Genomic DNA, 57671 nt, shown 5'->3' with positions numbered 1-57671 from the left:
CTCGGTGCGACCCGGCGTGACGTCGACGTTCGCGGTGATCCCGCTCTCGACCACGGGCGAGAACGCGACCCGGAAGTCCGACTGGGTGCCGATCGGGAGGACCCCCTGGCCGATCAGCACGCCGACGCCGCCGATCAGCAGCACCAGTGCCGCCGCGACCGACCCGATCGCGACCGCGATCCGCCGCCGGCGACGATCCCGCACCCGCGAGGTGAGGTCGGTCAGCAGCTCCGGCATCGGCTCGGCGTCCGACGGTTCGGCGGCACCGGTCAGCAGCGCGGCGTCCTCGGGCGACACCTGCGCCAGCAGTCCGGGCAACCCGGCCAGCTCCGACACCGACCGCTGACAGCCGCTGCACCCGGCGAGGTGGTGCTCGTACTCCCGGCGCTCCGCCGACGACAGTGCCCCGAGGACGTACGCGGCGTCCCACTGCAGATAGCGATCGGGCTCCGGCGGGAGTGGCCGCGAACCGAACTCCTGCGTACTCACGTCGTCGTCACCCCCTGTTCCTGCAGTCTCAGCCGCAGCGTGCGCAGTCCATAGTGCAACCGGCTCTTCACCGTTCCCTCCGGAATTCGGAGCCGGACGGCGATGTCGGCCACGGTGCGGCCCTCGAAGTAGGCGGCCCCGATGACCGCGCGATGCTCCTCCGACAGCGTGCTCAGCGCCTCGGCGATCAGCCACCGGTCGAGCACCCGCGAGGTCGCGTCCGACTCCGACCGCTCGGGCATCACGCCGGACGTCACCTCGTGCCGGGACTGGGCGCTGCGCCACCGGTCGATGACGAGGTTGCGGGTCGCCGTGAACAGCCACGCCCGCGCCGCCGCGTCGTCGCGGTCGAGCAGACCCGGGTCCTTCCAGGCCCGGAGCAGCACCTCCTGCACCACGTCCGCCGCCTGCTCACGGTCGTGGGTGAGCCGCATCGCGAAGCGCCACAACTCGGCGGCATGGCGGTCGTGCAACGTGGCAAGGGCCGCCTCTTTGCCGGCCACCGCACCTCCTCCGTCGCCGCTCGAGTCGTAGGCGCCTCATCCAAGCAGACGACGTACGGCCGCGCGGGGTTCACGCAGGATGGGCCCTCTTCGCGCGGGTTCACCAGGACGCGGGTTCACGCAGGACGGGCCGCCGTCTTCGCGCGGGTTCGACCTTGTTCGCGCGTGAAGCGAGTAGCGCGGAGCAGGTCGAAGTCGCGCGAACTTGGCCCCCGGCCGCCCGAACCCGACTCCGCACCCCACCCAGCCGCACCGCCGCGACTCCGCACCCCGGACGGCGACTCCGCACCCGGCGCGCGGGGTGCGGTGTCCCCCTCCGGCGCGCGGAGTCGGAGTCAGGGTTGCGACGCGCGTGCCCGGGATCGACCACAGTCCGCGGCGAGCGGGCGGCCTGCCGGCCGAGGGAGACCGAAACGGCGGACCGGGAGCCTGACGACTCCCGGCCCGCCGCTGTGGCGTACGGCCACCGGGGGTGGCGGCCGCTCGGATCGGCTCCCGGCGGTCAGGCGGTGGGCCGACCGTCCTCGTAGAGCCGCGGGACCACGTGGTTCGCCTGGAACACGCCGTCCGGATCGACGACCGACCGGATCGCGCGCAGCCGGTTCCAGCTCTCCGCCGCATATCCCGTCTTCGCGTCGACCACGGTCTCGGCGAAGTTCAGGTAGGTGGATCCGTTTGCCCACGGCGCCAGCACCGCGTTCAGCCGGCGGGCGTCGGCCGCGACCTGCGCGCCCATCTCCGGGCTCAGGGCCATCCCGACGCCGAACAGCAGGAAGTCGCCCTCGATCCGGTCCAGCGCGCCGCCGTTCGGGTGCGGCCGGGACAGCTGCCCGCCGAGCTGGCGCAGTTCCGTGGCGAGCAGGCTGGTCGTCGTGTCCGGTCCGACCTCCGCCAGCAGCGCGTCGACCGCCGCGTCGGGCATAGCCGCCAGCAGCGAGGACTCCCCGGCGCTCGGGGTCGGACCCTCCGGGTCCATGTGCAGCCGGGCCAGCGCGGGCGCCGACACCCGTCCGAACGTGTCCAGCTCGGGCCGCAGCTCGCGCAGGCCGGCGACCAGCTCGGCACCGCGCTCGTCGCTGCCCAGCACCGCACCGTCGATGACGGCCAGCCGGCGGCCGCGGAACGGCTCGGGGATGTCCGGGATCGGCGGCAGGTTCAGCAACCGGAACGACGTGGTGATCTCGTCCGGTGCGCCCGGAGCCCAGTCGGCCCAGCGGCGCAGCACCTTCTCGGCGTCACGCTGGTCCCAGACGAGCATGCCGGCGTACGCGGTCTCGATCGGATACAGCCGGAACTCCAGCGCGGTGACCACGCCGAAGCTGCCACCGCCGCCGCGCAGAGCCCAGAACAGCTCCGCGTTCTGCGTCCGGTCGGCCCGGACATGGCTGCCGTCCGCGAGCACCAGCTCGACCGCGGTCAGGCTGTTCGTGGCCATGCCGAGCTGACGGGCGTACATGAAGATGCCGCCGCCGAGGGAGTAGCCGGCCACGCCGACGTCGGGCGAGGAGCCGTGCAGGGCGGCCAGCCCGTGCGCCGCGGCGGCCTCGACCACCGGCAGCCAGACCGCACCGCCCTCGACCCGAGCGGTCCGAGTCTCGGGGTTGATGCTGACCCCGGTCATCTTCGAGGTCTTCACGATCACCGTGTCGTCGAGCCGCTGGTGGGCCAGCGGGTGGGCGTTGTGACCGGTGCTCTGCGGAGCGATCCGCAGGCCGTCCTCACGGGCGGCCGCGACGATGTGCGACACCTCGCGGGCCGTGCTCGGGTAGGCCACCGCGGCCGGCCGCAGGTCTGCCGCGACGTTCCACGGCATCCGGGCCGCGTCGTACCCCGGGTCGCCCGGCAGGTGGATCTCGGCGTCGACGTCGCGCAGCGCGATCGCGGTCGCGGCGGCGATGTCGGTCTCGGTGAGCTCGAACTCGATGGTCATTGCTGTTCCCCTTCGTCGTGTCCTGCCCTGCCGGGATCGGCCGGCTGGCGATGACCCAACGATGGATTCGAGTCCTTGTGAGCGACTTGGAAGCGACTTGGGGCACCGGGCGAAGGAGCAGCCAAGCGGCTCAGAAGTACGACCGGACCAGGTCGATCACGGCCGGTCCGGCCGCCGACGCGGCTCCGAGGATCGGCGTCATGACTGGTAGGCGGGCACGCCGAGCAGCCGGTCTACGGTGGTGAAGCCGAATCCGCGATCCCGCAGGATGTCGATCAGCGGACCGATGGCAGCGACGGACTGGTCCCGGCGACCGCCGTACGACTCGTAGCCGTCGTGGAAGATGAGGATCGCACCGGGCGCGGCCAGCCCGGACGCCCAGCGAGCCATCCAGCCCGCCTTCGGCTGGAACACCTCCAGCGGGTGGGCGAAGTCACCGGAGACGACCTGCATTCCGGCGTCGGCGACCGAGCGCAGCACCCACGGCCAGTGGCACAACCACGGGGGCCGGTAGAGCGCCGGGGCCACGCCGCTGATCGTGCTGAGCGCGTCCTGGGCCCGGGCGATCTCGTCGGTCTGCCGGGGCGCCCGGAGATAGCTGGTGAAGCTGTGCCGGTAGCTGTGGTTGCCGAGGACGTGGCCCTCCTCCACCACCCGGCGGGTGGCCGAGGGGAAGCGCTCGGCGCATCGGCCGACCTGGAAGAACGTGCCCGGCACACCCTTCTCACCCAGGGTGTCGAGCAGCCGCGAGGTGTACGGCTCGTTGGGTCCGTCGTCGAAGCTGAGAGCCACCAGTGGCAGCTCGGTTTCGCCGCGGAACGGGAAGGTGCCGAAGTGCTGGGAACGCGCGCCGAACCCGGCCCAATAGGCGCCGGCCAGCAGGCTGGCTGCCGCCAGCAGGGCGCTCCGGCTGCGCGCTCGTCCGGTCGACGCGCGCGACCGGGTGCGCGCGCCGGTCACGAGGATCCCAACAGATACCGGGCGACGCCGAATGTCGTGGTGACCAGCACGGCGACCCCGACCCCGACCCCCCAGCGGAACCGCCGCCGGCGGCCGTGCTCGACCCGGAACACGGGCGCCCGGCCGAGCACGGGCCGGCGGGCGATCCGGTTCAAGAAGTACGCGCCGAGATAGAAGACCAGGAAGCTGACGAAGACCGTCTGCAGCATCCCGCTCTCCTGCCGGCGGGGGGAGGTGGCCACCTCGTTGTCGCGGTCCCAGACCATCCGGCCGCGCTTGCGCAGCCGGCGGAGCAGATCGAGCTCGTCGCCACCCTGGGTCAGGTGCAGGTCGTACCCGTCGAACGCCGACTTCAGAAACGCGGTATTGGTGGCGGTCACGTAGCCGAGCCAGCCGCTGGCCCGGTAGACCAGGTTCACCAGCCCGAACAGGACGGTGGTGAAGCCGCCGATCCACCACGGCGCGTCGCGATAGCGGCACGGCCCGCCGACCCCGACCACGCGATCCCGGGAGCGGAACGAGGCGTCGATCCGGGCCAGCCAGTCGGGCGGATAGAGAGTGTCCGCGTCGACGGACACCACGATCTCGCCGCGGGCCTCGGTCAGCCCGCGCTGCCGCGCCTGGCAGACGCCGGGTTCCGGTTCGCTGACCACCCGGACCCCGAAGCTGCGGGCGATCTCGGCCGTCGCGTCGGTGCTGTTGTTGTCCACGACGAGGATCTCGTACGTCCCCCGATAGTCCTGGTGGCGTAGCGATCGGAGCGTGTCGGCGAGGAACGCCTCCTCGTTGTACGCGGGCACGACGACGGAGAACCGCAGCTGCGCCGGGTCACTCATCGGCCCTCCCATCGATTCTAGCCCCGTCGGTTCTGTCGCACTGTTCCGGAATCGACCACGGCCGACGCCAGCAGACTATCGAACAGCGGCCCTCAGCGCGCTTCGACAAGCTCAGCGCCCGTTCAGCATCCTTCTCCTCGCCGGATCCGGAACTCCGACTCCGTCCGCCCACCCGCCCGGACACGCGAACGGGTCGGAGTGAGGGAGGGAGGAAGACAGCACCATCCCGGGCCCGCGCGGGCGCGAGCACGCCTCGCGGGCGAGCGTCGGGTAGCGAGGGCCCCGGTGCTGTCTGGACGATCGAACGAACTCCGACTCCGTCCGCTCACCCGGCCCGGACACGCGAACGGGTCGGAGTGAGGGAGGGAGGAAGACAGCACCATCCCGGGCCCGCGCGGGCGCGAGCACGCCTCAATGTAAGGGGTGATCTCCCGGGCACATGACCAGCAGCGACTTGCCCTCGTACGGGCCGAGGGTGATGGGGAAGCTGTACAGGTCGTCGACCTCACCGAGCTCGACGTCGGTCACCATGTCGACGAGCGCGCTGCCGGGAACGAGCTGCTCGGATCGGACGGTGCCGGTGATCTCGTTGCCGGAGAAGTTCAGCACGGTCACCTGCTCGGCCTCCGCGAGTTGGTGCACCATCACCAGCATGGCCCGGTTCGACACCTGCGGCACGTCCAGCTGAGTTCCGGTGGCGATCCCGTAGCGCTTCCGGATCTCCAGGATGTCGCGCAGCCGCCGGGCGAAGGAGCCCTCCTCGACCAGCTGCGACGGCAGCGACCCGTACAGGCTCTTGCCGCGCGGCATCTGCGAGCTCGACTCGGCAGCGTTCGGCCGATAGTCCATCAGGTCGTACGCCGCCCGGTGGATCCAGCGGGTGTCGCCGTCGGCGAGCAGCGCCTTCACCTGCGAGCGCTCGAGGGTGAGCATGCCGACCAGGTCCCAGCCGGACAGCGCGAACACGCCCGGTTGGAGCGCGTTGAACATCGCCAGCAGCAGGTGGGCGTTCTTGATCTGCTCGATCTGGTCGTCGCTGAGGTCGGACAGATCGGTGATGCCCAGCGAGGCGGCGATGATCGTCGCGGTCGTCGAGGCGATGCCGTTCTGCGTGAAGGTCGCGTTGTACGGCCCCGCCTCCCCGGTCAGCGCGTCCAGCAGGTCCTGCCGGATCCGGACCGCCAGCTCGCCGCCGGAGATGTTCGCCCCGCGGAAGGTGAACCGGTCGGCGGCATGCAGCGTGGCGAAGTGGACCAGCTCGTAGGTCATCTCGTCGTGGTTCTGCAGCGCGTGCACCAGCGACACCGGCTCAACGCCCAGCTCGGCGGCCAGGTTGAGCGTCAGCCGGAGGAACTCGGTATCGCCGGTGGCCAGTGCGTGGTGGTAGGCGGGCCGGTTGACGAAGTCGTACGACAGGTCCGCGCCACGCGCCGAGCCCTGCAAGATGTCGTCCATGGTGAGGTTCAGCTCCTGGAAGGTGAACCCACCGACCTTGCGCACCATGCTCGCGATGAACTGGTTCGCCGCCTCCGACAGCGGATGGCCCTCCGACCAAGCCGGCGCACCCTCGCCGGTCTTCTCGACCCCGAGGAACCCGTTGGCGTCCAGCCGCAGGCCACCGGTGCCGAGGTCCCCGAGGGAGTGCAGCGCGTCGCCGATCACCAGCCGCATGCCCGCGAAGGTCGGGTCCAGCCAGTTGATCGAGGGCTGGCCCTCCTTGAAGTAGTGCAGATAGACCCAGCGTCGCTCCACCCCGTCCGGCCCCACCACCGGCGCGGTGGCGCTCCAGTTGGTCTCCTTCACACCCTCCTCGAAGAAGATCACCCGCTGAAGCTTGCCGATGATGTAGCCGGCCTTCTCCAGCCGGTCCTCGGTCTCGGCGTCGCAGTTGGCCGAGTCACGGCCGCGGCCGACCCGGGGCAGCAGATGCCAGTCCTTGGGATCGATCTCGACCATGTGGTAGATGCCCGGGTAGTCGCCGACCTTCATCTCGGCCAGGCGGAAGTCGGCGCCCTTGCCGGTGTGGCCGGGCACGATGTCGTCGATCACCGTGCCGCCGTGGGTCGTCGCCACCTCGCACACCGTCCGGAACTCGTCCTCGGTGCCGAACGCCTCGTCGATGTGGGTGCTGATCCGGTCGAAGTGGCCGTCCACGCTGGGGGTGGAGTCCCAGCCGGACAGGCCGCCGGACACCTTGACCGGCCCGGTGTGAATGGCCTCGACCCCGATCCGCTGGAACACCTGCCACAGGTCCGGGTCGCCGAGGGTGCCGAGGAAGGACGTACCCGACTTCGTGATCATCGAGATCGGATACGCGGTGAACCAGACCGACGCCTTCTCGATCGCCGCCCGCGGGTCGGGATGGGCGAACGGGTTCTGCCACATGCTGCCCTGACCGGAGAACTGGGTGGCGATCGTGCTCGCGTCGGCGAGCATCGACTTCTCCCGCAGCCAGTCGACGTACTCCGGGTTGTCGCCGCTCGGCGACCCCTTCCGCTCGGGCCGGGCACGCCGCGGGAACAGCCCGCGCAGCCGTGCCCGCGGCCGCAGCCGCTTCGGCCGGGCCGGATACAGCATCTCGTCGAAACTGATCTCGCCGGTGATCTCGGCGGGCGACTCCGAGTCGACCGATCGTTCGACTCCCACCACCAAGGGGTCACGCGTCAGGTCGTCTCGTGTGATGTCGTCCACCCGAACTCCTCCCGAGGTCTCCACTGGGTGCCTCCCGGCACGCTAGTCCACCGCCTCCCAGCGCGAATCGTCAGGTTGTCGGCGCGCCACAGCGAACCGGCACCCGACACCGCGTGGGAGTGAGCTCAGACCCGGGCGCGTTCCGGCTCGAGCGCCCGCTGCGGGTCGAGCGGGCCGGCGGGCTTCGCCGTGCGGCGGCGGACGACCAGCTTCTTCAGCTCGATCACGATCGGCAGGACGAGCGCCAGCCCCAGGCACGCGAGCCACTGGTTCGCGGACAGCGAGGTGGTCTCCAGCAGCCTCTGCATGAACTGCAACTCCACCGCGGCAATCGTGATCAGCACCGGGATGGTCAGCGTCTTCACCGCGTCGAGCACCGGCTCGGTCAACCCCGAGTCCGGATCGCGACGCAGCACCAGCCCGGATCCGATGGTGCCGAACGCCATCACCACGAACGCCATCGTCATCCCGACGTTGTCCTGTCCGGTGGCGCCGCCGTTCTCCACGAACACGAGCGGGATCAGCGTCACCACGAACAGGATCAGGCCGTACGCGATCCACTCGGTCACCGCGTGCCGGTTGGAGATGGTGACCTTCGGATCCCGCGGCGGCCGGGTCATGATGCCGGGCGCCGGCCGGTCGCGCATGATCACGATCACCGGGAAGATGCTGATGAAGAAGTTCAAGAACAGCACCATCATCGGAGTCAGCGCGGCCCCGTCGTTGATGCCGAAGACGCTTGCGGCGAGGAACAGCAGCACCAGCGACAGCAGCTGGGTCATCTGGTAGCGGACATAGCAGACGATCTTGTCGTAGATGCTGCGGCCCAACCGGATCGCCGTCACCAGCGTGCCGAAGTTGTCATCGGTCAAGATCATCTTGCCGGCCTGCTTGGTCACCTCGCTGCCCGATCCCATGGCCACCCCGATGTCGGCCTGCTTCAGCGCGGCGGCGTCGTTGACCGCGTCTCCGGTCATCGCGATCACCTCGCCGTTCTCCTGCATCAGCTTGGCCAGCCGGAGCTTGTCCTGCGGGGTGACCCGGCCGAACACGTGCAGGTTCGGCAGCGCCGCCTTCAGTTCGGCGTCCGACATCGCGACCAGCTCCGAGCCGCTGATCGCGCCCGGGCCGAGCCCCAGCTCGGCGCCGATGGCCGAGGCGGTGATCGCGTGGTCACCGGTGATCATCCGGACGTCGATCCCGGCCGAATGGGCCGTGGTGACCGCGTCCACCGCCTCGGGCCGCAACGGATCGATGATGCCGACCATGCCGGCGAAGGTGAGGTCGGTAACGAAGGACTGGGGATCCGCCGCGACGGCGTCCTCCTGGCCGTCCAGCCGGCGGACGGCGAACGCGAGCACCCGGAGGCCCTGCTCCGACATCTCCCGGTTCGCCGCCAGCAGGTCCTCCTTCGCCTGCGCCAGCGGAACGATCTGGTTGCCTGCCACCAGCACGTGCGAGCACCGGTCGATGATGACGTCAGGTCCACCCTTGACCAGCTCGACGAACTGCTGCTCGCCGTCGATCGGGACATGGTGGAACGTCGCCATGTACTTGTACGCCGAGTCGAACGGAACCTCGGCGAACCGCGGGTACGTCCGGCGCGTCACCTCCGCGTCGACGCCCACCTTCGCCGCCAGCACGACCAGTGCCGCCTCGGTCGGATCGCCGACCACGACCCCGTCGTCGGACACGGTGGCGTCGCTGTCCAGGCAGAGCCCGTAGGCGAGCCGGGTGAACGACGGCGTCTCACCGCCGGCGGCGTGCAGGATCTGGCCGGTCTTGCCGTAGCCGTCGCCGGTCACCTTGAACCAAGTGCCAAGCGCGTACAGCCGGCGCACCATCATCTGGTTCATCGTCAGGGTGCCGGTCTTGTCGGAGTTGATCGCACTGATCGCACCGAGGGTCTCGACGTCGTTCAGGTTCTTCACCACGGCCTTCGCCTCGGCCAGCTGGCGCGCGCCGTAGGCCAGCAGCGCCTGGACGAACGTGGGCAGACCGGTCGGGATCGCGGAGACCGCCATCGAGATCCCGAGCAGCATCACCTCCGACAGGCTCTGGCCGCGGACGATGCCGAGCACGACGATCACCACCACCGCCGACCAGGCGATCGCGCCGAGCACCTTGGTGAGCTGGTTCATCTCCCGCTGCAGCGGCGACTTGGTCGGCGGCACCGCGGACAGCATCGAGGCGATCTGACCCATCTGGGTCCGCATGCCGGTCTCGGTGACCACGAAGGTGGCCGTGCCCCGGGTGACCGACGTGTTCTGGAAGAGCATGTTCACCCGGTCGCCGAGCGCGACGTCGGTGCCCGCCAGCGTCGCCGGATCCTTTGCGATCGGGGCGCTCTCCCCGGTGAGCGCGGCCTCCTGGGTCTCCAGCGTCGCGCTGCGGATGATCCGGCCGTCGGCCGGGACGAGATCGCCGGCCTCGACGTTCACGATGTCCCCCGGCACCAGCTCGGTGGCCGGAAGCTGGCTGAGGCTCCCGTCGCGGGTCACCTTCGCCTGTGGCACCTGCATCTTGGCGAGCGCGTCGACGCTCGCGCGGGCCAGCAGCTCCTGCCGGGTGCCCAGCACCACGTTCAGCACCACCAGGGCCAGGACCAGTACGCCGACGGGGACCTGGTCGATGAAGAAGCTGACGATCCCGACCGCGACGAGCATCAGGTTCATCGGGTCGCGCGCCTGCAACAGCACGATCGCCCAGGTCGAGGGCGGCGGCTCGGCAGCGATCTCGTTGCGGCCGTACTGCTGCAACCGGCTGGCGGCCTCGGCCGCGCTCAGCCCGCTCGATACGTCAGTCTGGAGGGTCGCGACGGCATTCGCGGCATCGTCGGCGTACCAATCACCGGGCTTGGCCGTCACCACTGGGGAGGTCACAGGCTCCATCATGGCCGCCCCGGTTCGCGGCTCGTCACGGGCGCTCGCGTAGCGCGTCTTGGAGCTGGTCGGTCAGGGTCCACAGCTGCCGGATCCCGGAGTCCCCACCCTCGTACGAGTCGGGCCGGTCGAAGAGCGGACCGACCGTTTGCTGCCAGCCGATGTTGTCCGGGTCGTCGCGCAATGCAGTCCGCATCGCGTCGTAGTCCTCGACGTCGACCAGGTGGAACACGTGCCGCCCGTCGCGCCAGATCCGCCAGTCGCGGACGCCCGCGGCGCGCAATTTCCGCGCGACCGTCTCGGGGATCTCCCGGTGCACGGCGTCGTAGTCCGCCTCGCACCCCTCCTTGAGCACCGTGTGCAGCGCGACCTCCATCGCACCATTCTGCTGGCGGTCCGCCAGAACCGCATCCGACCCCGGAAAGTGGCCAGCTATGGCAGATCTGAAACGATCCACATTGCGGTATCTGCACACTTTCCGGGGCGAGGTGCCAGCACCGAGCCGGGGCTAGGTAGCGCTCGGTGAGGGTGGTGAGTCACTGACCGGGAGGGCGCAGCCTGAGAGCTTGCATGCCGCCGTCGACGGCCAGGTCGACACCGGTGGTGGAGCCGGACCGCGGGCTGGCCAGGTAGGCGACGGCGCCGGCCACCTCCTGCGCGCTGACCAGCCGGCCGTGCGGCTGGCGCGCCTCCAGCGCGGCGCGTTCGGCCTCGGGATCGGCCGCGGAGGCCAGCAGCCGACCGATCCAGGGCGTGTCGGCCGTGCCCGGATTCACGCAGTTCACCCGGATCCCCTCGCGCAGATGATCGGCCGCCATCGCCCGGGTCAAGGCGAGCACCGCACCCTTCGTCGTGCTGTACAGCGCCCGCTGGGGCAGGCCGGCGGTGGCCGCGACCGAGCAGGTGTTCACCACGGCAGCGGCCGACGAGGCTCGCAAATGCGGCAGCGCTGCCCGGACGATCCGGACCATGCCGACCACATTGATGTCGTAGACCCGGTGCCACTCGGCGTCGGAGTTGTCGGCCACGGTGCCCTGGGCACCGACACCGGCGTTGTTGACCACGATGTCCAGCCGGCCGAAGTGCTCCACGACCCGCCGCACGGCGTCGACGCAGGAGGCGTCGTCGGAGACGTCGCACTGCACGCCGAGCAGCGGCGGCTCGACGCCGCCGATGTTCAGGTCCAGCACCGCGACGGCAGCGCCACCGGCGGCGAGTTCGGTGACGACCGCCGCACCGATCCCGGACGCGCCTCCCGTGACCAGCGCGACCAGGCCGTCGAACTCACCGCTCATGCCGGTCCTGCTCCCACCATCCGATGGGTCTGCCCGCCGAGCCCGTCGATCTCGATCCGCACCACGTCACCCGGCTTCAGGTACGGGAACCGGCCGGACAGCGCCACCCCCTCCGGCGTCCCGGTCAGCACGACATCCCCCGGTTCGAGCGCCAGATACCGGCTGAGGTGGCGGACGATCGTCGCACAGTCGAAGATCATGTCCGCGGTCGAGGAGTCCTGCCGCGGGTCGTCGTCGACGAAGCTGCGCAGCCGCAAGGCCGAGGGTTCGACCTCGTCCGGAGAGACGAGCCACGGACCGAGCGGGGTCGAGCCGGGGAGGCACTTTCCCTTGCTCCACTGGCCTCCGGACTCCTCCAGCTGGTACGTCCGCTCCGACAGGTCGTCGGCGACGGTGAATCCGGCGACGTAGCTCAACGGGTCATCGTCCGCCGCCAGCCGGTATGCCCGCCGCTTGATCACCATGGCGAGCTCGACCTCCCAGTCCACCTTCACCGCACCCGGCGGGATCTCGAACGGGTCGTCCGGCGCGGCGACGGTGTTCGGCGTCTTGAGGAACATCACCGGCGCGGCCGGCGGCGCCGAGCCGGACTCCGCAGCGTGCGCGGCGTAGTTCATGCCGATGGCGATCACCGCACCGGCCCGGTCGATCGGCGCCTCGAACACCGCGCCCGCCAGGTCCACGGCATCCAGCCGGCCGCCGGCCGCTGCCGCGGCGGCCTCGTCGAGCAGGCCGACCGTCTTCGGCGTGATGTCGCCGAGAAAGCCGGCGAGGTCGTACGCCTCGTCTTCGGAGACCACCACGGGTCTCGGTCCCTGCGCGGTTCTCAGCCGGGCGAACTTCATCGGTCTCCTCCACGCTGCTGGGACAGGTCGGTTCAGCCTAAGCCACCCAGGACACCCTGGCCAACCATACATCGGATCATCGGAAGGGAAATCAAGCAGGAGCCTCGCGGACGCAATCCTTGACGACACAGAGGTCGGATGTTTAGTCTGGTCCTCGTCGCCGACCAGAGGAACGTCGTGGCCAGCATCACCGCAGCGCAGACCGTGGACGTTCGCTTTCCCACGTCACAGCAACTCGACGGCTCCGACGCGATGAACCCGGACCCGGACTACTCCGCCGCCTATCTCAGCCTGGTCACCGACGCCGAGGACGGCCACCTCGGCGCGGGCTTCGTGTTCACCACCGGTCGCGGCAACAACATCGCCGCCGAGGCCATCCAGACCATCGCCGACGATCTGGTCGGCGAGAGCGTCGAGGACCTGCTCGCCGACATGGGGGCAACCTATCGCCGGTTCGTCTACGACTCGCACCTGCGCTGGCTCGGCCCGGAGAAGGGCGTCGTGCACATGGCGATCGGTGCCGTCGTGAACGCGCTCTGGGACCTCAAGGCCAAGCGAGCCGGCCGGCCGTTGTGGCAACTGGTGTCCTCGATGTCGCCCGAGGAGCTCGTCGGCCTGGTCGACTTCCGCTATCTCACCGACGCGCTGACACCCGACGAGGCACTGGAGATCCTGGAGAAGGCGGCGCCCGGACGCGCGGAGCGCACCGACCAGCTGGTCGCCCGGGGCTACCCCGCCTACACCACCACCCCGGGTTGGCTGGGCTATTCCGACGAGAAGATGGTCCGGCTGGCGCACGAGGCGGTCGCCGACGGCTTCACGCAGATCAAGCTGAAGGTCGGCGGCAGCGTCGACGACGACGTCCGGCGACTCTCACTCGCCCGGGCGGCGGTCGGCCCGGAGGTCAAGATCGCGATCGACGCGAACCAGCACTGGGACGTCGATCAGGCGATCGACTGGGTCGGCCGGCTCCAGCAGTTCGACCTGGCCTGGATCGAGGAACCGACCAGCCCGGACGATCTGGTCGGGCATGCCACGATCCGACGGGCGATCGCACCGACGCCGGTCGCGACCGGGGAGCACACCGCGAACCGGGTGATGTTCAAGCAGTTGCTGCAGCTCGAGGCGATCGACGTGATGCAGATCGACGCGGCCCGGGTCGCCGGGGTCAACGAGAATCTCGCCAACCTCCTGCTGGCGGCCAAGTTCGGCGTCCGGGTCTGTCCACACGCCGGCGGCGTCGGCCTGTGTGAGGCGGTCCAGCACCTGTCGATGATCGACTTCGTGGCGATCAGCGGCACCACGGACGACCGCTACATCGAGTACGTCGACCACCTGCACGAGCACTTCGTCAATCCGGTCCGGATCGTCGACGGTCACTACGTCGCGCCGCTCGCCCCCGGTGCCGGCACCGAGATGCTGGCTGCGTCACTGGCCGCGTACCGTCACCACACAGCGCACGATCGGTCATGAGCAGCACCGCGTCCGGCGCCGACCTCGCGTCCTTCACCCACGACCGGCTCGGCATGTTCATCCACTTCGGGTTGTATGCACTCGCGGGCCGGCACGAGTGGGTGCAGAACTTCGAGCGGATCGCTCCGGAGGACTACCTCAGGTACTTCGAGCACTTCGATCCCGACCTGTTCGACGCCGCCGACTGGGCGCGGCGGTGCAAGCGGGCCGGGATGCGGTACGCCGTGCTCACCACCAAGCACCACGAGGGCTTCTGCCTGTGGGACACCGAGTTCACCGACTACAAGATCACCAACACCCCGTTCGGCCGGGACCTGGTCGCCGAGTTCGTGGCCGCCTTCCGGGCCGAGGGAATCAAGATCGGCTTCTATCACTCGCTGCTGGACTGGCACCATCCCGACTTCACCATCGACGGCCACCACCCGCTGCGCGATCGGCCCGACGTGGCGGAGCTGAACGCCGGCCGTGACATGGCGCGTTATCGGGAGTACCTGCACCGTCAGGTGCGCGAGCTGCTCACCGGCTACGGCGAGATCTGCTACCTGTTCTACGACTTCTCCTACCCGGCGCACCTGCAGCCGGCGATCTGGGGCAACAAGACCACTGCCGACTGGGCCGGCGAGGAGCTGCTCGCGATGACTCGCGAGTTGCAGCCCGGCATCGTCGTCAACGACCGGCTCGGCATCCCCGGCGACCTGGTCACCCCGGAGCAGTACCAGCCGGCGGAGCCGATGCGGCAGGCCGGGCGTCCGGACGGCGAGCTGGTCGCCTGGGAGGCCTGCCAGACGATCAACGGCAGCTGGGGCTACTTCCGGGACAACACGCTGTTCAAGACCCCCGAGATGCTGGTCCGGATGCTCGTCGACGGCGTGAGCAAGGGCGGCAACCTGCTGTTCAACATCGGCCCGACCGGGCGCGGCAACTTCGACCCGGTCTCCGCGCAGATCCTGGCCGAGCTCGGCGAGTGGATGGACCTGCACGCCCGCTCGGTGATCGGCGCGGGTCCCAGCGACTTCGTCGCGCCGGTCGACGCGCGCTACACCCAGCGCGGCAACCGGCTCTACCTCCACCTGTTCGCCTGGCCGTTCGAGTACGTGCACCTGCCCGGGCTCGCCGGCAGGGTCGCGTACGCGCAGCTGCTGAACGACGCGTCGGAGATCGCGATGAGCACGATCGACCCGGACGCGCCGGCCCACAACGTGAGCATGGGCGGCCTGCCGGCCGGCACCCTCACCCTGAAGCTGCCGATCCGGCAGCCCGCGGTGGCGGTGCCGGTCGTCGAGCTGTTCCTGACGTGATGCTGCGGATCCCGCAGGACCTCGGCCGCCTCGGCTACGGGGCGGCCAGCCTGGGCAATCTGTTCCACGAGCTCACCGACGCGGAAGCGACGGCCGTCGTGGACAGCGCGTGGTCGGGTGGTGTCCGCTACTTCGACACCGCTCCGCACTACGGGCTCGGCCTGTCGGAGCGCCGCCTCGGCGCGGCGCTGGCGCGCTACCCGCGCGAGGGCTACCTGCTCTCGACCAAGGTCGGCCGGCTGCTCGAGCCGACGCCGGCGAACGCGGGCTCGCTCGACGACCAGGGCTTCGTCGTGCCCGCCGCGTACCGCCGGGTCTGGGACCCGAGCCCGGCCGGAGTACACCGGTCTCTGCGCGAGAGCATGGCTCGGCTCGGCACGGACCGGATCGACATCGCCTATCTGCACGATCCCGACGAGTACGACCTCGCCGGCGGGATCGCGACCGGGATGCCGGCGCTGGCCGAGGCGAAGGAGGCCGGGCTGGTTCGGGCGATCGGCATCGGCTCGAAGTCGGTTCGCGCGCTCGCCGCGGCCGTCCGCACCGGGCTCTGCGACCTGATCATGGTCGCCGGCCGGCTCACCCTACTCGACGACTCCGGCGCCGAGCTGACGGCGCTCTGCGAAGATCACGGAGTCGGCATCGTCAACGTCGGAGTGTTCAACTCCGGCGCGCTCGCGGCCGCCGAGCCGGGCCCCCAACTGAACTTCGAGTACGCCCCGATCACGCCGGACCGGCTGGCGGAGCTGACGCGGGTTCACCGGGTGTGCGACCGGTTCGGGGTCCGGGTCGCCGACGCCGCGCTGCAGTACTCCCTGCGGCTGCCGGCCGTCGTCAACGTCACCGTAGGCGCCTCCACTCCCGCCCAGTTCCGCCGGTCGCTGGAGGGGATGAGCGCGGCGATCGATCCCGCACTCTGGCCCGAGCTGGCCCGGGCCGCGCGTGGTGGCGCGACCCTCGACCTGGCATGATCGACAGCCATCTGCACCAGTGGCAGCTGGCCCGCGGCTGGCACGGCTGGAACACGCCCGAACTCGGGCCGCTACACGCGGACGCCGTGCTCGCCGACCTGGACGACGAGTGGGCGGCCAGCGGGATCGACGCGGTGGTTCTGGTGCAGGCCGCCGACGTCCTCGCCGAGACGGACTGGCTGCTGTCGATCGCGCGGGAGGACCGGCGAGTCGCGGGGGTGGTCGGCTACCTGCCGCTGTCCGACCCCGGGCAGCTGCGGGACCTGCTGATCGCGTACGCGGACACGGCCCTGGTCGGCGTCCGCCAGCTGTGGCACGACCATCCGCGGCCCGACGCGCTCGCCGACCCGGACGTCCTGACCGCACTCCGGCTGCTGGCCGAGGCAGGACTCGCGGTGGACGTACCGGACGCGTTTCCGCGGCTGTGGCCGGCCCTGACGACCGCCGTCCGCGGGGCGCCGCAGACCACCTTCGTGCTGGACCACTGCGGCAAGCCGCCGTTCGGCGACCGCCGGGCCTGGACCGGCTGGGAGGCCGACTTCGCTCGCCTGGTGAGGAATCCGAACGTCGTGGTCAAGCTGTCCGGACTGTTCGGTGGCAGCGGATCCACGTCCCCGGCCACCGACGCCGAGCTGGACCGGGTGGTCGACCTGGCTCTCGACCTCGCCGGTCCGCGCCGCACCATGATCGGCAGCGACTGGCCGATGACGCGGGGCACCCTCGGCTATGCCGCGACGATCCGGCGGCTGACGGCCCTTCTCAGCCGGCTGACGCGGGATGAGCTCGCCGCGGTCACGGCCGGCACGGCGCGCGCCGTCTACGGTCTGGACGCCGCGGGCTGAGCCCGCCGGACCTCAGCGCGGCGTCGCGCCCCGGTCGTCGGCGAGGGCGCCACGCACCCAGTCCTCGACCCCCGACACGTGAGAGATCAGCCGGGCCGAGACCAGCGCCGGGTCGGCCAGCTCGAGCGCCGCGACGATCAGCGCATGCTCGCCGAGCGTGCGCTCGATCGCCCCGGACTGCGTGATGCCACGCCAGACCCGCACCCGGCTGGTCCGCCCGGCGACCACGTCCAGCAGGTCACCGAGGAACTCGTTGCCACCGATATCGGCGATCCGCCGGTGGAACGCGACGTCGTTCGCCACGAGCTCCTCGACCTCCGACTCCGGTCCCACCTCGTCGAGCAACCTGCGTAGCTCGACCAGGTCCGGCGGCGTGATCCGGGCCGCCGCCTTGGCGCCCGCGGCGGCCTCCAGGATCCGGCGCACCTCCAGCAGGTCGAGGATGGTCTCGTCCGCGCGTAGCTCCAGCACGAAGGACATCGCGTCCATCGCGGTCCGTGGCTGCAGGCTGGTCACATACGTCCCGTCGCCCCGCCGAACGTCCAGCACGTTGATCATCTCCAGCGCCTTGACGGCCTCGCGGAGCGAGTTGCGGGACAGGCCCAACGAGCTGCTGAGCTCTTTCTCCGGCGGCAACCGGTCGCCCGGCCTGAGGCCGCCCGAGCGGATCAGGTCCCGGATCTTGCCGATCGCCTCGTCCGTCACCGCCATGCACAGATCGTATGGATCGCCGGCCGTGGGCGTCGGCGCGGCATCACGTACGACGTAAACAATTGACCCGAGAAGGCTGTGGGAAAGCGTTGACTCTCCTGTGAACGCCGGGTGATGATGAGCCAGGGTTCACGTGACCCAGCTCACGTTTGTTCGGCTGCCATCGGTAAGGGAGGACCGATCGCGGCCGATTTCCATCACAGTTCGATCCGGCTCGCATGGCCGGGTCATTCACGGGGAGAGCTATGCGCACATCCAAAATCATCGCCACGGCCGCAGCCGCCGCCACCGGCCTGCTGCTGATCGCACCCACCGTCGCGTCGGCGCATCCGAAGCCGGCGCCGACCCCGGTGGTCAAGTCCAACCAGCTCGCGGCGCCGTTCAACCTCGCGTTGAACCACGGCAACGTGTACGTCGCCGACGGTGGTCTCAACCTGGTCGGCAAGCTGAAGCGGGATGGCTCGATCAAGACCATCGCCGCCGACCAGCCCGGGGCCTCCGGGGTCGCGACCTCGAAGGACGGCCGGTACCTGGCCTTCACCAGCACGGTGACCAACGAGGACACGTTCGAGAACACCGCCAGCGGTCTGAACATCTGGGGACCGAAGGGCAAGCGCGTCCACGTCGACACCCTCGCGTACGAGACGGCCAAGAATCCGGACAAGATCAACCACTACGGCATCAACAATCCGAGCCAGTGCGTGATCGACGCCTTCACCGCCGCCGGGTTCCCGTACGACTACACCGGTCAGATCGACTCCCACGCGTACTCGGTGACCTCGTTCGGTAGCAAGTGGATCGTCGCCGACGCGGGCGCCAACACCTTGTGGAAGATCGACAACAAGGGCAACATCCGTACCCTGGCGGTGCTGCCGCCGCAGCCCACCAAGATCACCGCAGACATGGCCAAGGCGCTCGGCTTCCCCGACTGCGTGGCTGGCGTGACCTACAACTTCGAGCCGGTCCCGACCGACGTCGAGGTGGGCAAGGACGGCTACCTGTACGTGACCACGCTGCCCGGCGGCCCGGAGACCCCGGTGCTCGGCGCGCGGGGCAAGCTGTGGAAGGTGAACCCGTACTCCGGCAACGCCTGGGTGATCGCCAGCGGCTTCCTGGGTGCGACCAACCTGGCGATCGGCAAGCACGGTGAGTTCTATGTCTCCGAGTTCTTCGGCGGCGACATCGCGGTGGTCAAGCACGGCAAGAAGAGCACCTACCTGACCCTGCCGGGCGTGGTGGCGGTGGAGACGAGCAAGAGCGGCGAGCTGTGGGCCGCGACGCTCGGCAACGAGGATCCGCCGGCGCCGGGCACGATCGTCAAGATCGTCCACGGCAAGGCGTACAAGCAGGCGACCGTCAAGCCGTAGCAGGTCGAACACACGACGAAGGGGCGGTAGCGATCGGATCGCTACCGCCCCTTCCGTCGTCTTCCCGGCGTCACCGGCTCCCGCGCAGCCAGCCGCCTCACACCCCTCGCTGCCGCTGCACACCCCGGGTAAGCGGTGTGAGGCGGCAGTCCGGGGTGTGAGGCGGCGGTCCCGGGTGCGGAGCCGATCAGCGGGCGCCGGCGGTCACCAGCTCCCGCTCCGGCTCGGGGTCGACCTCGTGACCGTGCTCGTCGTCGACCATGGTGGTCTCGTCGAACGGATCCCGGCCGGCGAGCACGCCCTTCATCTGGTCGGTGTCGACGGACTTGGTCCAGGTGCCGATCACCACCGTGGCCACGGCGTTGCCGGCGAAGTTGGTCACCGCCCGGGCCTCCGACATGAACCGGTCGATGCCGACGATCAGGCCGACGCCGTCGACCAGCTCCGGCCGGTGCGAGGCGAGGCCGCCGGCGAGCGTGGCCAGGCCGGCGCCGGTGACTCCGGCGGCGCCCTTCGAGGCGATCATCATGAACACCAGCAGGGAGATCTGCTCGCTGATGCTGAGCGGGTCGCCGGCGGCCGTGGCGATGAACAGCGAGGCCATCGTCAGATAGATCGCGGTCCCGTCCAGGTTGAACGAGTAGCCGGTCGGCACCACCACGCCGACGGTGGAACGGGACACGCCCAGGTGTTCCATCTTGGCGATCAGCCGGGGCAGCGCCGACTCCGAGGACGACGTCGCCACGATCAGCAGGAACTCGCGGGCCAGGTACTTGAACAGCTTGAAGATGTTGATCCCCGCGACCAGCTTGAGCAGCGTGCCGAGGACGACGAACACGAACAAGGCGCAAGCGGCATAGAAGCCGAGCATCAAGATCGCCAGGCTCTTCAGTGCGGCCACGCCGGTGGCACCGACCACCGCGGCGATGGCACCGAAGGCGCCGATCGGGGCGACCCACATGATCATGGCCAGGATCCGGAAGACCAGCTTCTGCAGATGGCCGACCCCGCGAAGGATAGGCTCGCCGCTCTTGCCCATGGCCTGCAGGGCGAAGCCGACCAGCAGCGCGACCAGCAGGGTCTGCAGCACGACCTCGGTGGTCAGCGCCGAGAACAGCGTGGTCGGGATGATGTGCAGCAGGAACTCCGCGGTCGTCAGCTTCTCGGCCGTGGCGGCGTCCGCGGCCTTCTGCGCCACCTCGGGGGTGATGTGCAGGCCCTCGCCCGGGTGCACGATGTTGCCGACCACCAGGCCGATGGTCAGCGCGAGCGTCGACATCACCATGAAGTAGAGCAGCGAGATGCCGCCGACCTTGCCGACCTGGGAGGCCTTGCGAACCGAGCCGATGCCCAGCACGATCGTGCAGAAGATGACCGGGGCGATCATCATCCGGATCAGGCTGACGAAGCCGGTGCCGAGCGGCTTCAGCTGCTTGGCGAAGTCGGGAAAGATCAGCCCGACGGCGATGCCGAGACCCACGGCCACGATCACGGCGATATAGAGATAGTGGGTCCGGTCCTTCTTCTTCGCCGGCACTCCGCCGGCGGACCGTACGTCGGTCGTGGCCATCGTGGTCACCTCGCATCTTCGTTGAGCGACTTGGATCCCCGAGCGGGGATGACCAAATCCTCACCGCACCGGCCGACCTCGACCGCCTTTCGTTCATTGAGTTCACGGCAGGTGTGACAATGCGGAGATGGTCTGGCCGAGATCGCGCCGGGCGGGCAGCGTCGCCCGCCAGATCCTGGCCCTCCAGCTGCTGGTGATGATCGTGGTGGTGGTGGCCGCGCTCACCCTGGCCTATCTGGACGCCCGCGCCGACCAACGCCGGCAGGCGGAGGACCGGGTGCTGGCGGTCGCCACCACGACCGCGGACTCACCGCAGCTCGCCGCCGCGCTGAACGGCGGCGACCCGAGCGCACAGCTCCAGCCGTGGGCCGAGCGCATCCGGTCCGACACCGGCACGGACTTCGTGGTGATCATGAGTCCCGACGGCATCCGCTACACCCATCCCGATCCGAGCCAGATCGGTGGGCACTACCTCGGCTCGATCGCGGAGGCGCAGCGAGGGCAGAACCACGTCGAGCAGTTCACCGGGACCCTCGGTCCGTCGGTGCGTGCGGTCGTACCGGTCCGGCACGGGTCGGACATCGTCGCGCTGGTGGCGGTCGGGATCACCACCACCAGCATCCAACGCTCACTGCTCCCCAACCTGCCGGCCATCGGGATCGCCGCCGTGCTGGTGCTGGCGGTGGGAGCCATCGGCGTCTGGGCGATCAGCCGGCGGCTGAACCGGCAGACCCACGGGCTGGGCGAGCGGGAGATCACGCGGATGTTCGAGTACTACGACGCCGTGCTGCACGCCGTCCGCGAAGGATTGGTGCTGCTGGACCGCGGCGGGCGGGTCCAGCTGGTCAACGACGAGGCGCGCGAGCTGCTCGCGCTCGGCGACCAGGTGGTCGGCCGCGTCGTCGACGAGCTGGCACTGCCGGAACCGCTGGTCGAGAGCCTGCTGAGCGACGGAGCGGTCACCGACGAGATCCATCTGGTCGGTGACCGCATGCTGGTGGTCAACAAGAGCCCGGCGACATGGCAGGGCCGGGTCGTGGGCTCGGTGATCACGCTGCGCGACCACACCGACCTGCAGGCCATCGCCGGCGAGCTGGACTCGGCCAAGAGCCTGTCGGACACACTCCGATCGCAGAACCACGAGGCGGCCAACCGGCTGCATACCGTGGTGTCGCTGATCGAGATGGGCCGTCCCGACGACGCCGTCGAGTTCGCCACCCGCGAGCTGGCGACGGCGCAGCTGCTGACCGACCGGGTCGTTCTCGCGGTCGAGGACCCCGTGCTGTCGGCGGTGTTGCTGGGCAAGTCGGCGCAGGCGCAGGAGCGCGGGATCGAGTTCGCGATCGACCCCGAGTCGCGCGTCACCGACCTCTCGGTCGACCCGCAGGCCGTCGTCACCATGGTGGGCAACCTGGTGGACAACGCGATGGACGCGGTCGCCCAGACCGAGCCGCCGCACCGGATCTCGATCATGGTCAGTTCCGACCGCGACCACTTCCGGCTGACGGTCGACGACAGCGGTCCGGGGCTCACTCCCGAGGAGGCGCAGCAGGCGTTTCGGCGCGGCTGGTCCACCAAGCACACGGCCGGCGGACTGGGCCGCGGCATCGGCCTGGCCCTGGTGGTGCAGGCCGTCAGGTCGCGCAGCGGCACCGTGACCGTCGACCGTGGACCGCTCGGCGGCGCCAGGTTCCGGATCGAGATCGGCGGACAGCACCAGGTCTCGCCCGATCCCGCGGGGCGGATCGACAGGCCGGAGCCGGCGCGATGAGCTACCGCGCACTCGTGGTGGAGGACGAGCCCGTCGCGGCCGAGGCGAACGCGGCCTATCTGCGCCGGCTGGACTTCGAGGTGGTCGGGGTGGCCGGCGGCGGGCAGGAGGCGCTCAAGCTTCTGGCCGGCGACGCGGATGTCGATCTGATCCTGCTGGACATGCACCTCAAGGACGGGCACGGGCTCGCCCTGCTGCGCCGGATCCGGGCGGCCGGACACTCCGCCGACGTGATCGCCGTGACCTCCGCGCGCGACGTCGAGGTGGTCCGGCAGGCCGTGGCGCAGGGCGTCGTGTCGTACCTGATCAAGCCGTTCACCTTCGCCGGCTTCCGGACCAAGCTCGAGCAGTACGTCAGCTATCGCGAGCAGCTGGCCGCCAGCAGCACCGTCGGCCAGTCCGACGTCGACGCCATGCTGGCCACCCTCCGGCCCGCGCTCAGTTCCAGTGATCTGCCGAAGGGGCTGACCATGACCACGCTGACCCGGGTCAGCACGACGCTCCGCGACGCCGACGCGGCGATCTCGGCGTCCGAGCTGGCCGAGGAGATCGGCGCGTCCCGGGTGACCGCCCGCCGCTACCTGGAACACCTGGCCGACAGCGGCCTGCTGGACCGCGACACCCGCTACGGACGTACCGGACGGCCGGAGGTCGAGTATCGCTGGCGGTCCGCCCGCTAGCCGCAGTCTCCCGTCGCATCAGCCCAGCCCCCACCCAAGCCGTCCCGCAGCCGGGTCCCGTTCCCCGGAAACTGTGCAGATCTCGCAATCCTGCTCGGCGTGTCGCTGCAACAACGGCACAGTTTCCGCGCCTGGGGGGTTGGTGAGGCGGGTATTTCGTTAGGAGCCCTTGCATATAGCGCGCGGGCGGTCTAGAGTTCTGTTCACGGACGGATTAGGAGTCCTTACCAATACCTGTCGGAGGCACTGAATGACCAGCACCGCCACCCCCACCACCGAGATCAGCGCCCTCACCGGGTTGCCGCACTGGGAGACCATCCCCGACGACATCCCGGCGGCCATCGCCGAGATCAAGGCCGCCATCCGGGCCCGGATCGAGCAGTCCGGCCGGACGGTCGAGGACGTGCTCGCGGAGATCGAAAGCTACCTCGAGGCCGAGATCGCCGACATCGAGGCGGCCAAGGCGCGGGGTGAGGAGGTCTGGCCGGTGATCGACTACGCCGACATCGAGGCCGGCACCGTCTCGGCCGAGACGCTGGCGCTGGTCAAGCGGCGCGGCTGCGCGGTCGTTCGCGGCCACTTCGACCGGGCGCAGGCCGAGGGCTGGGACCGCGACGTCGTGGACTACGTGGAGTCCAACCACTTCTTCGAGAACTACGCCGGCCCGGCCGACGACTTCTTCGGCACCCTGAGCGCGGAGATGAGCAAGCCGGAGATCTATCCGATCTATTGGTCGCATGCCCAGATGGAGGCTCGCCAGCACCCCCGGATGGCGAGCGTCCAGGCGTTCCTCAACGCGCAGTGGACCGCCGAATCGGAGGGCCGGCAGTGGTTCGACCCCGACGCCGACAGCCTTTACCCCGACCGGATCCGTCGCCGTCCCCCGGGCGCGAACTCCGGCGGCCTCGGCACCCACCTCGATCCCGGCACGCTCGACCTGTGGATGACGGAGGGCTACCAGCAGCACTTCCGGCACCTGTTCGCCGGCGACTTCGCCGCGTACGACCCGTGGGACGCGGCCTACCGGACCGAGGCCGCGCAGTACCCGGGCTCGACCATGTGCTCGGCGTTCCGCACCTTCCAGGGCTGGACCGCACTGAGCGAGATGGACAACGACCAGGGCGTGCTGCACACCGTGCCGATCCCCAAGGCGATGGCGTACCTGATGCTGCGGCCGCTGCTGTCCGACGTGCCCGACGACGAGATGTGCGGTGTGCAGCCCAACCGGACCTTCCCGGCCAACGACAAGTACCACGCGATCTTGATGCGTGCCGTCTCCTCGATCCCGAGCGTGCAGCCGGGCGACTCGGTCTGGTGGCACTGCGACATGATCCACTCGGTGGCGCCGGTGACCGACCAGAAGGGTTGGGGCAACGTCATCTACATCCCGGCCGCGCCGAAGTGCACCAAGAACGACGCGTACGCGGCCCTGGTCCGGGAGGCGTTTCTGTCGGGCAACAGCCCGTACGACTTCCCCGAGGAGCACTACGAGGCCGACTGGGCGAACCGGTTCCAGCCCTCCGACCTGAACGAGATCGGGCGCCGCGGCCTCGGGCTCTGACCCCGCAACCCCATCCTCGGATCCCCTGCGATGGTTCGGATCCCGCGTACGGGATCCGAACCGGAGCAGGGGATCCGAGTTGCGTCCGGCGGGCGGCTCTCCGCCCGGACCGGTCAAACCCCCGCCTCGGCGAGATGTTCGTCGTCAAGAATTAACTCCGGATCGATCGGGATTCAGGTATCTGGCGACGTAGTCTGTGCTCTCATGTCCAGACAATCGCGCAACCTGGGGGGAGAACGCGACCATGGATACCCGCTGCCCGAAGTGCGGCCGACCGGCCGAGATCACGTGGTCCGGGCGGATCGCCGGAGACGGTGAGGCGAGCGAACGGCTCGCGATCCGCTGCATCGACCTGCACTGGAGCGTGGTCGAGCAGGCCGCGCCGTCCAGCCTGCCGTGGGGGGTCGTGCGCCATCGTGCCCGGTCCACCGGGATGCCGCGCTCGGCCTGAGTGACGCTGCGTCAGGCCGGGCGGAACCCGACGAAGAACTCCCGCGGCAACCGGTCCTCGCTGGTCACCTCGGCGACCACCCGGGCGGCGGTGAAGCCGGACTCGGACAGCACCCGGAGCCAGAGCTCGCGCGGGAACAGGCCGAGCAGGTGGGTGTCGTGGGCCACCGAGACGCTGCCGTCGACCCCGCGCAGCAGAAACGCGTAGTCGACCCGGGTCGTGGTGTCGCTCGGGTCGGGGTCGACGGACCAGGAAAGATAGCGCACCCCTCGCCCGTCGGGAGCGTCGTTGCCGCCGTGCTCGGTCTCCGGCTCGAAGTTCTCCGCGACCGAGTCGGGCACGAGCACGGCGACGCCGCCGGGCCGGCAGTGGACGTACGCCGTCTCGACGGCCCGGCGGAGATCGTCCTCGGTGGTCATGTACTCGATCGCGTCGTGCACGAAGACCGCGTCGAACGTGCGCTCCAGCCGGAGCTCGCGCATGTCGCCCTGCAGATGCTCGCACTCGGGGTTCAGCTCGCGAGACACCGCCAACATGGCCTCGGAGATGTCCACCAGCGTCATCGCATAGCGGGTCTTCAGGTGGAATGCGTTGTTGCCGCCACCGCTACCCAGCTCCAGCACGGTGCGGGTCGGGCCGTCCGCGGTGTCCAGCAACGAGGCGGCGAACGCCGCCTCCTCGGCATATTCGGCGGGCGCCGACACCAGCGGCCACCAGACGGCCAGATCACCGTAGAACCGGTGCCCGTCGGACTCGGTCATTCGGCTCTCCTCAGTGGTCCGCGACACCGGGCGCGTGCCAGGCCTGGTCACGTCGCTGCACCAGGCCACGCACGTACGCGGCCTGGCCCAGATGCTGCTGGAGGTCGCCGACCACGCTGACCAGTCGGGCCGCGGCGGTCACCGGCGGATCCCAGCGCGTGTCGACAACCCTCTCGAGCTCGTCGGTGGTCAGCGAGGACAGGTAAAGCCGGGTCAGCTGGTCCACGTCCGCGTGATATCCGGCCAGCAACTCGGCCGGCACCCGGACCCGGCCCACGTCGTCCGCATCTTGTCCATATCCCGTCGCCCAGTCGTCGAACGGCAGCTCGAAGCGTTCCCGCCAGGTCGGCCAGCACTGGTCCGTCCGGGCGAGGTCGGCGACGTGGTCGTCCTGCACCCTGGTGGCGTGCCACAACAGCCAGCCGATCGAGTTCGCCTGCGGGTCCGGCCGATACCGTGACTCCTCCTCGCTCAGGTCGTCGGTGAGTCCGACGACCAGTTCGCGGATCCGGTCGAAGAAGTCGAGCAGGATCTCGCGCGCGGGCCCGGCATCGGTCATGGCGCCGACGCTACCGCCTGCGAGCGGTCGGCCGGCCGGGTGTCCGGCACCGCCAGCGTCAGCGCGAAGTCTCCGTCGTCGTCGGTCCACCAGGACTCGATCCGCAGGCCGGCGGCGGCCAGCTCCGCCCCCAGCCCCGAGCGGGTGAACTTGGCCGAGATCTCGGTGCGGATCTCCTCCCCCGGCTCGAACGGCACGTCCATGTCGAGCGCAGCGATGTGCACGCACTGCCGCCGGCGCGAACGCAACCGCATCTCGATCCACGACTGCTCGGCGTTCCACCGGGCCACGTGGTCGAAGGCAGCCGGGTCGAAGGTCGCGCCCAGCTCGCGGTTCAGCACCGACAGCACGTTCCGGTTGAAGGCCGCGGTCACCCCCGCCGCGTCGTCGTACGCGGCGTGCAGCCGGTCGACCGACTTGATCAGGTCGGCGCCGAGCAGGAACGTGTCGTCGTCGGCCATCGAGTCCCGGATCGCGCCGAAGAACCGGGCGCGGCCGGCCCGATCGAGATTGCCGATGGTCGAGCCGAGGAACGCGACCATCCGCCGCGGATAGGCCGGCAGCCGGTCGAGATGCCGCTCGAAGTCGCCGACCAGGCCGTCGACCTGGATCGGGGCGAACTCGGCCGCGATCGCCGCGGTCGCCTGATCCAGCACCGTCGGGTCCACGTCGAAGGCGACGAAGCGCCGCAAGCTGCCGGCGCGGCGGAGGGCCGCCAGCAGCAGCCGGGTCTTCTCCGAGGTCCCGCTGCCGATCTCGACCAGCGTCACGGCGGCGCTGCGCGCCGCGATCTCGTCGGCCCGCCGCTCGAGGATGGCGCGCTCCGCCCGGGTCGGGTAGTACTCCGGCAGCCGGGTGATCCGGTCGAACAGCTCGCTGCCGACGGCGTCGTAGAAGTACTTCGACGGCAGCGACTTGTCCGCACCCCCCAACCCACTGCGTACGTCCTCGGCGAGGGTGCGGGCCGGATCGATCTCCGCCAGCCGGGTCAGCACGACGACTCCATTCCGCGCACCTCGACCCGGCCGTCGATGACGCCGACCAGGCTGCGGTCGGGCACGTCCAGCCAGCCCGGCTCGTCGTCGGTCGGCTCGCTGGCGACCAGCACGCCGTCGGGCCCGGTCCGCACGCTCAGGCTGTCACCCCAGGTCGTCGCCAGCACCCGCCGGCCGTCGGTCACCAGCAGGTTCAGCACGGCGTCCGGGTCCCGCCCGGCGATGTCGAGCACGATCTCGCCGAGCGACTCGGGACCGGCGGCGAACACCTCGGCGGCCAGCCAGGCCGAGTCGCAGGCCGACTCCGCGATCCGGTCGGCCTTGAGCACGTCGCGGTCGACCCGGCCGTTGTGCGACAGCAACCACCGACCCGAGACGAACGGGGCCGCTGCGCTCTCCTCGATCGGCATCCCGACGGTCGCCGAGCGGACCGCGGCGAGGATGCAGCCCGAGACCAGCGCCGGGGCGACGGAGGCGAACGACGCGTCGCCCCACAGCGGCCGTGCCGACCGCCACCGGGCGGGCTCGGCCACCCCCGGGCGGTAGAAGCCGACTCCCCAACCGTCGGCGTTCATCAGCCCGCGGCGCTGCCGGCGGGGCGCGTACGACTGCCGCAGCAGGCCGAACGGAGGGTCCAGCACGATCGAGGCGACGCTGCGGGGCGCGCCGATCCAGGCGAGGTGACGACACATCGCGGCCTCAGCCCTCCACGTTCCAGGCCAGCCGGACGCCGGAGAAGATCTGCCGCCGCAGCGGGAGGTCCCAATTCCGGAAGGACGGCCTGATCGTGCTGGCCGCGACGGCCCACGACCCGCCGCGGAGGACCTTGTAGTCGCCTCCGAAGAAAGGCGCGCTGTACTGCGCGTACAGCATCGGTCGGAAGCCGGGCCACGGCAGGAAGTCCGACGACGTCCACTCCCAGACGTCGCCGATCAGCTGCTCCACGCCATAGGCCGAGGCGCCGGCGGGATAGGCACCGATCGGCGCCGGGCGCAGCGCCTGGCCGCCGACGTTGGCCAGCGCTTCGGTCAGCGCGGTGTCCCCCCACGGCCAACGCCGCCGCCGGCCGCGCGCCGGGTCCCAGATGCAGGCCTTCTCCCACTCCAGCTCGGTCGGCAGCCGGGCACCGGCCCAGGCCGCGTACGCCTCCGCCTCGAAGTAACAGACGTGCTGCACCGGCTCGTCGGCCGGGATGTCCTCCACCAGGCCGAACCGGCGTCGGCTGCCGTCGGCCTGCCAGAACTGCGGCCGGACCAGGCCGTGCTCGCTGCGGTGCGTCCAACCGCGTTCGGACCACCAGGCCCGGGTCCGGTAGCCGCCGTCGTCGATGAACCGCTGCCAGTCGGCGTTGCTGACCGGCACCCGGGCGATCCGGAACGCGGGCAGGTCGACGACGTGGCCGGGCCGCTCGTTGTCCAGCGACCACGGCTCGTACGTCGCGTCCACTCCGGCCTGGAACTCACCGGCCGGCACCAGGACGGCGTCGGCGGGGACCGACCGGCCGGCCGGCAGCGGCGCGCCGGCGCCGAGCAGCGGGTCGCCGTCGCGCAGCTGATGGGTGGCATACATCGTCTCGACGTGCTGCTGCTCGTGCTGCTCGACCATGGCGAACGGGAACAGGTCGGTCGGCGCGGGGTCGCCGATCGCCGCGAGCCGGTCCAGCGCCAGGCCCCGGACCTCGGCAATGAACCTCCGGGCGGCCGTGGGCGACAGCAGCGGCATCCCGGCCCGTTCCGCCCGGGTGGAGCGGAACGCGTCATAGAGCCGGTCGGCATCGAGCGGCAGCAAACCGGCGCAGGCGGCGTTTCCGCCGCGGAGCAGCCAGAGGTCCTCCTGCTGTCCGACGTGGGCGAGGTCCCAGACCAGCGGGCTCATCAGCGGGCTGTGCTGGCGGGTCAGCTCGGCGTCCTCGAAGCCGTTCAACGTGAGGGTGCGCTGCCGCGCGTGCTGCAGCCCGCCGGCGATCCGGTCCGGCGCCGGGGCGTCGTCGCTCGGCCCGGATTCGGTTCGGGGTTCGGTTCTGGGTCGGTTTCGAGGTTCGGTCATTCGAGGGCCTTTTCGAGGAGTCGCCACCCGTCGCCGTCCGCCTCGTCGCGGAGCAGGTCGCCGGGCGTCCGGCCGGAGTCGACCAACGCGGCGTAGTCCGCCGCCCGGTCACGTAGGTCGTCGGGACAGTGCTCGACGGCGATGGCGGCGCAGCGCGCCGCCAGCCGCCGGAACTCGGGGGTGCGCAGCCCGTCGCGGGCGGCCGCCGGCCAATCGAGCGTCGGCTCGGCCGCGCGATCGCCGACGGCACCGGCGGCGCGGTCGGCGGCCACCGGGTCGTCGATCAGGGTTGCCACGATCGCGGCCAGGCCGGGCCAGAACCGGGTCGGCGCTGCGTCCAGGAAGCGCAGCTCCAGGAAGCCGCGGGGGCGGATCACCGGGAACAGGGTGGTCAGGTGATAGTCGAGGTCGGCCACGGTCGGCGGCCGGTCCACCCGCTCCGATCCGGCCGCCCACGCACCGAAGGTCAGTCCCGGGGGCGCCTCGACCAGCGCGCCGTCCGCCGCGCGCAGCAGCATCAACGGGGCGCGCAGCGCATAGTCGGCCCAGGCGAGCCCCGGCTCGCCGCCGAAGGGCACCGGCACCGTCCGGGCCGGCTCGAGCGCGAACCAGGCCTGCTGCCGCATCGACGCCGCACCACCCGTCGCCAGCCCCGATCCCGGACCCGGGTCGGCGGCCTGCGCGGAGCACGCCGAGATGGCGGTCAGCACGGGCCCGAGCCGGTAGATCCGGCGTAGCCGGTCCGGCCAGCCGCCCGGCGGCCCGGCCTCCAGGTTGAGCTGGAGCCCGGCGCTGGCCGACATCAGCCGGCGGGCCGCCACCCCGCATCCGCAACCGTCGAAGTACCGCTCCATCAGCGCGTACCGCTCGGCTGGATTCACGCGCTCCGGTGGGCGCACCGGATCGAGGCCGAGATAGGCGATTCCGTAGCCCTGAGTCCGGAGCGTGTCGGCGAGCACCTGTCGATCGGCGAGCAGCGCGGCCACGGCGCCCGCCACGTCGGCCGCGGGCAGGGTGGACAGCTCGAGCTGGCCGCCCGGCTCGACGCTCAGCAGGCTCCCGTGCGGCAGCGGCGGGACCAGTTCCCGCAGCCGGGTCACCTCGTCCCAGGGGATCCTCCGGGCAAGGTCATCCCGATCCACCAGGTGGCCCTCGAGCTCGAGCCCGACCCGGCCGATCGGCCCGGGGCAGAGCGCCTGCTCCGCCGCGTACGTCCGGGCGGCGTCGACGCTCGGCAGCACTCGATCCCGCCCGCCCGGATGCCCGGCCGGGTCGATCGCGTTCCGCTGCGGCACTCGGGTCCTCCCGCCGTCGCCTACCCGTCCCTCCAGAGTGCCCCGAACCACCGACAGTTACACCTGCGGGTCGAAGAAATCATCCGACCGTCGGGTCGCCGTCACCCGAGTGAAACGCGACGACGCCGCCGGAGCCCCGACGGCGTCGATGCGCGTGCTCGAAGCGACGCGGTCCTCAGTGCATCGGTGGCCTGGCGTCGGCTCCCTCCGGGGGCGCTTCGTGGACCACCGGCGACAACCGGGCCCAGAGCAGGAAGACCACGCCGAGGAGCAGCATGGCCAGACCGAGCCACAGGTTGATGTTGATCCCGGCCGCCTTCTCCAGCTCGGCCGGTGTGGTGAAGAAGCCGTAGATGGTCAGCGCCACGCCGTACAGGGTGAACAGACCACCGATCATGATGCGCAGGTCGAAGAGCTTCGCGGCAGCAGACTTGGGCGCATCCTTCGGGGCCATCTCGTCCGCGGTGGGTTCGTGTTCCATGGGAGTGTCTCCTGCCTCAGTCGAAGATGATCGACAAGATGACGACCAGGCCGAGGGCGGTGAAGCCGAGCAGCTTGGGCGACTCGTACCACTTGCGGACGTAGCCTTCGTGCGGATCGCCGGCCTCGGGATCGGGGACGCCCCAGACCAGCCCCTTCAGCTCCCCGACCGGTTTCGGCTTGGTCACCAGGGTCACCACGACGGTGACGACCGCGTCGACCACGAACGCCGCGATCGCGCCGTAGAAGTTCAGCATTTGCGCGTTGATCGGGTTCTCCATGCTCTGACCGGCATAGAAGTAGGCGATGTTCGGGCCGATGAAGTACTGGAAGGTGAACGCCGCCAGGAAGCCCGAGACCAGACCGAAGAAGCCGGCCCAGGGTGTCATCCGCTTCCAGAACATGCCGATGATGAAGGTGGCGAACACCGGCGCGTTGAAGAACGAGAACAGCGTCTGGATGTAGTTCATGATGTTGCTGAACTGCGACGCGATGAACGCGGTCCCGATGCCGGCGATGATGCCGACGATGGTGATCACCCGGCCGACGTTCAGGTAGTACCGGTCGGACTGGCCCTTCTTCACGTACGTCTGCCAGATGTCGTAGGTGAAGACCGTGTTGAACGAGCTCACGTTGGCCGCCATGCCGGCCATGAACGCCGCGAGCAGACCGGCCAGGGCGATGCCCAGGGTGCCGTTCGGCAGGAACTCGTTCATCAGCGCGGGGATCGCGTCGTTGTACGTCATCCCCGAGCCTTCCTTGCCGAAGTTGGGGAAGATCGCGACGGCGATCAGACCGGGGACGATGGTCAGGAACGGGATGAAGATCTTCGGGAAGGCCCCGATCAGCGGCGTCCGTTCGGCCGCGGAGAGGTTCTTCGCCGACAGCGCGCGCTGGACCTCGGTGAAGTTCGTCGTCCAGTACCCGAACGAGAGCACGAATCCCAGGCCCATCACGATGCCGATCCAGTCACCGAGGGGATTGGTCCAGTTCCCGACCTGGGTGCCGCCCCAGGCACTGAAGAAGCCCTCGGTCCCCGGCTGGGCCAGCACCTTCTCCTTCAGGCCCTCGTAGCCGCCGACCGACTTCATGCCGATGACCACGATCGGGATCAGGCCCGCGATGATCACGAAGAACTGCAGCACCTCGTTGTAGATCGCGCCGGACAGGCCGCCGAGGGTGATGTAGGCCAGCACCAGGACGGCGGAGACGACGATCGAGAACCACTGCGGCCAGCCGAGCAGGGCCTGGATCACCAGCGACAGCGCGTACAGGTTGACGCCGGCGGTCAGCACGCTGGCCACCGCGAAGCTGACCGCGTTCCACAGGTGGGTCGGGCGGTTGAACCGGCGGCGCAGGTACTCGGGCACACTGCGCACTCGCGAGCCGTAGTAGAACGGCATCATCACCAGGCCGAGGAAGACCATGGCGGGCACCGCACCGATCCAATAGAAGTGGACCGTCGAGATGCCGTACTGGGCGCCGTTGGCCGCCATCCCCAAGATCTCGATCGCACCGAGGTTGGCGGAGATGAAGGCCAGCCCGGTGACCCAGGCCGGCAGCGACCGGCCGGACAGCAGGAAGTCCTCGCTGGTCGCGATCGCTCGCCTGGCCAGGACGCCGATGGCGATCACGAGCGCGAAATAGATGATGAGGACGCCGTAATCGAACCAGTTGGTGTCGAGCTGAGTCATGCGACCGCCTCTCGCCGGTGCGGCACGGGGAATTACCGCCTCTGCGGATTATGTAACCGCCGAGTTGATCATGACAAGGGGCTGGCCGAAACGCTGTTCTGACGCGCCGGGGAAAGGCGGCCCGGATGCCTCGGCGCGGCGGCGGCACCCCGCCGAAGATCACGGTTCGGGTACGCCGCTTGTCCAGGTTACCGGCGAGTAGCATACTGGAAGTTACTGATGGGTAACTTAGCCGGTCGCCCGTCCGGAGAGTCGAGGTGGGGAGCGTCATGGGGCACTACAAGTCGAATCTGCGGGACATCGTCTTCAACCTGTTCGAGGTGCTCGGGCGCGACGAGGTGCTCGGGCGGGGGCCGTACGAGGATCTCGACCACGACACCGCGGTCGCCGTGCTGACCGAGGTCGAGCACCTGGCCGGGACCAAGCTGGCCGACTCGTTCGCCTCCTCCGATCACGAGCCACCCGTCTTCGATCCCGCCGACCACACGGTCGCCGTTCCGGCCGCCTTCAAGAAGTCCTTCCAGGCGTACATGGACGCGGGCTTCTATCAGCTCGAGCTGCCGAGCGAGCTGGGCGGCCAGACCACCCCGCCGTCGCTGCAGTGGGCGGTGAACGAGCTCACGCTCGGCGCCAACCCGGCCGTGTACATCTACAGCGCCGGCCCCAAGTTCGCGACCGTGCTCTGGAACAACGGGGTCGAGCGAGACCGGAAGATCGCCCGGCACATGATCGAGCGCCAGTGGGGCGCCACCATGGTGCTGACCGAGCCGGACGCCGGCTCCGACGTCGGCGCCGGCCGGACCCGGGCGATTCCCCAGCCGGACGGCAGCTGGCACATCGAGGGCGTCAAGCGGTTCATCACCTCCGCCGAGCACGACATGAGCGAGAACATCGTGCACCTGGTGCTGGCCCGGCCGGTCGGCGTCGAGGGCCACGGCGGCCCGGGCACCAAGGGACTGTCGCTGTTCGTCGTGCCCAAGCACCACTTCGACCTCGAGACCGGCGAGCTGACCGGGGAACGCAACGGCGTCTACGTCACCGGCGTCGAGCACAAGATGGGGATCAAGGTCTCCACCACCTGCGAGCTGACCTTCGGCGACCCGTCGATCGGTGCCGGGGCGCCGGCCAGAGGCTGGCTGCTCGGCGAGGTGCACGACGGCATCGCGCAGATGTTCCAGGTGATCGAGCACGCGCGGATGATGGTCGGCACGAAGGCGATCGCGACCCTGTCGACGGGCTACCTGAACGCGTTGGACTACGCCAAGACGCGGATCCAGGGCGCCGACCTGATCATGGCCGCGGACAAGGCGGCGCCGCGGGTCACGATCACCCACCACCCGGACGTACGCCGGTCGCTGCTGACGCAGAAGGCGTTCGTCGAGGGCATGCGCGCGCTGGTGCTCTACACCGCGAGCATCCAGGACCGGGTGGCGCTGGCCAAGGCCGCCGGCGAGCGGGACGTCGCCGCGGAGAAGCTGAACGACCTGCTGCTGCCGATCGTCAAGGGCTATGGCTCGGAGCGGTCCTGGGTGCTCCTCGGCACAGAGTCGCTGCAGACCTTCGGCGGCTCCGGGTTCCTGCAGGACTACCCGATCGAGCAGTACGTCCGCGACGCCAAGATCGACACGCTGTACGAGGGGACGACCGCGATCCAGGGCCAGGACCTGTTCTTCCGCAAGATCGTCCGCAACAAGGGTCTGGCGCTCGGCGCGATCTCGGCGGAGATCATGCAGTTCATCGGCCGCCAGGCCGGGAACGGGCAGCTCAAGGAGGAGCGCGAGCTGCTCCAGCAGGGTCTGATCGACGCCGGTGCCATCGTCGAGACGATGGTGGAGTCGCTGACCGCGGCCGGCTCGCCGGAGGGCGACCCGCGGGACGTCTACAAGGTCGGGCTGAACACCACCCGGCTGCTGATGGCGTTCGGCGACGTGGTCTGCGCCTGGCTGCTGCTGCGCGGTGCCGAGGTGGCGCTCGACAAGCTGAACACCGACCTGACCGAATCGGAGCAGCGGTTCTACGAGGGCAAGGTCGCCTCGGCCCGCTGGTTCGCCCGGACCGTGCTGCCGAAGCTCGCCGCCGAGCGGGCCATCGCCGAGGCCACCGACCTCGCGGTGATGGACCTGCCCGAGGCCGCCTTCTAGTCCGCTCCGCCCCGGGACGCGTCAGCAGCCGGGGAGCTTGCGGATCAGGTAGCCACGACGCTGCAGCTCCGCGATGATCTTCGGCAGCGCGGCGACCGTCTGAGCGCGGGGGCCACCACCGTCGTGCATCAGCACCACGCTGCCGTTGCCGATCTGGGGTCCCGCCGCACGCAGATAGATCACCCTCGATCCCGGCCTGCTCCAGTCGCTGGTGTCGTTGCTCCACAGCATCTGGGTCATCCCCATGCCGTTGATCAGTTGGCGGACCCGCGGGGTCGTGGCGCCGTACGGCGGCCGGGCGCACTTGCTGCCCTTCGGTCCGCGCTTCAGTTCCGACCGCACGCCGGCGTTCGACATCATGGTCAGATCGCGGTGGTCGTAGGTGTGGTTGCCGATCGAACTGCCTTGGGCTCGGACGGCCCCCACCAGGTCGGGGTAGAGCCGTTGGTTCACGCCCAGCTGGAAGAACGTCGCCGTCGAGTGGGTCCTGGTCAGGATTCGCAGGATCTCCGGGGTGAACGTGCTGGGACCGTCGTCGAAGGTCAGATAGACCACCCCGCGCGATCCGGGCGGCGCGCCCGGTAGGTGACGAGGATCCGCCGGCAACGGCGCCGGTTTCGGCTTCGGCAGCACCTCCGGGTTCTTCGGCGGCGCGGCGGGAACCACGTGGACCACCGGCCCGGCCGAGGACGTACGCGGTGCCGGGGTCGGCGACATCGACGACGGCGGGGCCGAGGACGGGGGCGCCGACGACGTCGGCGACGCGGTGACCGCCGCCGAGGGTCCGAACGGCGGCGATTCGGGCGCAGTGCCGCAACCGGCCAGCGGATAGGCGAGCAAGGCCACGCTCAGCAGGGCGAGAAGGCGCGCACGAGCGCGTACGAACATGGTTGTAGGTCGTCCCCCCGCCCGGGCGATGTCGTCCTGCGCATCCAAGGATGCCGCACGGCGCACCGGAGTCTGCACCCCGTCGGCCGTGACGAGTCGGCCCGCCGTGCCGATCCGCGCCAAGGGCGGGTAGACATGGGCCATGAGCACCCCCGAACGGATCGTCATCATCGGAGCCTCGTTGGCCGGCGGCTCGGCCGCGCTCGCGCTGCGCGAGCAGGGCTACGACGGGGACCTGACCGTGATCGGCGAGGAGCCGCATCGTCCGTACGAGCGCCCGCCGCTGTCCAAGTCCGTCCTGCTCGGGGATGCCGAGGAGCCGGACTGGGTCGGCGAGGAGTCGTTCTGGGCCGACCGGGCGACGCTGGTGACCGGGACGGTGGCGACGTCGATCGATCCCGGCCGGAAGGTGGTCAGCGCCGGGGGTCGCGAGCACGCGTACGACAAGCTGCTGATCGCCACCGGATCGGCACCCCGGCGGCTCGATCTGGCCGGCGCGGACCTGGACGGAGTCGGTACGTTGCGCACCTACGACGACTCGCTGGCGCTGCGCGCGAGGTTCACCGAGGGCGCGCAGGTGGTGATCGTCGGCGCGGGCTGGATCGGCTGTGAGACCGCGGCCGCGGCCCGCAAGCACGGTGCGCAGGTGACCATGCTGGACCCGCTGTCCGCACCGCTGGTGCGCGTGCTGGGCGACCAGGTCGGCAGCGCGTTCGCGGCGCTGCACCGCGAGCACGACGTCGATCTCCGGCTCGGCGTGGGCGTGACCGGCTTCGCCGGCGACGACGCCGTGAGCGAGGTCCGGCTGGCCGGCGGCGCGACCGTGCCGGCCGACACCGTGGTGGTCGGGGTCGGCGCGATCCCGAACATCGCGCTCGCGGACGCCGCCGGCCTGGAGCTGGCGGCGGGCGGGATCGCGGTGGACGCCGCGCTCCGGACGTCCGATGCCGACATCTACGCCGCCGGCGACGTCGCGGCGCACGACCACCCGTTCTACGCCGAGCGGGTCCGGGTGGAGCACTGGGCGAACGCGCTGGAGCAGGGCAAGCACGTGGCCGCCAACCTGCTTGGCGAGAGCAGGCCGTACGAACTCCGGCCGTTCTTCTTCTCCGACCAGTACGACCTCGGCTGCGAGTACCGCGGCCTGGCCGACCCCGCGCGCGACCGGCTGGTGATCCGCGGCGATCTGGAGGCGCGCGAGTTCATCGCCTTCTGGCTGCGCGACGACCACGTCGCCGCCGCCATGAACGTCAACGCCTGGGACGACGGCGACGCCCTGACCGAGCTGGTCGAGTCGCGCCGGCCCGTCTCCGTCGACGACCTGGTCTCCGGCTCCCTGGGCTGACCGGGCCGAGCCACACCCGGCCGGACCACACCGCGCCGGACCACACCGCGCCCGACCGGGCACGCCGCAGGCGCCGGTCCGGGCCGCCACGTCCCCCGGGCCCCGCTTCACACCCCAGACTGGCGCTTCACACCGCGTACCACGGGTGTGGAGCGGCAGGCAGGGGTGTGGAGCAGGACCTGGGGGCGCAGCGGCCGGGCGAGCTGCGGGGGTGGGTCAGGCAGGCCGGCGCGGCGTGCCTCGTCGCGGCCCCGGCTGACCGGGCTGAGCACGAGGTTGTAGCCGCGGTTCTCGGCGGCGGCGCGCACCCGCGCCCGGGTGGCCGCGCTGGCGCCGGGTGCGTCGCGCATGACGATCGACACCAGCGCCCGCGACACCGCGGCGTACGTCGCGACGTCGCTCAGGGTGACCCGGCGGCCGGCTGCCCACTCGTCATCGACCATCGCGCTCCTCGCGGAACAGATCGCCCGTCTGCCGACGTACCTCGTCCATCACCCGCAGCACCTCGATACTGACCGACAACGGCCGCAGCGGCGAACCGGTCTCGCCGGCGTTGATCCGGCGAGCCACCTCGGCCGCCTGAAAGTGCAGCGCCTCGTGCTTGTCCAGCGGCTCCTCGTACCGCAGGCTCGCGGTCAGGTCGCTGGCGGTCAGGGTGAAGCCACCCGGCTGGTAGAACGGGCCGTCGATGCGGATCGTGGCCTGGCTGCCGGCGATGGTCGCGGCGGTCGGCGTGTTGCTCAACAGGCTGGTGTGCAGCACCGCCTGCTGCCTGCCTCGGGTCATGATCATCGCGGTCTGACCGTTGACCCCGGTCCCGGTCGGCACCCCGCGAGCGAGCACGTGGTCGGGCGAGCCGAGGACGTCCAGCACGAAGCTGACCAGGTACGTCCCCAGGTCCAGCATCGGGCCGCCGGCGAGCGCCGGGCGCCGGATCCGGTGGTCGTCGGGGAACCACTCGCCGAAGTCGGCGACGACGGCGGTGAGCTCGCCCAGGACGCCGGCGTCGAGAATCTGGCGCAGGACGTCGAACTTGGGCAGGAAGGCGGTCCAGTAGGCCTCCATGCAGAAGAGCTCGCGGCGCTGGGCCACCTCGGCGATCTCGCGGGCCTGGCCGGCGTTCAGCCCGATCGGCTTCTCGACCAGGGTGTGCTTGCCCGCCTCGAGGGCGAGCAGCGCACACGGCAGGTGGACGTTGTGCGGCGTCGCCACGTAGACCACGTCGACCTCGGGGTCGGCGACCAGGGCCTCGTAGCCGCCGTGGGCCCGCTCGATGCCCACCCGCTCGGCGAAGCTCGCGGCACCGGCCGAGCCGCGCGAACCCACGGCGACCACCCGCTGGCTGGAGTGCCGCTGCAGCGAGCCGACGAACCGCTCGGCGATCCAGCCGGTGCCCAGCACACCCCAGCGCAACGCGGGTGCCGACGTGGGGTCGGGCGTACGGGCGATGGGCAGCGACTCGGGAAAACCGGTCACGGGCGCGCCTCTCGAGAGTTCCGGGTGGTGAGGGTATCGCGACCTGAACTACCCGCCTCCCTGTGACGTGTACCAGCATGTGAGCGTGACGCAGATCCGGCCGCACGGCACCGAGTGCCTGGTCGAGACCACCCTGGCCACCGAGCACGGCCTGTTCCGGATGCTCGGGTTCGCCGATCCGCACGGGGACGAGCACGTCGCGCTGGTGCTGGGCGACGTCGGCCCCCGCAGCGGCCCGCCGCCCCTGGTCCGGGTGCACTCGGAGTGCCTGACCGGCGACGCGCTCGGCTCGCGGCGCTGCGACTGCGGCGAGCAGCTGGAGGCTGCGTTCCGCGAGATCGGCCACGAACGCCGCGGAATCATCGTCTATCTCCGTGGGCACGAGGGACGCGGGATCGGTCTGCTGGCCAAGCTGCGCGCGTACGCCCTGCAGGACCAAGGCTTCGACACCGTCGACGCGAATCTCGAGCTCGGCTATCCCGCCGACGCGCGCGGCTACGAGGCCGCGGCGGACATCCTGGCCGAGCTCGGCGTCCGGCGGATCCGGCTGCTGTCGTCGAACCCGGACAAGGTCGTTCAGCTGACCCGGCTGGGCGTCCAGGTGGTGGCGCGGCACGGGCTCGCCGTCCCGGACCGTCCGGAGAACACGTTCTACCTGACCACCAAGCGGCTCCGGATGGGCCACGACAGCGCGCCGCCCTGGGAGGATGTCTGGCACTCGCTGACCAGCGCGCGCATCCCGGAGAACGTCGTTGCGGCGGCTGACCGCGATCTAGTCGAGCGCTACGGTCCGCTGGTCGCGGCGGGCCGGGAGCTGACCATCGCCCAGCTCGCCCAGAGCGTGGACGGCTTCATCGCCACCCGGACCGGGGACGCGGACTACGTGTCCGGCCCGGCGGACCGGACACATCTGCACCGGTTGCGGGCGTTGGTGGACGCGGTCGTGGTGGGCGCCTCGACGGTGATCGCGGACGATCCGCGGCTGACCGTACGGGCGGTGACCGGGGCCTCACCGGTCCGCGTGGTGCTCGATCCGCGGGGTCGGGTGCGGCCCGACGCCCGGGTGCTGGAGGACGGCCTGGTGCCGACCCTGTGGATGCTCGGTCCGCAGGCGACAGCGCCGGATGCGGTCAAACCGCACGTCGAGATCGTCCGGCTCCCGACCGGCCGGGCCGGCTTCGCGCCGTCGACGGTGCTCGGTGAGCTCCGCGCCCGTGGCCTCGGCCGGGTGCTGGTCGAGGGCGGCGGCCGGCTGGTGTCGGCGTTCCTCTCCGCGGGCGTCCTGGACCGCCTCTGGCTCACCACCGCACCGGTGTTCATCGGCGACGGCATTCCGGGGATCCGGTTCAGCGGTCCCGATCGGCTCGCGGACGCGCTGCGGGCACCCGGGCGGCGCTACGTGATGGGCGAGGACCTCTGCTGCGAGTTCGACCTCGCTGCCGCCCGGGCGTTCTCGCGATCAGCCGATCGCGGCGCGGACGATCTCCGCGGTCCGCTGCCAGCCGGGCAGCACCGCACGCCGTGACAGCGCCCGCCGCCGCCACTCGGCTCTGAGCTCGGGGTCGGTCAGCCACCCGCGCAGGGTGGCCGCCAGCTCGTCGGGGTCGACGGCCCGTCCTGGGGGCAGGCCGTCGACCTCGCCGAGCGCCTCCACCGCACCGGTGCCGGCCGGCACGATCGCCGGGATGCCGCGCGCCAGGGCCTCGGTCACCACCAGCCCGTACGTCTCGGTTCGCGAGCACAGCACCAGCAGGTCGGTCGCCGACCAGAGCCGGTTCAGCTGGTCGCCCCGTAGCGGCGCCGACATGCTCACCCGCTCGCCCAGCTCTGCGGCTCGGCGGCGGACGTCCGCCGCGTAGCCCGGGGCGGCGGTGTGCGAGCCGACCAGCGACAGCGACCAGTCCTGCTCCGACAGCTCGGCCAACGCGGCCAGCAGGGCGAGCTGGTTCTTGGTCGGGGTGACGGCGCCGAGGCAGAGCAGTCGTGGCGGCGTGCTGCCGATCGCCAGCGCGGCGGGATCGGCGCCCGGGTGGGCAACGACGGCGTCGCCCCTGCCGTAGCGCTCACCGAGCCGGGCGGCCGTGTGCCGGCTCGGGCAGATGACGGCGTGCGCGGCGGCGAGCGTCGCCCGCTCGCTCACCAGGTACGCCCGTGCCAGCCCGGCCGGCAGTCCGGCCTCGTCGGCCAGCGGCAGGTGGACGAGGACGGTGATCCGCGCGCCGAGCCGGCGCGCGGCGGTGAGCTCGGCCGGGGCGTTGCCGGCCACGATGCCGTCGACCAGCACGACCGGCCACTCGGCGAGCGCCGCGCGCAGCCGAGCCCGGTCAGCCTCGCTCGGCCGCGGCCAGCCCGACCCGACCCGGACCAGGGACGCGTCCAGGCCGCCCGCTCGGAGCGCGGCGACCAGTTCCTCGTTGTAGACGTTCCCGCCGGTCGGCGAGTCGTCGCCCCAGGTGATCAGCCCGAGCCTGCCCTCACCCACGAGACCCCGATCAGAGCGGGAGAACGTAACCGGCCCAGGCATCGGGATGCTCCCGCAGGACGACCTCGATGCTGCTCAGTGCGGCGGTCGGCAGCCGCTCGGCGACCTGCTCGGCGACGTAGCGGGCCATCACCTCGGTCGTGGTGAGGATGCCCGCCAGCGCCGGATGATCATCGAGGTTGCGGTAGTTCAGGTCGGCCAGCACCTCGCGCAGGACGTCGGCAGCGACCCCGATGTCGATCACCGTGCCGTCCTCGCCGAGGCCGTCGCGGACCATGGTCAGCTCGACGACGTACGTCGCTCCGTGCAGCTGCTGGGCCGGCCCGAAGTTCGGGTGCGGCAGGCTGTGGGCGATCATCACGTGATCACGGACGGTCAGCCGGAACACTCAGACTCCTTCGGGATAACGGATCAGCTGGCAGAGTGCGTCGCGGTCGTCGCTCAGCGCGACCATCGTGGCGGGCAACTCGGCGAAGTCGGAGGCCCCGGTGAGGAAGCGGTCGTACGCCGGATCGCGGAGTTGCCCGAGCGCGAGCGCGAGCCGGTCCGCGGTGCTCCGGCGGGCGCGGCGGGCCGGTGCCACCGCACCGACCTGACTGGCCCGGACGGTGAGCCGGCGGGCGTGGAACGCCCCGCCGAGCGGTGCCGCCGGCGCTCGCTCGCCGAACCAGGACAGCTCGATCAGCTCGCCCTCGAAGCCGAGCAGCGACAGCCCGGTCGCGAGACCGGACTCGCTCGCCGAGCAGTGGAAGACCAGGTCGCAGTCGCCCAGCGCGCGGTCGGGCGGGACGAAGTCGATCACGGAATCCGCCGCCAGCGTGGCCCGGGCCGGGTTCACGTCGACCAGCTGGAGCCGGTCCAGCGGGAAGGAGCTCAGCACCCGGGCCAGCGCGCCGCCGATCATGCCGGCGCCGATCACCGCGATCTTGTCGCCGATCCGCGGCGCGCCGTCCCAGAGCGCGTTGATCGCGGTCTCGACCGTGCCGGCCAGCACCGCACGTTCGGTCGGCACGTCATCGGGCACCGGCGTGACCGCGGAGACGGGGACGACGTACCGGTCCTGGTGCGGGTGCAGGCAGAACACCCGCCGGCCGCGCAGCTCGTCCGGGCCAGCCTCCACCACGCCGACCGACAGATAGCCGTACTTCACCGGGGCGGGGAAGTTGCCGACCTGGAACGGTGCCCGCATCACGTCCGCGACCTCGGCCGGCACCGCGTTCGCGTGCACCAGCAGCTCGGTTCCCCGGCTGATCCCCGACACCAGAGTACGGACCGTCACCTCGCCGGGCCCGGCCGCGCGGGCCGGCTCCGTCCGCAACTCGCCCCGCCCGGGACCGACGGTCCAGTACGCGGTCCAGGTCGTCTCCACCCGCCCATCCTGCCGCAGCCCGCCGCTCACGCCCCCAGCCCCGGCCCGGCCCCGCCCGGCCCCGGAGGCACCCGGCCGACCCCGCCGGCCATCTTCGCGCGCCTTCGACCCAGTTCGCGCGTCGAGCTTCACGCGCGAACAAGGTGGAACCCGAGCGAAGACAGCCTGGCGAGCGCAGATCGCGACGAACGAGCCGGACCCGCGCGCCCGTGCGCGAGCGCAGCCCTTAGAAAACGAGCGCGAGCCCGGGGTCGGTCAGGATGCCGGCGACGTCGGCGAGGAAGGTCGAGCCTTGCTCGCCGTCGACCATCCGGTGGTCGAACGAGACGCCGAGCGTGCTGACCCAGCGCGGCACGATCCGCTCGTCGTCACCCGAGCCGACGACCCACGGCCGGCGGGCGATCTGGCCGACACAGAGGATGCCCGCCTCGCCCGGGTTGAGGATCGGGGTGCCGCCGTCGACGCCGAACACACCCACGTTGGTGATCGTGAACGTGCCGCCGGACATCTCTGCGGGCTGCAGCTTGCCGTCGCGGGCGGTCGCGACCAGGTCGGCGAACGCGATGGCCAGGCTGCGGAGGTCGTACGTCTGGGCGCCCTTGATGTTCGGCACCATCAGCCCGCGCGGGGTGGCAGCGGCGATGCCCAGGTTGATCGAGTGCTTGATCACGATCTCCTGGGTGGCCTCGTCCCAGGCCGCGTTCAGCCCGGGAGTGCGTTGCAGGGCGAGGCAGACGGCCTTGGCGATGATCAGCATCGGGGTGATCTTGAGGTCACGGAAGTCGCGCCGGGCCTTCAGCCGCTCGACCAGCTCCATCGTCGCGGAGACGTCGACGCTGACCCACTCGGTCACGTGGGGTGCGGTAAACGCGGACTCCACCATCGCCTTGGCGGTGGCCTTGCGCACGCCCTTGATCGGGATCCGCGTCTCGGGGACGTCGCCCGCCAGCGGGGCGTAGGCCACAAAGCGTCCCTGATCGGCCTCGGACTCGTCCGGCACGGCGGCGCGCTCGACGTCGTCGCGGGTGATCACTCCGCCCGGACCGCTGCCGGCAAGCGTGCCCAGGTCGACGCCCAGATCCTTGGCCAGCTTGCGAACCGGCGGCTTCGCCAGCACCGCGCCGGCCCCGAGCGACGATGCCGGCTCGGCGTGTCCCGGGCCGGGCAGCGGCTCGCCGACCGGTTCGGTCTGCTGCGGCCGGAGCGGCTCACGATGATCGGCCCGCCGCGACACCGGTACGTCGGTGGCGAACGAGCGGGCGGCCACCTGCTCGTGCGCGGCCTCGGTTCCCGGGTCGGGAGACTTGCGCGGCCGCCGCTTCGACTCGGTGGTCCGCGGTCCGTAGCCGACCAGGTTGGCGACTCGCCCCTCGGTCGGCGCCTCGGCCGTCGCCGGCGCCGGCTCGACCTGTGCGGACCCTCCGTCCGGCGGCACGATCTGCTCCGGGCCGGACTCCGCCGGCAGCGTCGGCACCATGTCGTCGCCGGGGGTGCCGGGCGCCGGTTCGGCTGCGCCGTCGGAGATCCGGATGATCGGCGTGCCCACGTCGACGGTGTCGCCCTCGCTGACCAGCAGCGCCGCGACCGTGCCCTCGAACGGGATCGGGAGCTCCACCAGCGACTTGCTGGTCTCCACCTCGACCACGATGTCGTTGATCGCGACCTGGTCACCGACCTTGACGTGCCAGGTGACGATGTCGGCCTCGACCAACCCCTCGCCGGGGTCGGGCAGCCGGAACTCACGTGTGGTCATCAGTCCCGCTCCGATCAGTAGGCCAGCGACCGGTCCACCGCGTCCAGCACCCGGTCCAGGTCAGGAAGGTACTCGTCCTCGATCCGGCTCGGGGGATAGGGCATGTCGAAGCCGCCGACCCGGAGCACCGGCGCCTCGAGGGAATAGAAGCACTGCTCGGTCACCCGGGCCGCGAGCTCGGCGCCGAGGCCCAGGTTGACCGGCGCCTCGTGCACGGTGATCAGCCGTCCGGTCTTGCGGACCGACGCGGTGACCGGGTCGAGATCGAGTGGGGAGAGCGTCCGGAGGTCGATCACCTCGATGCTGCGGCCCTCGTCCTCGGCCGCCTCGGCCGCCTGGACGCAGGTCCGCACCATCGGGCCGTACGCGACGACGGTGATGTCGCTGCCCTCGCGCACGACGCTGGACTGGTGCAGCGGCATCGGGGTCGCTGTCTCGTCGACCTCGGCCCGTTCGTGATAGCGCCGCTTCGGCTCCAGGAAGATGATCGGGTCGTCGGAGGCGACCGCCTGCTGGATCATCCAATAGGCATCGACCGGGTTGGAGCAGGCGACGACCTTCAATCCGGCGGTGTGGGCGAAGTAGGCCTCCGGAGACTCGCTGTGGTGCTCCACCGCGCCGATCCCGCCACCGAACGGGATCCTGATCACCACCGGCATCGGCAGCCGACCGCGGGAACGGTTGTGCATCTTCGCCACCTGGCTGACGATCTGGTCGAAGGCCGGGTAGACGAAGCCGTCGAACTGGATCTCGCACACCGGGCGATAGCCGCGCAGCGCCATGCCCACGGCCGTACCGACGATGCCGGCCTCGGCGAGCGGGGAGTCGATCACCCGGTGCTCGCCGAAGTCCTTCTGCAGGCCCTCGGTGACCCGGAAGACGCCACCCAGCTTGCCGATGTCCTCGCCCGCCAGGACGACCTTCGGATCGGCCTCGAGCGCCCGCCGCAGACCCGCGTTCAGTGCCTTGGCCATGGTCAGCTTGGTCATGATCAGCGCTCCCCGCCCGAGCCGTCCGCACCCGATCCCGCACCCTCGAAGCTGGCCAGGTAGTCGGCGTACGCGGCCTGTTCCTCGACCAGCAACGGCGTCTTGGTCGCGTACACGTGATCGAATGCCTCGACCAGCGAGGGCGCGGTGAGCGCCAGGCAGCGTGCTCGCAGATCCCGGGCCAGGGCGGCGGCCTCGTCGTCGACGCCGGCGAAGAACGCGTCGTCGGCGGCGCCGGAACGGGTGAGATAGGCCCGGACCCGCTCGATCGGGTCCTTCAGCCGCCAGTGCTCCAGCTCGTCGGCCAGCCGGTACTTCGTCGGGTCGTCGGACGTGGTGTGTGCGCCCATTCGGTAGGTGTAGGCCTCGATGAAGGTCGGCCCGTTGCCCGAACGCGCCCGCTCCAGCGCATCGCTGGTGACCGCGTGCATCGCCAGCACGTCGTTGCCGTCCACCCGGACGCCGGGGAAGCCGAAGCCCGCGGCGCGCTTGTAGAGCGGGATCCGCGACTGCCGCTCGATCGGCTCCGAGATGGCCCATTGGTTGTTCTGACAGAGGAAGACGATCGGCGCGTTGTAGCTGGACGCGAACACCATCGCCTCGCTGACGTCGCCCTGACTGGTCGCGCCGTCGCCGAGGTAGCCGATCACGGCCGCATCTCGGTCCGGGTCTCCGGTGCCGACCAGGCCGTCGCGCTCCAGCCCCATCGCATAGCCCACGGCATGCAGCGTCTGCGAACCGATCACGATCGTATAGAGGTGGAACCGGTGGGCCTTGGTGTCCCAGCCGCCGAGGTCGGTGCCGCGGAACAGGGCCAGCAGCTCGACCGGGTCGACGCCCTGACACCAGGCGACGCCGTGCTCGCGGTAGGTCGGGAAGACGAAGTCCTGGCCGCCCAACGCGCGGCCCGAGCCGACCTGGGCAGCCTCCTGCCCGAGGCAGGAGGCCCACAGTCCCAGCTCGCCCTGGCGCTGCAGCGCGGTGGCTTCGGAGTCGACACGGCGGGTCATCACCATGTCGCGATAGAAGCTCTTGATCTGCTCGTCGTCACCGGAGAAGGAGTAGAGCGGGTGATCGACCCGCAAACCTTCCGGCGTCAGCAACTGGACCAGATCCGGTTCGTTCGGACCCGGCACGGCGGAGTCGCTCACCTGCATCCTCTCGTCGGTGTTGCGTATTGCGCATCACGTCTGCCCCGCTGCGGGATCGCCGCATGTGCGGGCTGGAGAACCACCAAGCTCCGCGGTCCGGCTGGGACCGGGGTGAGGTCGTCAGCGGCGCCGCTTGGCGCCCAACGTACCGCGACGATCGCGCGCAGCGGAAAACCAGTTGCATGTCCTACTTCTTGTGTCGGAAGCTCTTCTCTGCCGACTTGTCAGGTCGTCAGCACGCTATAGCGAGCCGTGCGCCTGACAACTCGCGCGGTTTCGCCGAGCACGAAGGGAGGTCGTTCCGATGCCTACCACGGTCCGTGGGTTCTTCGTCGACCCATTCCTTCCTCTGCTCAGGAGCACTCCTCATCATGTCCGGAAGCCTTCTTCCTGATTCCTTCTTCAGCTACGTCGAGCAGGCCGACCTCGAGCCCGGCCAGCGCTGGTCCACCTGGGACGCGATCGGCGTCCTCGCCGGCCCCGAGCCGTGGCCCGACTGGGTGATCACCGCCGATGCCGCGATCGACTCCGAGCTCGGCATCCTCAAGACCGGCAAGGAAGCCGACGTCTTCCTGCTGGAGCGCGCGACGGAGACCGAGGCCGTCGTCCTCGCCGCGAAGCGCTATCGCGGCGCCGACCACCGGCTGTTCCACCGGGACGACTCCTATACCGAGGGCCGCGTCGTCCGGCGCAGCCGGGACCGGCGCGCGCTGGCCAAGGGCACCGCGTACGGCCGGACGGTCCAGGCCGGTCAGTGGGCGCTGGCCGAGTTCGGCTACCTGTCGCGGTTCTGGTCCGAAGGGCTGCCGGTGCCCTATCCGGTCCAGCTCGACGAGACCGAGCTGCTGCTGGAGCTGATCACCACCGTCGACGGCGAGACGGCACCCCGGCTGGCCCAGACCCGACCGGACGCCGACACGCTGGCCGCCTACTGGGAGCAGCTCACCGACGCCATGCGGCTGATGGCCCGGATGCGCCTGACCCACGGCGACCTGTCGGCGTACAACATCTTGGCCACCGGCGAACGCATCGTGCTGATCGACCTGCCGCAGGCAGTCGACCTGATCGCCAACCCGAACGGGATGGACTTCCTCGGCCGCGACTGCCGCAACGTCTGCTCCTGGTTCGCCGCCCGTGGCCTCGACGCGGACGCCGAGGAGCTGCTGGCCGAGCTGGTGGCGTTCTGCTGGTGATTCGCCATGCCCCCGCCGAGTTGTCAGGTTCTCAGCGCGCTATGACTCGCTGAGGACCTGACAGGTCCGGGTGGGGTCAGGAGGTGGCGCGCTTGCGGGCGCGGTAGGCGGCGACGTTCGTCCGGTTGCCGCAGTTGCCGGTGTCGCAGTAGCGCTTCGAGCGGTTCTTCGACAGGTCCACGAGGACGTCCTCGCAGTCGTCGGCCGCGCACGTCCGCAGCCGGTCGAGCTGGTCCTCGCGGATCAGGTCGAGGAAGCCCATCGCCGCCTCGGCACCGATCCGGTCGGCCAGCGGCGCGTCGTCGTGGGTGAGGTGCAGGTGCCAGTCGTAGGCGTCGTGCTTGGTCAGGAACGGGTGGGCGTCGGTATCGGCCAGCAGCTCGTTCACGAACCGGGCGGCCTCGGCGCGGTCCTCGATCATCCAGAAGGTCCGCAGATGGTCCCGCAGGGCGCGCACGGACGCGAGCTCGTCGTCGGTTCCCAGCACCGTCCCGCTCCAGCCGGCGGCGGCGAGATAGGCCCGCAACCCCTCGTGCGTGGTGAGCCCGTCCACGCCGTCGCTCGAGGTATTGACCAGCGCCGCCGTCGTTGTCAGGAATAGCTCGGTGTCATGGCCAAAAACCATGTTGACTCCTGACGTCGGGCTCGATAACGTCACTAGTATAAATCGACTTTGGTAATGACAGGCAGTGAGCGATGACGCAGACCACATCAGGCGTACCGGCGCACGACGGCGCGGCGGTACGGCCGAGGGTCGATCCGGGTCGGCTGGGATCCACCCGCACCGGGCTGCTGATCGCCCTCGGCTCGGCCGCGACGTTCGCACTGTCCGGCTCGATGGGCACCGCGCTGATGTCGATCGGCTGGTCGCCGGCGGCAGCCGTCGGGGTGCGGATCGGCGGCGCGTTCCTGGTCCTGCTGATCCCCTGCCTTCTCCTGCTCCGGCGCACGGGGCTGCCGAGCCGGCGACAGGTCGGGCGGTTGGTGGCCTACGGCGCGATCGCCGTTGCGGGTGCTCAGCTCTGCTACTTCTCCGCGATGCAGTACCTCTCGGTTGGTGTTGCGCTGCTGCTGGAGTACACCGCGCCGGTGATCCTGATCGGCTACCACTGGGCGCGCAACCGCCGCCGGCCGGCGACCATGGTGTTCGTCGGGGCGGCAGCCGCCATTGCCGGACTGGTGCTCGTGCTCGATCCGGGGCAGGACGCGAAGATCTCGCCGGTCGGGCTGGCCTGGGGTCTTGCGGCGGCCCTGTGCGCGTGCGGCTACTTCCTGCTGAGCGAGCACGACGGCACCGACGCCCCGGTGCCGCCGCTGTTGCTGGTCACCGCCGGCACCGGGATCGGCGGGCTGCTGATCCTGGCGCTCGGCCTGACCGGGCTGATGCCCCTGCACGCGGCCACCGGTGACGCGACGCTCGGCGGGTTCCAGGTCGCCTGGTGGCTGCCGATGCTGGTGCTGGTGCTGGTGACCGCGGTCGTTGCCTATCTCTTGGGCATCGCCGGCATTCGGCGGCTGGGCAGCGGGGTCGCATCGTTCGTGGCCCTGACCGAGGTGGTCTTCGCGGTGCTGTTCGCGGTCGTCCTGCTCGGGCAGACGATGCGGCCGGGACAGCTGGTCGGCGGCCTGCTCGTGCTGATCGGGATCGCGGCCGTGCAGCGCGGCGACCGCCGCTGACCGTTTCCGCCGGGCGCTGACCCCCACTCCGCACCCTCTCCAGCCACCCGCGAACGACTCCGCACCGCGGAAGGTCACTCGCGCCCTGCACGTAGGGCGCGGAGTCGACGTACGAGGTGCGGAGTCGCCCCGCGGCAGGGCAGAGCTGGACAACGGCGCGGCACCGGCGCCGCCCTTGCCAGAATCGAGGCGTGAGCGGAGTCCTTATCGCGGGTACGTCCTCCGACGCGGGCAAGTCCCTCGTCGTGACCGGGCTGTGCCGGGTGCTCGCCCGCCGCGGCATCAAGGTCGCCCCGTTCAAGGCGCAGAACATGTCCAACAACTCGATGGTCTGCGCCGACGGGTCCGAGATCGGCCGCGCCCAGTATCTGCAGGCCCAGGCCGCCGGGGTCGAGCCGAGCTCGCTGCTCAACCCGGTCCTGCTCAAACCGGGCTCCGACCGCAGATCCTTCGTTGTGCTCCGCGGCCGGCCCGCCGGCACGCTGGAGTCCGGGGAGTACGCGAACGGCCGGGCTCACCTGGCCGAGGCGGCCTTCGCGGCGTACGAGGACCTGGCGCAGACGTACGAGCTGATCGTCTGCGAGGGTGCGGGGTCCCCGGCGGAGATCAACCTGCGGGCCGGGGACTACGTCAACCTCGGGCTGGCGCGCCGGTTCGGGCTGCCGGTGACCGTTGTCGGTGACATCGATCGGGGCGGGGTGTTCGCCGCCCTGTTCGGCACTCACCAGATCCTGGCACCGGCCGACCGGGCCACCATCGGGGCCTTCGTGATCAACAAGTTCCGCGGTGACGAGTCCGTGCTGGTGCCAGGGCTGGCCGAGCTGACCGCCCGCACGGGCGTGCCGGTGGCCGGCGTGCTGCCCTGGCTGCCGGATCTCTGGCTGGACGCCGAGGACACCCTCGAAGTGGGTCGCTGGCGCCGCTCGGCGGGATCGACCGACGGCCGGCTGCGGATCGCGGTGGTCCGGCTGCCGCGGGTGTCGAACGTGACCGATGTCGACGCCCTCGCCGCCGAGCCGGGGGTGGAGGTGGTGGTGACCACCGATCCGGGCGTGCTCGCCGGCGCCGACCTGGCCGTGCTGCCGGGAACCCGATCGACCGTGCCCGACCTCGGGTGGCTGACGGACCGCGGGATCGCCGACGCCCTCCTCGATCGGGCCCGCCGCGGCGCTCCGGTGCTGGGCATCTGCGGTGGCTACCAGATGCTGGCCGAGACGATCGACGACGACCACGAGTCCGGCGCCGGCCGGGTGGTTGGCCTCGGTCTGCTGCCGGTCCGGGTCTCGTTCCGGGCCGAGAAGGTGCTCGGGCGACCGTCGGGGGACTGGGCGGGCCGCCCGGTCGAGGCGTACGAGATCCATCACGGCGCCGCCACCGTCACCGGCGACGCCGGGCCGTTCCTGGACGGCTGCCGGGTCGGACAGGTGTGGGGAACGATGTGGCACGGCACGTTCGAGAACGACGCGTTCCGCCGGGCCTGGCTGGCCGACCTCGCCGAGGTGACCGGTTCCGCCTGGTCGCCGGACCCGGCGGCGCCGGGGTTCCGGCAGCGGCGGGAGACGATGATCGACGACCTGGCGGACGTGGTCGAGCAGCGACTCGACCTCGACCTCATCCTCGGAAGGACGACATGATCGAGATCTTGGTGATCGGCATCGGCAGCGGAAGCCCGGTGCACCTCACCGAAGAGGCGCGGCTGGCGATGAACCAGGTGGACGTGTTCCTGGTGGCGGACAAGGGTCCGTCCCGGAGCGACCTGGCCACGATCCGGCGCGAGCTGTGCGCCGCGGTGATCGATCACGATCGCTACCGGTTCGTCGAGGTGCCCGACCCGGCCCGAGATCGTACGTCCGACGACTACGACGGCGCCGTGCAGGACTGGCACGCGGCCCGGGTCGCGACGTACGCGGACATCCTCGCCGCCGACCTGCCGGCCGGTGGCACGGTCGGCTTCCTCGTCTGGGGCGATCCCGCGTTCTACGACTCGACCATCCGGATCGCCGCGGAGCTGAGCGGCGACGTCCGGGTGATTCCCGGCATCAGCAGCCTGCAGCTGCTCGCGGCGGCGCACCGGATCGTGCTGAACCAGATCGGGCAACCGATCCACATCACCACCGGCCGCCGCCTGCTGGCGGAGTACACGCCCGATCTCGGTGACGTGCTGGTGATGCTGGACGGCGACCTCGCGTGCGAGGACCTGGTGCCGCTCCATCCGGACCTGCAGATCTTCTGGGGGGCCCAGCTCGGCCTGCCGGCGCAGGCCCTCGCGGCGGGCCGCCTGGCCGAGGTGATCGGCGACATCCGGGCCACCCGGGAAGCGCTGCGCGGCGAGCACGGCTGGGTGCTCGACACCTATCTGCTCCGCCAGCCCTGAGCGACTCGGCCACGCCCTCGAAAGCACGGGCCGCACTCTGGACGGCAACGGGCGCCGGGCGTACCGTGAAAGGTTGAACGCTGCCCCGTCATCGGGGACGGGGCCCAAGGGACGGGAGGCCCGAACGTGTTCATCCAGATCATCCAGGGGACGTGCACCCGGCAGGACGAGATGCGAAAGCAGATCGACCGCTGGCACGCCGAGCGCGGATCACAGGTCCAGGGTTGGCTCGGTGGCACCTACGGGTTCGCCGATGACGACATGTTCGTCGCGGTGGTCCGCTTCGACTCGGCCGAGTCCGCGATGGCCAACTCCGAGTCCCGGGAGCAGAGCGAGTGGTGGGCGCAGACCGAGGCGCTCTTCGACGGCCCGGTCGAGTTCCACGACTGCGCCGATGTCACGCTGATGATGGAGGGCGGCTCCGACCGGGCCGGGTTCGTCCAGATCATCCGTGGAACGGCGGCCGACCCCGAGGCACTGCGCGCGATGATGGCCGACACCGAGCTGCTGCACCGGATGCGGCCCGACATCATCGGAGCCACGTTGGCGATCGAGTCGGACGGCACGTTCACCGAGACCGTGGCCTTCACCGACGAGGCCGCGGCTCGCAGCGGTGAGCAGGTCGAGCCCCCCGAAGACGTCCGGGAACAGCTCGCGACGGCCATGCGTGACGTGACGTTCGTCGACCTGCACAATCCGTTCTTCGCCAGTCGAGCGGTGTCCGCCTGACCTGCGGATCCGGGCCCGGCGGCAGCTCGGCCCAGCACTTCCGCGGCGCCGCCGGACGCCGGATCCCCTGTCCACGCTCGGATCCCCTACGAGGGATCCGGACCGCGACAGGGGATCCGAACCGCAGCAGGGGATCCGACGTGTCGGTTCGCGGGTCGGGGTCAGGTGCTCGGGTCGAGCCGCTCCCGGGTCCGGGTCATCTGGTGGTATCCGTGCGGCGCCGGGCGGCCGTCGGCACCGATGCTGACGAACACCATCGTGTCGATGGTCAGGATCCGCTCGCCGGAGATGATGTTGCGCACCTCGGCACGCATGGTGATCGAGGTCCGGCCGAAGGCCGTCGCCACCAGTCCGATCTCGATGATGTCGCCCAGCGTGGCGGAGGAGACGAAGTTGATCTCGGAGATGTACTTGGTCACGACCTGCCGGGTGCCCAGCTGGATCACGGCGTAGACGACCGCCTCGTCGTCGATCCAGCGCAGCAGGCTGCCGCCGAACAGGGTGCCGTGGGCGTTCAGGTCCTCCGGCCGTACCCATTTGCGGGTGTAGAAATTGATGTCGTTGTGGTCGGCCACGACGGGCTCCTGCGGGTCGGGATCGCGCTTGCGCGCCGGCTGCCCGACACCGTACGGCGGCCGGCGGCCGGCGGCCGCGCCGTCCCGCCTGTTGTCGGCTCAGCCGCCGAACCGCAGCGACGCCAGGATCGTGTCGACCGCCATGATCAGCGCGACCCGCTTCGGATTCTCACGGGGCTGGCGATAGCGCGCGGCGTAGCGCGCAACCGCGTCCGCGACCGCACCGGCGTCCCGGTCGACCCGGATCGGGCCGGACAGGGTCAGCCAGCGGGCACCCTCCAGCTGGCAGAGCGCCCCGACCGCGCCCGGCCGGCCGGCGTTGCGCGCCTTCACCGAGTCGCCGCTGGTGATCACCCGGGCCAGTCGGGAGTCGGGATCGAAGGTGAAGCCGACCGGCACCACGTGCGGCGATCCGTCGCGGCGCAGGGTGGTCAGGGTGGCCAGATGGCGCTCGGCCAGGAAGGCGATCGCCTCGTCGGGCAGGGCGGCGGGATCGAGCCTCACCCGCGGTCCTCCAGGTCGCCCTCGACGTCGAGATAGACCTGCCGCAGCTGCTCGAGCAGCTCCGGGTCGGGCTCGGCCCACAGGCCGCGGTCGACCGCCTCGCTCAGCCGCTCGACGATCCCGTTCAGCGCCCACGGGTTCGCGTGCCGCAGGAAGTCCTGGTTCTGCTTGTCCAGCACGTAGTTCTCCGCGAGCGCGGCGTACATCCCGTCGGTGACGACGCCGGCGGTCGCGTCGAAGCCGAACAGATAGTCCACGGTCGCTGCGAGCTCGAAGGCGCCCTTGTAGCCGTGCCGTCGCATCGCCGCGATCCAGCGTGGGTTCACCACCCGGGCCCGGAACACCCGCGCGGTCTCCTCGGTCAGCGAACGGGTCTTGACGTTGTCCGGCGTGGTCGAGTCACCGACGTACGCCCGGGGCGCTTGACCGGTCAGCGCCCGGACGGTCGCGATCATGCCGCCGTGGTATTGGAAGTAGTCGTCGGAGTCGGCGATGTCGTGCTCCACCGTGTCGATGTTCTTCGCCGCGACGGTGATCCTGCGGTAGTTGGCCTCCAGGTCGTCCCGGGCCGGCGCCCCATCCAGATCGCGGCCGTACGCGTAACCGCCCCAGGTCGCATAGACCTCGGCCAGATCCTTGTCGTCACGCCAGTTCCCGGCCTCGATCAGCGGCAGGATCCCCGCGCCGTACGACCCGGGCTTGGAGCCGAACACCCGGGTCGTCGCCCGCCGCTGATCGCCGTGCACGGTCAGATCGGCTCGGGCATGGGCCCGCGGGTAGTTCTCCTCGTCGGGCTCGTCCAGCCCGACCACCAGCCGGACCGCGTCATCCAGCATCGCCACCACGTGCGGGAAGGCGTCCCGGAAGAAGCCGGAGATCCGGACCGTCACGTCGATCCGCGGCCGGCCGAGTTCGGCGAGCGGGACCGGCTCCAGTCCGACCACCCGGCGCGACGCCGGGTCCCAGACCGGCAGGACTCCCAGCAGGGCCAGGACTTCGGCGATGTCGTCGCCGCTGGTCCGCATCGCCGACGTCCCCCAGACCGACAGCCCGACCGAACGCGGATGCTCGCCGGTCTCGGCCAGGTGCCGAGCGACCAGCGACTCCGCCATCGCCAGGCCGGTCTGGTATGCCAGCGCGGACGGGATCGCCTTCGGATCCACGGAGTAGAAGTTGCGGCCCGTCGGCAGCACGTTCACCAGCCCGCGCAGCGGCGAGCCGGACGGTCCCGCCGGGACATAGCCGCCGTCCAGCGCGTGCAGGACGGCGCCGATCTCGTCGCCGGTGCGACGCAGCCGGGGCACGACGTCGGTGCAGGCGAAGGCGAGCGAGGCGACCGCGCCCGGGTTCTCCTCCCCCAGCTCCGCTGCGACGATGCCCGAGACCGCGCCGGCCGACCAGCCGGCATCGGCCAGCGCCCCGACCAGCCGTCGGGCCTGCGCCTCGATCCGATCGGTGGCGCCGGTGTCGGCGTCCTCGGCGAGACCGAGCGCCCGACGCAGCCCGGGGATGCCCCCGACCTGACCGCCGAAGGTCTGCTCGGCCCGGAGCACGGCCAGCACCAGATCGACCAGCGGCTCGCCCTCGGGGACCGCGCCGAGCACATGCAGGCCGTCGCGGATCTGGACGTCCTTGATCTCGCACAGCCAACCGTCGACGTGCATCACGAAGTCGCCGAACTCGTCGTCGTCGGGACGGTCCTCCAGGCCGAGGTCGTGATCGAGCTCGGCTGCTTTGATCAAGGTCCAGATCTCGCCCTGTAGCGCGGGCGCCTTGGCCGGGTCCATCACCGAGACGTTGCCGTACTCGTCCAGCAGCTGCTCCAGCCGGGCGATGTCGCCGTACGTCTCGGCCCGGGCCATCGGTGGCACCAGATGATCGACGACGGTGGCGTGCGCCCGCCGCTTCGCCTGGGTGCCCTCGCCGGGATCGTTGACCAGGAAGGGATAGATCAGCGGTACCGACCCGATCGCGGCGTCGGTGCCGCAGGCCGCGGACATGCCGAGCGTCTTGCCGGGCAGCCACTCCAGGTTGCCGTGCTTGCCGAGGTGGATGATCGCGTGCGCACCGAACTCGCGCTCGATCCAGCGGTACGTCGCCAGGTAGTGGTGGGTCGGCGCAAGATCGGGATCGTGGTAGATCGCGATCGGGTTCTCCCCGAACCCCCGCGGTGGCTGGACCAAGATCACCACGTTACCGGCGCGGAGTGCGGCGGCCACGATCTCGCCGTCGCGATCGCGCGTGCGGTCGACGAACAGCTCGCCGGGGGCCTCGCCCCAGGCGTCGGTGACGGCCCGGACGAGATCGTCCGGGAGCTCGGCGAGCCAGCGTGCGTACGTCGTCGCCGGGATCCGGATCGGTTGTCCGGCCAGCTGCTCGTCGGTCAGCCACTCCGGGTCCTGGCCGCCCGCCTCGATCAGTGCGTGGATCAGCGCATTGCCGGCCGTGGTGTCAGGCTCCTCGCCCTCGACCGCCGGCAGCGGACCAGTGCCCGGGATCGCACCCGGCTCGCCGAGGTCGTACCCGGCCTCGCGCAGGGCGCGGAGCAACCTGATCAAGGAAACCGGGGTGTCCAGGCCGACCGCGTTGCCGATCCGGGAGTGCTTCGTCGGATAGGCCGACAGCACGATCGCGAGCCTGCGCTCGCTCGCCGGGATGGTCCGCAGCCGAGCGTGGTTCACGGCGATCTCGGCCACCCGGCGGCAGCGTTCGAGATCGGGGACATAGCGCGGCAACCCGTCCGCGTCGGTCTCCTTGAAGGAGAAGGGCACCGTGATGATCCGGCCGTCGAACTCCGGCACCGCCACCTGGGTCGCGACGTCCAGTGGACTCATCCCGTCGTCGTTCGAAGCCCAGGTCGCCCGGTCCGAGGTCAGGCACAGCCCTTGCAGCACGGGAATGTCGAGGGCGGCGAGGGCGCGGACATTCCACGCCTCGTCGTCACCGCCGGCCCCGACCGCCGACGGCTTGGTGCCGCCGGCCGCGAGCACGGTCGTGATCAAGGCGTCCAGGGTGCCGAGGTGGGCGATCAGGTCATCGGGTGCGTCGCGCAACGAGGCCGCGAAGATCGGCGCCCCGATCCCGCCGGCTTCGTCGATCGCGTCGGCGAGCGCCTCGACGTACGCGGTGTTACCGGCGGTGTACTGCGCCCGGTAGAAGACGATGCCGACCCGCGGTCCGGTCCGCTCCACGGCGGCGGGGCGCGGCAGCTCGCCCCAGCCCGGCTGCTCCGCCGGCGGCTCGAAGCCCTCACCGGTGAGCAGCACCGTGTCGGACAGGAACGCGTGCAGCGAGTGCAGGTTGTCGCTGCCACCCTGGGCCAGATAGAGATGCGCCTCCGCCGCGGTGCCGATCGGCACGCTGGACAGCGCCATCAGCGAGGCGTCCGGCAGCTGCTCGCCGCCGAGCACCACCAACGGACGCGCCGTCGACCGGACCGCGTCCAGCTCGTCCCGGATCGATGCCGGCGAGCCGAGGATGCGCATCACCACCAGGTCGGCGCGGGCAGCGAGCTCAGCGATTGCGCCGGCCGTCACCTTCGCCGGATTGGCCAGCAGGTAGTCGCTCCCGCTCGCCCGGGCCGACAGCAGGTCGGTGTCGGAGGTGGACAACAGGGCGATTCGGGGCACACCTACTCCTCGGCTGACGGACCCGGCGAGTCTAGGGCCGGGACCCGCCATCTCGCGTCCCGTGGGTCCCGCAGCGCGCGGATCCCGGCCCCGCGCGTCGCCGATCCCGCGCGGCTCGCCGGTCCCGCGCGGCGCCGTCGGGCCCGGATCGCCGGTCCCGCGCGGCGCCGATCCCGCGGATCGCCGGTCGCGCCCGCCAACGTGCTGCAACTTCGCTCGGTTTCCACCCACTTCGCTCGTGAAGCTCTACGCGCGGAGTGGGGTGAAGGCGCGCGAAGATGCGGCAGGAGCCGACCACAACGTCCCAGGGCCAGCTCGCCGAGGCGGCAACGCGCCCCGCCCGGCTGACCCAACTTCGCTCGGCTTCCACCCACTCCGGGCGGTCTCCAGTAGTCATCGCAACACCTCGGCGTTGGGAGGTTGTGGTGGTGGGTGCGGCG

Annotated in this window: 50 protein-coding genes (1 of these 50 running past the window's edge); 17 read left to right on the top strand and 33 right to left on the bottom strand. The window is 70.7% G+C overall.

The genetic code is table 11. The features are described from left to right. The 10 genes from ABD747_RS20230 to ABD747_RS20185 all read right to left on the bottom strand — a co-directional run. On the bottom strand, positions 1-489 hold the 5' portion of the coding sequence (locus ABD747_RS20230; RefSeq protein WP_344807996.1) for an anti-sigma factor family protein. 240 nt of this gene lie to the left of the window's left edge; only the first 489 of its 729 coding nucleotides appear in the window; the start codon lies at positions 487-489; its stop codon lies beyond the left edge, outside the window. Continuing rightward, on the bottom strand, positions 486-992 hold the full coding sequence (locus ABD747_RS20225; protein ID WP_344807994.1) for a sigma-70 family RNA polymerase sigma factor: 507 nt from the start codon (positions 990-992) through the stop codon (positions 486-488). Before ABD747_RS20225 ends, ABD747_RS20230 begins: the two co-directional genes overlap by 4 nt. Positions 993-1494: 502 nt before the next feature. Beyond that, on the bottom strand, positions 1495-2922 hold the full coding sequence (locus tag ABD747_RS20220) for an FAD-binding oxidoreductase (protein ID WP_344807992.1): 1428 nt from the start codon (positions 2920-2922) through the stop codon (positions 1495-1497). A gap of 198 nt (positions 2923-3120) precedes the next feature. After that, positions 3121-3882, bottom strand: coding sequence for a polysaccharide deacetylase family protein (locus ABD747_RS20215; RefSeq protein WP_344807990.1), 762 nt, complete (start codon positions 3880-3882; stop codon positions 3121-3123). Next, complete coding sequence (locus tag ABD747_RS20210) at positions 3879-4718, bottom strand: glycosyltransferase family 2 protein (protein WP_344807988.1); 840 nt, start codon at positions 4716-4718, stop codon at positions 3879-3881. The genes ABD747_RS20215 and ABD747_RS20210 overlap by 4 nt, the downstream gene beginning before the upstream one ends. 411 nt (positions 4719-5129) lie before the next feature. Further along, entirely contained in the window at positions 5130-7409 is a 2280-nt protein-coding gene (treS, locus tag ABD747_RS20205) for a maltose alpha-D-glucosyltransferase (protein ID WP_344807986.1), read from the bottom strand. 125 nt (positions 7410-7534) lie between these two features. After that, complete coding sequence (locus ABD747_RS20200) at positions 7535-10291, bottom strand: cation-translocating P-type ATPase (RefSeq protein WP_344807984.1); 2757 nt, start codon at positions 10289-10291, stop codon at positions 7535-7537. Positions 10292-10325: 34 nt separating this feature from the next. Further along, complete coding sequence (locus ABD747_RS20195) at positions 10326-10667, bottom strand: L-rhamnose mutarotase (RefSeq protein WP_344807982.1); 342 nt, start codon at positions 10665-10667, stop codon at positions 10326-10328. Between the two features lie 160 nt (positions 10668-10827). Next, complete coding sequence (locus ABD747_RS20190; protein WP_344807980.1) at positions 10828-11586, bottom strand: SDR family NAD(P)-dependent oxidoreductase; 759 nt, start codon at positions 11584-11586, stop codon at positions 10828-10830. Next, positions 11583-12431, bottom strand: a complete 849-nt coding sequence (locus ABD747_RS20185; RefSeq protein ID WP_344807978.1) for a fumarylacetoacetate hydrolase family protein — start codon at positions 12429-12431, stop codon at positions 11583-11585. Before ABD747_RS20185 ends, ABD747_RS20190 begins: the two co-directional genes overlap by 4 nt. Positions 12432-12608: 177 nt before the next feature. On the opposite strand from ABD747_RS20185, the gene ABD747_RS20180 reads away from it, so the two are divergent. Genes ABD747_RS20180 through ABD747_RS20165 form a run of 4 tightly spaced genes read left to right on the top strand, consistent with a single transcriptional unit; the run spans position 12609 to position 17015 of the window. Further along, positions 12609-13904, top strand: coding sequence for an enolase C-terminal domain-like protein (locus ABD747_RS20180; RefSeq protein ID WP_344807976.1), 1296 nt, complete (start codon positions 12609-12611; stop codon positions 13902-13904). Next, positions 13901-15202 carry an alpha-L-fucosidase gene (locus tag ABD747_RS20175; RefSeq protein WP_344807974.1) on the top strand — a complete coding sequence of 434 codons (1302 nt, stop codon included), beginning with the start codon at positions 13901-13903 and terminating at the stop codon, positions 15200-15202. Before ABD747_RS20180 ends, ABD747_RS20175 begins: the two co-directional genes overlap by 4 nt. Beyond that, positions 15202-16173 (top strand): aldo/keto reductase, encoded by a 972-nt coding sequence (locus ABD747_RS20170; RefSeq protein WP_344808056.1) that lies wholly within the window; start codon positions 15202-15204, stop codon positions 16171-16173. The genes ABD747_RS20175 and ABD747_RS20170 overlap by 1 nt, the downstream gene beginning before the upstream one ends. Then, positions 16170-17015: an amidohydrolase family protein gene (locus tag ABD747_RS20165; RefSeq protein WP_344807972.1), complete on the top strand. Its 846-nt coding sequence runs from the start codon at positions 16170-16172 to the stop codon at positions 17013-17015. The genes ABD747_RS20170 and ABD747_RS20165 overlap by 4 nt, the downstream gene beginning before the upstream one ends. 12 nt (positions 17016-17027) lie before the next feature. Here the strand turns inward: ABD747_RS20165 and ABD747_RS20160 are convergent, their stop codons facing one another. Continuing rightward, positions 17028-17726 carry a FadR/GntR family transcriptional regulator gene (locus tag ABD747_RS20160; protein ID WP_344807970.1) on the bottom strand — a complete coding sequence of 233 codons (699 nt, stop codon included), beginning with the start codon at positions 17724-17726 and terminating at the stop codon, positions 17028-17030. Between the two features lie 245 nt (positions 17727-17971). On the opposite strand from ABD747_RS20160, the gene ABD747_RS20155 reads away from it, so the two are divergent. Then, entirely contained in the window at positions 17972-19093 is a 1122-nt protein-coding gene (locus ABD747_RS20155; RefSeq protein ID WP_344807968.1) for a ScyD/ScyE family protein, read from the top strand. A gap of 187 nt (positions 19094-19280) precedes the next feature. Here ABD747_RS20155 and ABD747_RS20150 read toward each other — a convergent pair whose 3' ends face one another. Next, positions 19281-20663: a cation:dicarboxylate symporter family transporter gene (locus ABD747_RS20150; RefSeq protein ID WP_344808054.1), complete on the bottom strand. Its 1383-nt coding sequence runs from the start codon at positions 20661-20663 to the stop codon at positions 19281-19283. A gap of 127 nt (positions 20664-20790) precedes the next feature. Here ABD747_RS20150 and ABD747_RS20145 point away from each other — a divergent pair, with 127 nt between their 5' ends. The 4 genes from ABD747_RS20145 to ABD747_RS20130 all read left to right on the top strand — a co-directional run bounded on the left by ABD747_RS20145 (position 20791) and on the right by ABD747_RS20130 (position 25126). Next, positions 20791-22434 (top strand): sensor histidine kinase, encoded by a 1644-nt coding sequence (locus tag ABD747_RS20145; RefSeq protein WP_344807966.1) that lies wholly within the window; start codon positions 20791-20793, stop codon positions 22432-22434. Next, positions 22431-23114: a response regulator gene (locus ABD747_RS20140; protein ID WP_344807965.1), complete on the top strand. Its 684-nt coding sequence runs from the start codon at positions 22431-22433 to the stop codon at positions 23112-23114. Before ABD747_RS20145 ends, ABD747_RS20140 begins: the two co-directional genes overlap by 4 nt. A gap of 250 nt (positions 23115-23364) precedes the next feature. Continuing rightward, positions 23365-24675 (top strand): DUF1479 domain-containing protein, encoded by a 1311-nt coding sequence (locus tag ABD747_RS20135; RefSeq protein ID WP_344807963.1) that lies wholly within the window; start codon positions 23365-23367, stop codon positions 24673-24675. Positions 24676-24919: 244 nt separating this feature from the next. After that, positions 24920-25126: a hypothetical protein gene (locus ABD747_RS20130; protein ID WP_344807961.1), complete on the top strand. Its 207-nt coding sequence runs from the start codon at positions 24920-24922 to the stop codon at positions 25124-25126. 11 nt (positions 25127-25137) lie between these two features. On the opposite strand, the gene ABD747_RS20125 is transcribed toward ABD747_RS20130, so the two are convergent. The 8 genes from ABD747_RS20125 to ABD747_RS20090 form a co-directional block, all read right to left on the bottom strand. Further along, positions 25138-25887, bottom strand: a complete 750-nt coding sequence (locus ABD747_RS20125) for a class I SAM-dependent methyltransferase (RefSeq protein WP_344807959.1) — start codon at positions 25885-25887, stop codon at positions 25138-25140. A 10-nt stretch (positions 25888-25897) separates the two neighbouring features. Then, a complete protein-coding gene (locus ABD747_RS20120) occupies positions 25898-26446 on the bottom strand; it encodes a mycothiol transferase (RefSeq protein WP_344807957.1) in 549 nt (182 codons plus the stop codon). Beyond that, positions 26443-27441 (bottom strand): L-histidine N(alpha)-methyltransferase, encoded by a 999-nt coding sequence (gene egtD, locus ABD747_RS20115; RefSeq protein ID WP_344807955.1) that lies wholly within the window; start codon positions 27439-27441, stop codon positions 26443-26445. The genes ABD747_RS20120 and egtD overlap by 4 nt, the downstream gene beginning before the upstream one ends. Next, the gene (gene egtC, locus ABD747_RS20110; RefSeq protein ID WP_344807953.1) at positions 27435-28133 is read right to left on the bottom strand and encodes an ergothioneine biosynthesis protein EgtC; all 699 of its coding nucleotides are present in this window, start codon (positions 28131-28133) and stop codon (positions 27435-27437) included. The genes egtD and egtC overlap by 7 nt, the downstream gene beginning before the upstream one ends. A gap of 7 nt (positions 28134-28140) precedes the next feature. After that, complete coding sequence (gene egtB, locus ABD747_RS20105) at positions 28141-29487, bottom strand: ergothioneine biosynthesis protein EgtB (RefSeq protein ID WP_344807951.1); 1347 nt, start codon at positions 29485-29487, stop codon at positions 28141-28143. Beyond that, positions 29484-30782 (bottom strand): glutamate-cysteine ligase family protein, encoded by a 1299-nt coding sequence (locus tag ABD747_RS20100; protein ID WP_344807949.1) that lies wholly within the window; start codon positions 30780-30782, stop codon positions 29484-29486. The genes egtB and ABD747_RS20100 overlap by 4 nt, the downstream gene beginning before the upstream one ends. A gap of 175 nt (positions 30783-30957) precedes the next feature. Continuing rightward, positions 30958-31263 carry a hypothetical protein gene (locus ABD747_RS20095; RefSeq protein ID WP_344807947.1) on the bottom strand — a complete coding sequence of 102 codons (306 nt, stop codon included), beginning with the start codon at positions 31261-31263 and terminating at the stop codon, positions 30958-30960. 16 nt (positions 31264-31279) lie between these two features. After that, a complete protein-coding gene (locus ABD747_RS20090) occupies positions 31280-32956 on the bottom strand; it encodes a sodium:solute symporter family protein (protein WP_344807945.1) in 1677 nt (558 codons plus the stop codon). Between the two features lie 269 nt (positions 32957-33225). On the opposite strand from ABD747_RS20090, the gene ABD747_RS20085 reads away from it, so the two are divergent. Next, positions 33226-35097, top strand: coding sequence for an acyl-CoA dehydrogenase (locus ABD747_RS20085; RefSeq protein ID WP_344807943.1), 1872 nt, complete (start codon positions 33226-33228; stop codon positions 35095-35097). Between the two features lie 21 nt (positions 35098-35118). Here the strand turns inward: ABD747_RS20085 and ABD747_RS20080 are convergent, their stop codons facing one another. Then, positions 35119-36153 carry a polysaccharide deacetylase family protein gene (locus ABD747_RS20080; protein ID WP_344807941.1) on the bottom strand — a complete coding sequence of 345 codons (1035 nt, stop codon included), beginning with the start codon at positions 36151-36153 and terminating at the stop codon, positions 35119-35121. Here ABD747_RS20080 and ABD747_RS20075 point away from each other — a divergent pair. Further along, complete coding sequence (locus ABD747_RS20075; protein WP_344807940.1) at positions 36128-37330, top strand: NAD(P)/FAD-dependent oxidoreductase; 1203 nt, start codon at positions 36128-36130, stop codon at positions 37328-37330. The genes ABD747_RS20080 and ABD747_RS20075 overlap by 26 nt on opposite strands. A gap of 107 nt (positions 37331-37437) precedes the next feature. Here ABD747_RS20075 and ABD747_RS20070 read toward each other — a convergent pair whose 3' ends face one another. Beyond that, positions 37438-37773 (bottom strand): LacI family DNA-binding transcriptional regulator, encoded by a 336-nt coding sequence (locus ABD747_RS20070; protein WP_344807938.1) that lies wholly within the window; start codon positions 37771-37773, stop codon positions 37438-37440. After that, positions 37763-38806, bottom strand: a complete 1044-nt coding sequence (locus ABD747_RS20065) for a Gfo/Idh/MocA family protein (protein ID WP_344807936.1) — start codon at positions 38804-38806, stop codon at positions 37763-37765. Before ABD747_RS20065 ends, ABD747_RS20070 begins: the two co-directional genes overlap by 11 nt. A gap of 85 nt (positions 38807-38891) precedes the next feature. Between ABD747_RS20065 and ribA the strand changes: the two genes are divergently transcribed. Next, positions 38892-40331 (top strand): GTP cyclohydrolase II, encoded by a 1440-nt coding sequence (gene ribA / locus ABD747_RS20060; protein ID WP_344807935.1) that lies wholly within the window; start codon positions 38892-38894, stop codon positions 40329-40331. Here the strand turns inward: ribA and ABD747_RS20055 are convergent. The 6 genes from ABD747_RS20055 to pdhA form a co-directional block, all read right to left on the bottom strand. Further along, a complete protein-coding gene (locus ABD747_RS20055; protein WP_344807933.1) occupies positions 40266-41288 on the bottom strand; it encodes a glycosyltransferase family 4 protein in 1023 nt (340 codons plus the stop codon). The two genes, ribA and ABD747_RS20055, sit on opposite strands and share 66 nt — an antisense overlap. A 10-nt stretch (positions 41289-41298) precedes the next feature. Beyond that, a complete protein-coding gene (locus ABD747_RS20050; RefSeq protein ID WP_344807931.1) occupies positions 41299-41676 on the bottom strand; it encodes a 6-pyruvoyl trahydropterin synthase family protein in 378 nt (125 codons plus the stop codon). Beyond that, positions 41677-42657 carry a zinc-dependent alcohol dehydrogenase gene (locus ABD747_RS20045; RefSeq protein WP_344807929.1) on the bottom strand — a complete coding sequence of 327 codons (981 nt, stop codon included), beginning with the start codon at positions 42655-42657 and terminating at the stop codon, positions 41677-41679. A gap of 226 nt (positions 42658-42883) precedes the next feature. Further along, complete coding sequence (locus ABD747_RS20040) at positions 42884-44410, bottom strand: dihydrolipoamide acetyltransferase family protein (RefSeq protein ID WP_344807927.1); 1527 nt, start codon at positions 44408-44410, stop codon at positions 42884-42886. A 14-nt stretch (positions 44411-44424) separates the two neighbouring features. Then, positions 44425-45399 carry an alpha-ketoacid dehydrogenase subunit beta gene (locus tag ABD747_RS20035; RefSeq protein WP_344807925.1) on the bottom strand — a complete coding sequence of 325 codons (975 nt, stop codon included), beginning with the start codon at positions 45397-45399 and terminating at the stop codon, positions 44425-44427. Positions 45400-45401: 2 nt separating this feature from the next. Further along, positions 45402-46550, bottom strand: a complete 1149-nt coding sequence (gene pdhA / locus ABD747_RS20030) for a pyruvate dehydrogenase (acetyl-transferring) E1 component subunit alpha (protein ID WP_344807923.1) — start codon at positions 46548-46550, stop codon at positions 45402-45404. Positions 46551-46921: 371 nt separating this feature from the next. Between pdhA and ABD747_RS20025 the strand changes: the two genes are divergently transcribed. After that, complete coding sequence (locus tag ABD747_RS20025) at positions 46922-47743, top strand: serine protein kinase RIO (protein ID WP_344807921.1); 822 nt, start codon at positions 46922-46924, stop codon at positions 47741-47743. Between the two features lie 76 nt (positions 47744-47819). On the opposite strand, the gene ABD747_RS20020 is transcribed toward ABD747_RS20025, so the two are convergent. Beyond that, a complete protein-coding gene (locus ABD747_RS20020; protein ID WP_344807919.1) occupies positions 47820-48368 on the bottom strand; it encodes a CGNR zinc finger domain-containing protein in 549 nt (182 codons plus the stop codon). A gap of 71 nt (positions 48369-48439) precedes the next feature. On the opposite strand from ABD747_RS20020, the gene ABD747_RS20015 reads away from it, so the two are divergent. The 4 genes from ABD747_RS20015 (at position 48440) to ABD747_RS20000 (ending at position 52523) form a co-directional block, all read left to right on the top strand. Continuing rightward, positions 48440-49420 (top strand): EamA family transporter, encoded by a 981-nt coding sequence (locus tag ABD747_RS20015; RefSeq protein WP_344807918.1) that lies wholly within the window; start codon positions 48440-48442, stop codon positions 49418-49420. A 191-nt stretch (positions 49421-49611) separates the two neighbouring features. Further along, on the top strand, positions 49612-51054 hold the full coding sequence (locus ABD747_RS20010) for a cobyric acid synthase (RefSeq protein ID WP_344807916.1): 1443 nt from the start codon (positions 49612-49614) through the stop codon (positions 51052-51054). Continuing rightward, on the top strand, positions 51051-51794 hold the full coding sequence (cobF, locus tag ABD747_RS20005) for a precorrin-6A synthase (deacetylating) (RefSeq protein ID WP_344807914.1): 744 nt from the start codon (positions 51051-51053) through the stop codon (positions 51792-51794). The genes ABD747_RS20010 and cobF overlap by 4 nt, the downstream gene beginning before the upstream one ends. A gap of 126 nt (positions 51795-51920) precedes the next feature. Beyond that, positions 51921-52523 (top strand): hypothetical protein, encoded by a 603-nt coding sequence (locus ABD747_RS20000; RefSeq protein ID WP_344807912.1) that lies wholly within the window; start codon positions 51921-51923, stop codon positions 52521-52523. A gap of 161 nt (positions 52524-52684) precedes the next feature. Here ABD747_RS20000 and ABD747_RS19995 read toward each other — a convergent pair whose 3' ends face one another. The 3 genes from ABD747_RS19995 to cobN all read right to left on the bottom strand — a co-directional run bounded on the left by ABD747_RS19995 (position 52685) and on the right by cobN (position 57231). Then, positions 52685-53098 (bottom strand): acyl-CoA thioesterase, encoded by a 414-nt coding sequence (locus tag ABD747_RS19995; RefSeq protein WP_344807911.1) that lies wholly within the window; start codon positions 53096-53098, stop codon positions 52685-52687. Between the two features lie 99 nt (positions 53099-53197). Beyond that, complete coding sequence (locus ABD747_RS19990) at positions 53198-53602, bottom strand: pyridoxamine 5'-phosphate oxidase family protein (protein WP_344807909.1); 405 nt, start codon at positions 53600-53602, stop codon at positions 53198-53200. Beyond that, on the bottom strand, positions 53599-57231 hold the full coding sequence (gene cobN / locus ABD747_RS19985; protein ID WP_344807907.1) for a cobaltochelatase subunit CobN: 3633 nt from the start codon (positions 57229-57231) through the stop codon (positions 53599-53601). Before cobN ends, ABD747_RS19990 begins: the two co-directional genes overlap by 4 nt. Positions 57232-57671 lie beyond the last annotated feature (440 nt).

It is taken from the genome of Microlunatus ginsengisoli, assembly GCF_039537205.1.
GTDB classification, from domain to species: Bacteria; Actinomycetota; Actinomycetes; order Propionibacteriales; family Propionibacteriaceae; genus Microlunatus; species Microlunatus ginsengisoli.
The sequence above is the reverse complement of the archived record's forward strand: the minus strand, read 5'-3'. Positions and strand labels throughout refer to the sequence as shown.

Bases quoted from the DNA above. Each gene is read 5' to 3' on its own strand.
- ABD747_RS20220 (WP_344807992.1), bottom strand. From the start codon at position 2,922: ATGACCATCGAGTTCGAGCTCACCGAGACCGACATCGCCGCCGCGACC.
- ABD747_RS20210 (WP_344807988.1), bottom strand. From the start codon at position 4,718: ATGAGTGACCCGGCGCAGCTGCGGTTCTCCGTCGTCGTGCCCGCGTAC.
- ABD747_RS20195 (WP_344807982.1), bottom strand. From the start codon at position 10,667: ATGGAGGTCGCGCTGCACACGGTGCTCAAGGAGGGGTGCGAGGCGGAC.
- ABD747_RS20190 (WP_344807980.1), bottom strand. From the start codon at position 11,586: ATGAGCGGTGAGTTCGACGGCCTGGTCGCGCTGGTCACGGGAGGCGCG.
- ABD747_RS20185 (WP_344807978.1), bottom strand. From the start codon at position 12,431: ATGAAGTTCGCCCGGCTGAGAACCGCGCAGGGACCGAGACCCGTGGTG.
- ABD747_RS20175 (WP_344807974.1), top strand. From the start codon at position 13,901: ATGAGCAGCACCGCGTCCGGCGCCGACCTCGCGTCCTTCACCCACGAC.
- ABD747_RS20170 (WP_344808056.1), top strand. From the start codon at position 15,202: ATGCTGCGGATCCCGCAGGACCTCGGCCGCCTCGGCTACGGGGCGGCC.
- ABD747_RS20165 (WP_344807972.1), top strand. From the start codon at position 16,170: ATGATCGACAGCCATCTGCACCAGTGGCAGCTGGCCCGCGGCTGGCAC.
- ABD747_RS20160 (WP_344807970.1), bottom strand. From the start codon at position 17,726: ATGGCGGTGACGGACGAGGCGATCGGCAAGATCCGGGACCTGATCCGC.
- ABD747_RS20155 (WP_344807968.1), top strand. From the start codon at position 17,972: ATGCGCACATCCAAAATCATCGCCACGGCCGCAGCCGCCGCCACCGGC.
- ABD747_RS20150 (WP_344808054.1), bottom strand. From the start codon at position 20,663: ATGGCCACGACCGACGTACGGTCCGCCGGCGGAGTGCCGGCGAAGAAG.
- ABD747_RS20145 (WP_344807966.1), top strand. From the start codon at position 20,791: ATGGTCTGGCCGAGATCGCGCCGGGCGGGCAGCGTCGCCCGCCAGATC.
- ABD747_RS20140 (WP_344807965.1), top strand. From the start codon at position 22,431: ATGAGCTACCGCGCACTCGTGGTGGAGGACGAGCCCGTCGCGGCCGAG.
- ABD747_RS20135 (WP_344807963.1), top strand. From the start codon at position 23,365: ATGACCAGCACCGCCACCCCCACCACCGAGATCAGCGCCCTCACCGGG.
- ABD747_RS20130 (WP_344807961.1), top strand. From the start codon at position 24,920: ATGGATACCCGCTGCCCGAAGTGCGGCCGACCGGCCGAGATCACGTGG.
- ABD747_RS20125 (WP_344807959.1), bottom strand. From the start codon at position 25,887: ATGACCGAGTCCGACGGGCACCGGTTCTACGGTGATCTGGCCGTCTGG.
- ABD747_RS20120 (WP_344807957.1), bottom strand. From the start codon at position 26,446: ATGACCGATGCCGGGCCCGCGCGCGAGATCCTGCTCGACTTCTTCGAC.
- egtC (WP_344807953.1), bottom strand. From the start codon at position 28,133: ATGTGTCGTCACCTCGCCTGGATCGGCGCGCCCCGCAGCGTCGCCTCG.
- egtB (WP_344807951.1), bottom strand. From the start codon at position 29,487: ATGACCGAACCTCGAAACCGACCCAGAACCGAACCCCGAACCGAATCC.
- ABD747_RS20095 (WP_344807947.1), bottom strand. From the start codon at position 31,263: ATGGAACACGAACCCACCGCGGACGAGATGGCCCCGAAGGATGCGCCC.
- ABD747_RS20090 (WP_344807945.1), bottom strand. From the start codon at position 32,956: ATGACTCAGCTCGACACCAACTGGTTCGATTACGGCGTCCTCATCATC.
- ABD747_RS20085 (WP_344807943.1), top strand. From the start codon at position 33,226: ATGGGGCACTACAAGTCGAATCTGCGGGACATCGTCTTCAACCTGTTC.
- ABD747_RS20075 (WP_344807940.1), top strand. From the start codon at position 36,128: ATGAGCACCCCCGAACGGATCGTCATCATCGGAGCCTCGTTGGCCGGC.
- ABD747_RS20080 (WP_344807941.1), bottom strand. From the start codon at position 36,153: ATGACGATCCGTTCGGGGGTGCTCATGGCCCATGTCTACCCGCCCTTG.
- ABD747_RS20070 (WP_344807938.1), bottom strand. From the start codon at position 37,773: ATGGTCGATGACGAGTGGGCAGCCGGCCGCCGGGTCACCCTGAGCGAC.
- ABD747_RS20040 (WP_344807927.1), bottom strand. From the start codon at position 44,410: ATGACCACACGTGAGTTCCGGCTGCCCGACCCCGGCGAGGGGTTGGTC.
- ABD747_RS20035 (WP_344807925.1), bottom strand. From the start codon at position 45,399: ATGACCAAGCTGACCATGGCCAAGGCACTGAACGCGGGTCTGCGGCGG.
- ABD747_RS20025 (WP_344807921.1), top strand. From the start codon at position 46,922: ATGTCCGGAAGCCTTCTTCCTGATTCCTTCTTCAGCTACGTCGAGCAG.
- ABD747_RS20020 (WP_344807919.1), bottom strand. From the start codon at position 48,368: ATGGTTTTTGGCCATGACACCGAGCTATTCCTGACAACGACGGCGGCG.
- ABD747_RS20015 (WP_344807918.1), top strand. From the start codon at position 48,440: ATGACGCAGACCACATCAGGCGTACCGGCGCACGACGGCGCGGCGGTA.
- cobF (WP_344807914.1), top strand. From the start codon at position 51,051: ATGATCGAGATCTTGGTGATCGGCATCGGCAGCGGAAGCCCGGTGCAC.